Source organism: Nocardia panacis (genome assembly GCF_003598715.1).
Lineage (GTDB): Bacteria > Actinomycetota > Actinomycetes > Mycobacteriales > Mycobacteriaceae > Nocardia > Nocardia panacis.
On record NZ_QZFU01000018.1, the window covers coordinates 1 to 57,534 of the forward strand.

Genomic DNA, 57,534 nt, shown 5'->3' on the forward strand with positions numbered 1-57,534 from the left:
TGGGGTTGATAGGCCGGAACTGGAAGCACGGTGACGTGTGGAGGTGACTGGTACTAATAGGCCGAGGGCTTACCAACAAAGGTGTTACGCGTCCACTGTGTGGTGTCTGAAACAACACACGACCCCCATCCCTCGAGGTGGATCCGGTCCCTTGTTCGTGAGGGGTTCGGGTCCGGTGCTCGGGTGTGGGGGTGGTGATAGTTTCATAGAGTTACGGCGGCGATAGCGGTGGGGAAACGCCCGGTCCCATTCCGAACCCGGAAGCTAAGCCTGCCAGCGCCGATGGTACTGCACTCGACAGGGTGTGGGAGAGTAGGACACCGCCGGAACATATTTCACGTTAGGGGACCCAGTTTCTGGGTCCCCTAACGTCGTTTCGGCACATTTTCGGTGCCTGCGTGCCGCCGCGTTCCGGCTCTGCCGACGACACGTGATTGAATTCAAGAGAGCCCGATGTCCTCGGACCTCAGAAAGGGATTCACCGTGTCGGATCAGAACGACGGCCGTAAGCCTTTCCGGCGGGGCGGCCCGTCCGAGGGCCGCTCGTTCCGGAACGGCTCCGGCGATCACCGCGGCGCCTCCCGGCGCGACGACAGCGCGGGCCGCGGGTTCAAGCGGTCCGGTGATACCGGTGGCAGCTACGGCTCCCGAGGTGAATCGAGCGAGCGGGGCGGATTCAAACGCGGTCAGGGCGGCGATCGTCGTGACAATTTCGGTGATCGCGGCCACGGCTCCCGAGGTGATTCCGGTGACCGCGGCTTCCGTCGCGGTGAGTCCCAATCCGGCGGATTCAACCGGCGTGGCGATTCCGAGCGCGGTGGTTTCCGTCGAGGTGACTCCGGATCCCGCGCCAATGACGACCGTCGGGGCGGTTCCGAGGACCGCGGCGGATTCCGCCGGGCCAACGAGTCGGCTCCGCACCGGGGTGAAGCCGGTGGTCGCGGCGGTTTCGATCGTCGCTCGGATTCGGGCGGCCGGGGCGGGTACGACCGCCGTGAGGGTTCGGGCGGTTCCGAGCGCCGTGGTGATTCCGGGTCGCGCGGCTTCGACCGCCGGGAGGATTCCGGCGAGCGCCGTGGTTTCGACCGGCGCTCCGATTCCGGTGGTCGCGGCGGATTCAATCGCCGCGAGGACTCGGGTGATCGACGTAATTCCGATCGCCGCAATGATTTTGGTGACCGTCGCGGTCCCGATCGCCGAGGTGATTCCGGCGAGCGCCGTGACTTCGGTCGCCGTGATGATTCCGGGGATCGGCGTGGTTTCGGTCGCCGTGATGATTCCGGCGAGCGTCGTGGATTTGATCGCCGGAGTGATTCCGGCGAGCGGCGCGGCTTCGACCGTCGCGATAGCTCCGGCGATTCGCGCGGTTTCGACCGGCGTGGCGATTCGGGCGATCGGCGCGGATCCGATCGGCGGCCCGATTCCGACCGACGTGGGTCCAACCGTCGGAACGATTTCGGCGACCGGCGTGGTTTCGATCGGCCTTCCGACTCCGGCGATCGGCGCGGATTCAATCGGCCCGCCGATTCCGGTGATAGGCGTGGTTTCGATCGCCGTGGTGATTCCGGTGGTCGTGGTGGATTCAATCGGCGTGATGAAGGCGGATCCGGTCGCCGCGACGAATCGGGTGAACGTCGTGGCTTCGGTCGCCGCGATGACTCCGGCGACCGGCGTGGCGATTCGGGTGCCCGCGGCGGGTTCCATCGGGAAGGTGCGGGGGAGCGCCGGGGATTCCGGCGCGGTGATCAGTCCGATGATCGGCGTGGTGATTCGGGTGCCCGTGGCGGTTTCGATCGCGGGGATTCCGGTGCGCGTCGCGGATTCCGGCGCGGTGACTCGGATGCTCGGCGTGCGGACTTCACATCGCGTGGGGATTCCGAGCGTGCGGGCGATTTCGATGCGGATCGCGATGATGTCTCGCGCACCGGTGCGGGCGATCTCGGCGAATCCGATCAGCGCGAGGTTTCGCGCTGGTCGGGCGGCCTCGGGGATTCGCGTGGATCAGGCGAGCATGCGGATTCCGGCGCGGAGCGTGATTCGGACAAGCAGGGCGATGTCGAACTGCCCGGTGCGTCCGGGACACCGGATGCGACCGATCGCGGATCCGTCGAGGCCCGCGAATTCGGTCGTCAGGATTCCGAAGGATCTCGCGATGGCGCGGCCGCGAACCGCGGTGTTGATGAGAACCGCAGTGGGGGCGATGAGCTCGATCGGCCTAAGGAGTCGGGCATGCGCGGTGAGTTCGACCGGGATGACGAGTCGGGTCGGCGTCGTGGCGAGGATTCGAACGATCTTCCCGAAACTGTGAGCAGTCGAAGCGATTTCGATGAAACCGCCAGCGCGGGTCCCGATGCGGTGAGCCGTTCGGATCGGTCCGAGAACGCGAGCGAGCGCGGAGCTACCGACAGTTCGGACGAGCATGGCGCCGCAGGCGCGGGCGAAAGCGCGAGCGAGCACAGCGGTTTCAATCGCAGTGGTGGCTTCGATCAGCGCGAGAGCTCGCAGGAGAGCTCCGAGAGTGCAGGCGAGCGCGGCGGTTTCAAGCGCGGTGGCGGTTCGGATCGGCGCGAAGGTTCGGGCCAGGACTTCGATCGGACCGAAAGCGCCGGTGGGCGTGGTGATTTCAAGCGTGATCAGTTCGAGCGGCGTGCCGGGGAGCGCGGCGGTTCCGAGCGGCGGGGGTCGGATGATCGTGGTTGGCAGCGTCGCGAGGATGGCGAGCGTGGCGGAGCCGCTCGCGGGGAGGCGCGCGGCGGGTTCGGTCGCGATGATGACCGGCGTCGCGGTGGCGAAGGGTCCAGGGGCGGCGGCAGGTCGCTGGATCGGCGTCCGCCTCGCCCCGAGGAGCCGGATCTGCCGGATGATGTGCAGGCCGGTGAACTCGAGATGGCGGTGCGGCGGGATCTGCTGAGCCTGGACAAGGGGAATGCGGAGACCGTGGCGCGGCATCTGGTGATGGCGGCCCGGTTGATCGATGACGATCCGGGCCTGGCGCTGGCGCATGCGCGGGCGGCGCGGCAGCGCGCCGGACGTATCGCGGTGGTGCGGGAAACGGCCGGTGTCACCGCGTATCACGCCGGTGAGTGGGCCGAGGCCCTGTCGGAGTTGCGGACCGCGCGCCGCATGTCGGGCGGTTCGGGTCTGCTCGCGGTGATGGCGGACTGCGAGCGCGGTCTGGGCAGGCCCGAGCGGGCGATCGAATTGGGTCGCAGTGACGAGGCGCGTGCCCTGCACGGCGACGAGGCCATCGAATTGCGCATCGTCGTCGCGGGCGCCCGCATGGATATGGGCCAGTTCGACCAGGCCGTGGTCACCTTGCAGACCCCGGACCTGGATCCGGCTCGCACCGGTTCCACCTACGCCCGTCTCTTCTACGCCTACGCCGACGCCCTGGTCGCCGCAGGTCGCACCGAGGAGGGCCTGACCTGGTTCCTCAACGCGGCCGCCGCCGACCTCGACGGCGACACCGACGCCGAGGACCGCGCCGCCGAACTGACCGGCGAGAACTACGGCGGCTACGACACCGACGAGCAGTAACCCAACGAACGCGACCGCCGCCGTTGTCGACAGCAACCCTGTCGACAACGGCGGCGGTCGTTCGTTGTGGGCGAGTCCAGGTGGAGTCGATCGGTGACCCGATATGGAACCGAAGACCGGGCCGCCAGAAATTTCCGGGCCGCGCCTCTTCGGCCAGAGTGTTGGCTACTGGTGCTGACGAGCCGGTTGTCCCGTGACCCGATGCCGAACCTTCCGGCCTGAGCTGCTTCGGCCCGGCATTGGCTGCGGGTGCCGACGGGGTCGGTTGCCGCCTGTCCAGCGGGATGGGCCGGGTGGATTTGTCCGGCGATCTGGAATGTCATCGGAGATCGCGACGCTGAACCTTCCGGGCCGAGCTGGTTCGGCTGGAGCATTGGCTGCGGCTGACGGGATCGGTTGCCGTCCGTCCGTGAGCTGGACGGAGGTGGATTCGTTCGACGGTCGATGAGGAGTTTGCTCGGCGGTGGGCAGTGCTTCCATGCGGATCGTGGTTCGGGTGGGCACGGGGCAAGGGTGGGGTGTGGCGTAGGGTTCGGGACGCGGCCGAGTGGTTAGGGAGAGTGGTGTGACGCGGTTAAGGGATGGGTTTGCGGCGCTGCTGCTCGATCTGGACGGGACGCTGTATCGGGGTGTGGAGGCTATCGCGGGGGCGGCGGAGGCGCTGGTGGATTCGGGTGGGGCGCAACGGCTTGTGTATGTGACGAATAATGCGAGTCGGGGGCCGGGGGTGGTCGCGGAGCATTTGACGGAACTGGGGTTCGTCGCGTCGCGCGAGGATGTGGTGACCAGTGCGCAGGCGGCGGCGCGGCTGCTGCGGGAGCGAGTGGCGCCGGGGGCGACGGTGCTGGTGGTGGGGACAGATGACTTGGCGGCCGAGGTGACAGCGGTGGGGCTGCGTCCGGTGCGGCGGTTCGACGGTGCGGTGCCCGATGCGGTGGTGCAGGGGCATGCCCCGACGACGTGCTGGGCGGATCTGGCGGAGGCGGCCTTCGCGTTGCGCGGCGATGCGGTGTGGGTTGCGGCGAATACGGATAGGACGTTGCCGCTCGAGCGTGGACTCGCCCCCGGCAACGGCGCGATGGTGGCGGCGCTGCGGGCCGCTTCGGACCGGGAGCCGATTGTCGCGGGCAAGCCGTACGCGCCGCTGATGGAGGATGCGCTGCTGCGGGCGGGAACACGGTCGGCGCTGGTGGTCGGCGATCGACTCGATACCGATATCGAGGGCGCGCATCGGGTGGGTCTGCCTTCGCTGCTGGTGTTGACCGGCGTGTCGACCCTCGACGAATTGAAAGACGCGCCTGCCGAACAGATTCCGACATATATCGCGAATGACCTGGATGCGCTGAATCATCCGCCGGTGGTCGTGGGTTCGACCGATGTCGGTGCGGTGGCGCACCTGCTGGCGCGGCATCCCGGTCGGGCCGTGACGGTGCGGGCGTCGGCTGTCGAAATCGGATAGCGTTGAGCCCACCATGAGTATTCCGATGCCCAACTCTCCTGGAACCCGCGTGAACGGTCCCCGCCCTGGCGTTCCGATGCCGGGTCAGCAGCTGTCGTCCCGGCCGGAGCCTGCCGATCCGGTGCGGATCCGCACCGAGATCGACGGTCTGCTCGCGGAATTGCGGGCGGGCGGCGCCGAGTCCGGCATCGATCTGGCGCGGCGCGCGCACATTCTGGAGCAGGCGCACGAGGTGCTGGTCCAGGCCCTGGCCACGGTGGACAAGATCTGAGGTGGCCAGACGCGCGCGGGTGGACGCCGAGTTGGTGCGCCGCGGGTTGGCGCGATCGCGGGAGCATGCGGTCGAGCTGATCGGCGCGGGCCGGGTCCTGATCAATGGCACGGTCGCGGTGAAGCCCGCGACCGCGGTGGAGGCGGGGACGCCGCTGCTGGTGCGGGAGGAGCCCGATGAGGTGCGGTGGGCCTCGCGTGGTGCGCACAAATTGCTGGGTGCGCTGGAGGCTTTCGCGGAGGTATCGGTGTCGGGGAAGCGCTGCCTCGATGCTGGCGCGTCGACCGGCGGGTTCACCGATGTGCTGCTCAGCCGGGACGCGCGCGAGGTGGTCGCCGTCGATGTCGGCTACGGCCAGTTGATCTGGCGGTTGCAGAACGATGAGCGGGTGCGGGTCTTCGATCGCACGAATGTGCGCAATCTGACGGCGGAGGCCATCGGCGGCCCGGTCGATCTGGTGGTGGGCGATCTGTCGTTCATCTCGCTGGCTCTGGTGTTGCCCGCGCTGGCGGCGTGCGCGGCGCCGGAGGCGGATCTGCTACCCATGGTCAAGCCGCAGTTCGAGGTGGGCAAGGAGCGGGTGGGTTCCGGTGGGGTGGTTCGGGATCCGGCGTTGCGGGCCGAGGCGGTGCGCGCGGTGGCGGCCGCGGCGGCCCCGCTGGGTCTGCGCACGTTCGGTGTGGCGGCGAGCCCGCTGCCGGGGCCGTCGGGCAATGTCGAATACTTCTTGTGGCTGCGGAATGTCGGGCGGTTCGAGTACGACGGCGAGCAGGTCGCGGCTCTCGTCGAGCGTGCGGTTGAGGAGGGTCCACAGTGAATGCGCAGGGTTGCGGGCGGGAGATACTGCTCGTCGCGCATCCGGGGCGGGCGGAGATCATCGAGACCGCCCATCGGGTGGCCAAGATCTTCGCCGATGCGGGCATCTGTCTGCGGGTGCTGGCCGATGAGGCCGACAGCACGCGGTTCGAGTCGGAGCCGGGCGGATTCCCGGTCCGGGTGGTCGAGCACGGTCCGGAGGCGGCGGTCGGCTGCGAGATGGTGCTGGTGCTCGGCGGTGACGGGACCTTCCTGCGGGCGGCGGAATTGGCGCGGCCCGCGGCGGTGCCGGTGCTCGGTATCAACCTGGGCCGGATCGGATTCCTGACCGAGGCCGAGGCCGAACATTTGGACGATGCGCTGGCGCAGGTGGTGCGCGGCGATTACCGCATCGAGCATCGGATGACGATCGATGTGTCGGTTCGGGTGGAGGACGTGGTGGTCGATGCGGGGTGGGCGCTCAATGAGGCGAGTATCGAGAATGCCTCGCGGATGGGCGTGTTGGAACTGGTGTTGGAGGTGGACGGGCGGCCGGTGTCGGCGTTCGGCTGCGACGGCATCCTGATCTCGACGCCCACCGGTTCCACCGCCTACGCGTTCTCGGCGGGCGGTCCGGTGGTGTGGCCGGAGTTGGAGGCGCTGCTGGTGATTCCGAGCAATGCGCACGCGCTGTTCGCGCGGCCGCTGGTGACGAGCCCGGAGTCGCGCATCGCCGTCGAATCGGTGGCCACGGGCCACGATGCGATAGTTTTCCTGGATGGCAGGCGCACCCTGGCGCTGCCGAAGGGCGGTCGGCTGGAGGCGGTCCGCGGTGGCGAGCCGGTGCGCTGGGTGCGGTTGGATTCCGCGCCGTTCGCCGATCGGATGGTGCGGAAATTCCAGTTGCCCGTAACCGGCTGGCGCGGTCGACGGCGAACGGAGAGCACGAGTGCTGACAGAGATCAGGATTGACGGACTCGGCGTCATCGCCGCGGCCACCGCGCAGTTCGACGCGGGTCTGACCGTGCTGACCGGTGAGACGGGTGCGGGCAAGACCATGGTGGTCACGAGCCTGCACCTGCTCAGCGGTGCGCGAGCCGATGCGGGTCGGGTGCGGTTGGGTGCGGCCCGTGCGGTGGTGGAGGGGCGGTTCACCGTCGAGGAGGTGAACGCGGCCGCCCGCGCCGAGGTGGGGCGGGTGCTGGAGTCCAGTGCCGCCGAAGCGGACGACGACGGCAGTGTCATCGCGATTCGGACGGTCGGCAGCGATGGGCGTTCGCGCGCGCACCTGGGTGGTCGCGGGGTGCCCGCGTCGGTGCTGGCGGATTTCACCGCGCCGCTGTTGACGGTGCACGGTCAGAATGATCAGTTGCGGTTGCAGCGGCCCGAACAGCAGTTGGCCGCGCTGGACCAGTTCGCCGCGGAGACGATCGGCCCGCTGCTGCGCAAGTATCGGGTGCATCGCGGGGCGTGGTTGGACGCGCGGCGCGAACTGCTCGAACGGACCGCGCGCAGTAGGGAATTGGCGTTGGAGGCGGATCGGCTCAAGCATTCGCTCGCCGAGATCGACGCGCTGGCACCGGAACCCGGCGAGGATGAGCGGCTGGTCGCCGAGGTGCGGCGATTGAGTGATCTGGATTCGCTGCGCGAGGCGGCGGTGGCGGCGCATACTGCGCTGGCCGGTCCCGCCGATGCGCCGGAATCCGGTTCGGGCGCATTGGATCTGCTGGGTGGCGCGCGCGCCCGATTGGATTCCGCCGACGATCCCGCGCTGGCGGCGCTGGCCCCCGGCCTGGGTGAGGCGATCACCCTGGTTGTCGATCTGACCGGTGAGCTGAGCGGCTATCTGGAGGATCTGCCTTCCGATCCCGGTGCGCTGGATACGCTTTTGACCCGTCAGGCCGAACTCAAGACGTTGACCCGCAAATACGCGCCCGATATCGACGGTGTGCTGGCGTGGGCCGAGGAGGCCAGGACAAGGTTGTCCTCTCTCGACGTCTCCGAGGACGCGCTGGCGAAACTGACCGCCGAGGTGGCGATCTCGGCCGGTCGGGTCCGGGAGGCGGCGGTCGCGTTGAGTGCGGCGCGGACGCGGGCGGCGGGCAAGTTGGCCGCGGCGGTGAGCGCCGAATTGTCCGGGCTGGCAATGGGAAAGGCGCGGCTCGAGGTCGCGGTGCGGCCGATGCCCGCCGGAGCACAGGATTCCGCGCCGCTGACGGTGGAGGGAGTGGACCTGCACGCCGGGTCCGCCGGGATCGATGAGGTCGAGTTCCGGCTGTCCGCGCATTCGGGCGCGCAGTCGCTGCCGTTGAGCAAAAGTGCCTCGGGCGGTGAGCTTTCCAGGGTGATGCTCGCCCTCGAGGTGGTGCTCGCGAGTTCGGATCACGGGGCGACCATGGTGTTCGACGAGGTCGACGCCGGTGTCGGTGGTCGGGCGGCGGTGGAGATCGGGCGGCGGCTGGCTCGTTTGGCGCGCACCCATCAGGTCATTGTCGTCACGCATTTGCCGCAGGTCGCCGCCTTCGCCGATACGCATCTGGTGGTGAACAAGTCCGACGACGGCAAGGGCAGGGTGGACAGCGGCGTGCGCACCCTCGGCAAGGAGGATCGGGTGATCGAGTTGGCGCGCATGCTCGCCGGACTCGACGACACCGAGACCGGGCGCGCGCATGCGGAAGAACTGCTGGCGACCGCTGCCGCCGAGAAGTCGGTGGGGGGCAAGGGCGCCGGGGAAAAGAGTGCCGCGAAGTCCGCGCGGCAGGCGAAATCCGCTGCGGGGGAGAAGGATGCGCGCGCGGTGAAACCTGCCGAGGAGAAGAAGGCGGCGCGCGCCGCGAAAGCCGCTGCCGCCCGCTGATTTCGGGTCCTGCGCCGAGTGGCTGCGCGGCACGGCGCCGCGGCCTAGGCGCGCACCGCTTTCTGCGCGCCCTTCACGAATTGGCTGATCATGGCGTGCAGGACGAGTTCGAGGATCCGGTCCGGAACGGGAAGTGCGGGCGTGGAGTCCATGGTGTAGCTGATGCGGGTGCCGTTGTCGGCGTCGGCGAAGGTGATGGTGCCGGTGTGGCGCTTGACCGGGGCGCCCTTGACGATCTTGTACTCCATGCGCTCGTTCGGCACCAGGGCGGTGATCTCCTCGGTGACGCCGACCGGACCGCGGCCCAGGAAGTGTTGCGCGCCTACGCCGCCCGGTGAGTCGGTGCCGTCTTTGGTGCGGGTGACCTGGATGGGCAGGTACGGGCTGATGCGTTCGCGCTCGCTGAAGAGCTGGTAGACAACGTCGCGCGGGGCGGGGATGACGGCGTCGACAGTGCTGGTGGCCATGGCTCTCCTAGTCGGGTTAGCTGTGACCGGCAGCATATAGGTATTCGACGCGATGAGAGCGCGGCGGTGCGGACTGTGCTCGGCGTCGCTCCGAATTGCTGTTGTGCGCATCACATTTCGACTGTTAGGGTGGGTGAGCACCGGCTCAGGTCCTGAGCGGTTGTTCGGCACAAGGATGAATGTGACGTTCGAATCACCGCCGCCCGGCGTGTCCGATGAGGTGCGGCTCGCACTGCGGGCCGCCGAGTTGTACCACCTGGAAGGGGCTACACAGGCGGAAATCGCGGCCAAGCTGGGTGTTTCGCGGCCCACGGCGGGGCGGCTCGTGTCCAGGGCGCGGGCTCAGGGCATGGTGCGGGTCGAGATCGGCATCACCGACGCGTGGCGTTTCGCCGTGCACACCGATCTGGAACATGATCTGGAGAATCGGTTCGGACTCACCGAGGCAGTGGTGCTCGGCGAATCCGGCAGCGACGAGTCGCCGGGTGATTCGACGCTCGGCCGGGCGGCCGCCGCGCTGCTGGTGCGTCGGTTGCAGCGCAGCGACACCCTCGGCTTCACCTGGGGTCCGGAGACGGTCGCGATCGCGAAGTCCATGCGCGCCAAGTCGACTCGCTGTTCGGTGGTGGTGCAGTTGGACGGCGCGATGACCTCCATCGACTACCAGACCGGCGTCGACTACACGCTGGGTCGCTGTGCCGCGCTGTTGCAGGCCAGGCCCATCCGTCTGCACGCACCCCTCTACGCCGATCCTGGCACGGTGACGGCGCTGGCCGCGGATTCGGTGATCGGACAGGCGCTTTCGATCGGCGCGGCGGCGGGGGTGATGGTGTACGGGGTCGGCACGGTCGGCACCGCGACGACCCTGTTCGCGGGCAACTACCTCGATACGGCGGTCCTGGAGGAGTTGCGTCGTCTCGGCGCGGTCGGCGAGATCGGTGGCCGGTTCTTCGATGCCGAGGGCCGCGAGGTCGGCGGCACCCTGCCCGCCCGCACCGTCGGTGTCTCGCTCGCCGCCATCCGTGCCTGCCGCACCTCCGTGCTCGTCTCCGGCGGTGCGGGCAAACATGAGGCCATCCTCGGCGCGCTGCGCGGCGGCCTGGGGAAGATCCTCATCACCGATGTGGAGTGCGCGCATTGGCTTCTTGGGCGTGATTCGCTGACTTCCCCGGTGTGACGTGTTCGGCTCTGTCGCTGATTTGGAGGGGATGTTCTAATTCGATCGAGAGCATCGTTCGAAATGGTGAGGAGCCGGGAATGCTGGTGCGACAGCCGCCGGTTTGGGCGCAGTGGGCCGCGTGGGGGACGGTGTTGGCGGTGATTCCGTCGGCGGTGTGGCGGGTATCGGTCGGGTTGGGCGTGGATTTGGGTTGGAGCGATGAGCATCTGCGGTTGGAGCAGATCCCCGGCAGGGGCACCACGTATGTGATTCAGCTCTCGGTGCTTTCCATCGGCTGCGCGGCAATGACTTTCGCGTTGGTGCGGCCGTGGGGCGAGCGGTTTCCGAGATGGATTCCGTGGCTGGGCGGCAGGCGGGTGTGGCCCGCTGTCCCGGCGACGGTGAGTCTGGCCGGTGGCCTCGCGGTGGCGGCGATCGTGGTGGTGAGTGCGCTGCGCTGGGACGGGGTCAGCGGGTTCGCGGACAATCCGCATTCCCCGTGGGCGAAGCTGATGATCGCCTGCTACGCACCCGCGGCGCTGTGGCCGATCCTGCTGTTCGCGGTCACCGGCGACTACATCAGGCGCCACCTCAGGGCCTAGTTTCCGACTGGGCGGGGGCCGTGAAAAACGGCAATTATCACAGTGACGAATGAAACCGCCGGTACGGCGCGCCTCCACCATAGGTTGAGGGTTTGCGGCCATCATCGGGGCCATGAAGATGCTGGGTTTGTTGTCGAGAAACACCGAGGCGCTGCCAGGGGTGGCCGGGCCTGCCAGGGTTGATCGCAACACCCGGCGTCTGCTCAGGCGGGTCGGACCCGGCGATATCGTCGTGCTCGACGAGATGGATCTGGATCGGGTCACCGCCGACCGTCTGGTCGAGGCCGGGGTGGCCGCGGTGGTCAATACCTCGCCGTCGATTTCGGGCCGCTACCCCAATCTGGGGCCGGAAGTCTTGGCGGCCAATGGGATCGTGCTGCTGGACACGGTCAGCTCGGATGCCTTCAGCAAGATCAAGGACGGGGCGAAGGTCCGCTTGGACGAGGGTGTCGTCTATGCCGACAAGCTGACCAAGAAGGAGCCGGAGGTCCTGGTCGAGGGCATCGTGCTCACCGATTCGGCCATCGCCGAGCGGATGATCGAGGCCCGCAATGGGCTGGCCGATCATCTGGAGGCGTTCGCGGGCAACACCATCGAGTTCATCAGGACCGAGAGCGCGCTGCTCATCGACGGGATCGGCGTGCCGGAACTGGATCTCGAGATGAAGCACCGGCAGGTGGTCGTGGTGGCCGACGGGCCGGATCACGCCGACGATCTCAAGCGGCTCAAGCCATTCATCAAGGAGTACGCCCCGATCATGGTGGGTGTCGGTCGCGGCGCGGACACCCTGATGAAGCAGGGCTACAAACCCGATCTGATAGTGGGCGACCCGGACGAGATCACCACGGCCACTTTGAAATCGGGTGCCGAGATGATCCTGCCCGCCGACACCGACGGCCACGCCAGGGGTCTGGAGCGCATCCAGGATCTCGGTATCGGCGCGACCACCTTCCCGTCCTCGGGCGCGGCCGCCGATCTGGCGTTGCTGCTGGCCCACCATCACGGTGCGGCGCTGATCGTCACCGTCGGCGCGGCCGCCTCGCTGGACGACTTCTTCGATCGCGGTCGCCGCGACAGCAATCCGGCCACCTTCCTGACCCGCCTCAAACTGGGCACCAAGCTGATGGACGCCAAAGCCGTCGCCACGCTGTATCGCAATCGGATGTCGGGCGCGGCCGTCGCGCTGGTGGTGCTGGCGGCGCTGGTCGCGGTGATCGTGGTGCTGCTCGCCTCCAAATCCGGCACCGATGTGCTGGACTGGGCCACCGGCATGTGGCATCGGGCCGAACATCTGGTGCAGCGGCTAGTCGAGCGAAAGCTATAGGGGCGCGGATGATTTCGCTACGTCAGCACGCCATCTCCATTGCCGCGATCTTCCTCGCCCTGGCCATCGGAGTGGTGCTGGGCTCTCAGACGCTGGCCGCCGATCTGCTCTCCGGGTTGCGGGCGGACAAATCCGATCTGCGGCAGCAAATCGATACCGCCACCGACCAGAATCGTCGGCTCGCCGATCAGCTCAACGCGGCCGACCGGTTCATCGCCTCCTCGTCGGGCCGCATCCTCGGCGGCACCCTGGCCGACCGCAGCGTGGTGGTGTTCACCGGGCCCGACGCCGATCCCGCCGACGTGGAGAGCGTGACCAAAGCGCTCGAGACGGCCAATGCCGCCATCACCGGGAAGATCGCGCTCACCGATGCCATTCTGGACGCCACCGAGGGCGATCGACTGCGCACCAGCCTGACCAATGTCATACCGTCCGGTGCGCAGTTGCGCACCGGCGCCGTCGACCAGGGCAGCCTCGCGGGCGACCTGCTCGGTGTGGCCCTGCTGCTGGATCCGGGCACCGCGCAACCGCGCAGCACCCCGCAGGAGCTGGGCCTGGTCCTGGAGACGCTGCGCGGCGGCGGTTTCCTCGCCTACGGCGACACCCCGGTGCGTCCGGCGCAGTTGGCGGTGGTGATCACCGGCAACGGCGCGAGATCCGGCGAGGGCAATCAGGGCGCGAATCTGGCCAGGTTCGCCGGTGCGCTGCGCGGCCGCGGCGCGGGTGTGGTGCTGGCCGGACGGGCGGGAGCGGCGGATATGCCGGGTCCGCTGGCGGTGGTGCGCTCGGAGGCCCCGCTGGCGGGCGCGGTGACCACCGTGGACAACCTCGATCGCGAGATCGGCCGGGTCACCGCGGTGCTCGGGTTGACCGAACAACTCGGCGGCGGCGCGGGGCGGTACGGCACGGCCGCGAAGGCGACCTCGCTCACACTCGCCGCCGCGCCCCGCTGATCGGCAAACCTCCGATGCCAGTCATCGGGCGGCAAACGCGCGTGGCGTTCGATCGCCACCCACCGCACGTGTTACCGTGAAGACCCGTGGGTCAAACACGGATTCAGGCGCGAACGGCCACGAAGCACATCTTCGTCAGCGGTGGTGTCGCCTCCTCACTCGGTAAGGGTCTTACCGCCTCCAGCCTCGGCCAACTGCTGACGGCGCGCGGGCTTCGGGTCACCATGCAGAAGCTCGACCCGTACTTGAATGTCGATCCCGGCACCATGAACCCCTTCCAGCACGGTGAGGTGTTCGTGACCGAGGACGGCGCGGAGACCGATCTCGACGTCGGTCACTACGAGCGGTTCCTCGATCGCGATCTGTCGCGGGACGCGAATGTGACCACGGGGCAGATCTATTCGTCGGTCATCGCCAAGGAGCGGCGCGGAGAGTACCTCGGTGACACGGTGCAGGTGATCCCGCACATCACCGATGAGATCAAGAGCCGCATCACCGCCATGGCGGGTCCGGATCTGCAGGGCCAGACTCCGGATGTGGTGATCACCGAGATCGGCGGCACGGTCGGCGATATCGAGTCGCAGCCCTTCCTCGAGGCGGCCCGGCAGATCAGACACGATGTGGGGCGGGACAATGTGTTCTTCCTGCATGTCTCGCTGGTGCCGTATCTGGCGCCGTCGGGCGAGCTCAAGACCAAGCCGACCCAGCATTCGGTGGCGGCGCTGCGCAATATCGGCATCCAGCCCGACGCGCTGATCCTGCGCTGCGATCGGGAGGTGCCGCAGGCCCTCAAGAGCAAGATCGCGCTCATGTGCGATGTGGATGTGGATGCCTGCATCTCCACCCCGGACGCGCCGTCGATCTACGACATTCCGCGCGTACTGCACCGGGAGGGGCTCGACGCGTATGTGGTGCGGCGGCTGGGTCTGCCGTTCCGCGATGTGGACTGGACGGTTTGGGGCGATCTGCTGGATCGGGTGCACTCGCCGCGCGAGACCGTGGAGGTGGCGCTGGTCGGCAAGTACGTCGATCTGCCCGACGCCTACCTGTCGGTCACCGAGGCGCTGCGTGCGGGCGGATTCGCCTCGCGGGCCAAAGTCAATATCCGCTGGGTGCCCTCCGACGAATGCGAGACCCCGGCGGGCGCGCAGGCCGCGCTGCGCGAGGTGGACGCGGTGCTCATTCCCGGCGGCTTCGGTATCCGCGGGATCGAGGGCAAGATCGGCGCGGTGACCTACGCGCGCACCAGGGGTATCCCGCTGCTCGGTCTGTGTCTGGGCCTGCAGTGCGTGGTCATCGAGGCGGCGCGCTCGGCGGGGCTGACCGAGGCCAGTTCGGCCGAATTCGATCCGGACACGCCGCATCCGGTCATCTCCACCATGGCCGATCAGCGCGATGTGGTGGCGGGCGCGGCCGATCTGGGCGGCACCATGCGCCTGGGCGCGTATCCGGCGGTGCTGGAGCGGGATTCGGTGGTGGCGTCGGCCTACGGGACCGAGCAGGTCTCCGAGCGGCACCGGCACCGCTACGAGGTCAACAACGCCTACCGCGACAAGATCGCGCAGAGCGGGTTGAAGTTCAGCGGCACCTCGCCGGATGGACATCTGGTGGAGTTCGTGGAACTTCCCGCCGCCGTGCACCCGTTCTTCGTGGCCACCCAGGCGCACCCCGAACTCAAGAGCCGCCCGACCCGGCCGCATCCGCTGTTCGCCGCCCTCATCGCGGCGGCGTTGAAATACAAGCTGGCCGAGCGCCTTCCGGTGGACATGCCGGGTGAGGAAGAGTTCGCCGGCGCGGATCAGGGAGCGTAGTGACCGAGCCCGGCAGCCACGACTTCGAGACCGTCGCCAGCGAGACCGTCTACAGCGGCGCGATTCTCGCGCTGCGCCTGGACCGGGTGGCCATGCCCGGCGCGAAGGTGGTCGAGCGGGAGGTCATCGAACATCACGCGGCGGTCGCCGTCGCGGCCGTCGACGGCGCGGACAATCTGGTGCTGATCCGCCAGTACCGGCATCCGGTGGGCGCGCGTCTGCTGGAACTGCCCGCGGGATTGCTCGACGTGCCCGGCGAGGACGCGCTCGACGCGGCCGCGCGGGAATTGGCCGAGGAGACCGGTCTGGCCGCGCGGGAGTGGTCGGTGCTGGTGGATGTGGCGCTCTCACCGGGTTTCACCGATGAGGCGCTGCGCATCTACCTGGCCCGCGACCTGTTCGAGACGCATCGGCCCGAACCGGAATTCGAGGAGGCCGATCTGGAACTGGTGCGGATGCCGGTCGGTGCGGCGGTGCGGGCGGCGCTGGCGGGGGAGATCGCCAATGCCACGGCGGTGGCGGGGGTGCTCGCGCTGGCGGCGGCCCGCGCCGGGGACATCCCGCTGCGTCCCGCCGACGCGCCGTGGCCCGGTCAGCCGAGCACCTTCCTGCGACGCAAGGCGGCCGAACACGACGCGCGGGGCTGACGGGGACCGGCCCGTGCGCGAGATAGGCGCCTACCTCGACCATCTCGCGGTCGAACGCGGCGCGGCGCGCAACACCGTCGGCGCGTATCGGCGCGACCTGGACCGCTACCGGGATTTCCTGGTCGGGCGCGGGATCTCGACGCTGGAGACGGTGACCGAGACCGATGTGGCCGAATTCGCCATGGCGCTGCGGGCGGGTGGACCGCGGCATCCGGCGCTGGCGGCGAGTTCGGTGGCGCGGGCGCTGATCGCGGTGCGCGGGTTGCATCGCTTCGCCGCGGCCGAGGGTCTGACCGTCACCGATGTGGCGCACGGGGTCAAACCGCCCGCGCCCGGTCGTCGACTGCCCAAGGCGCTGCCCTACGACCAGGTGCTGCGGGTGCTCGAGGCCGCGGGCGGCGATCGCGGCAGCGATGGTGGTCCGCGCGGCCTGCGCGACCGGGCGCTGCTGGAACTGCTGTACTCCACCGGCGCGCGGATCTCGGAGATGGTCGGACTCGACGTCGACGATCTCGACACCGCCGAGCGGTCGGTGCTGTTGCGCGGCAAGGGCGGCAAACAGCGCATGGTGCCGATCGGGCGTCCCGCGCTCGCCGCTGTCGACGCCTATCTGGTGCGCGGACGTCCGGAGTTGGCGGCGCGGGGGCGCGGTGGCGGTGCGCTGTTTCTCAACGCGCGCGGCGGGCGGCTCTCGCGTCAAAGCGCGTGGCAGGTGTTGCAGACCGCCGCCGAGCGGGCCGGGATCGATGCCGCCGTCTCCCCGCACACGCTGCGGCACTCCTTCGCCACCCATCTGCTCGACGGCGGCGCGGACGTGCGGGTGGTGCAGGAGCTGCTGGGCCACGCTTCGGTGACGACCACCCAGATCTACACCCTCGTCACCGTGAACACCCTGCGCGAGGTGTGGGCCACCGCACACCCTCGCGCGCATTGATTCGAAACGGGTCCCGCGATGGCGCATTCGAGACTTCTCGGCGAATCACCGGAAAACTCGGTGTCGCGTGTCCGAGCGTGGATCTCGGCCTCGCGGGCGGTAGCGTCTACCGAGAGCTGGACCATACGAGCGCGAGGTCGGGCCTGATCGGTTTCGCTAGGCTCGGCGGGGCAACAGGCACAACGTCGTCTAAGGAGCAGCGGATCGTGACTACAGCCGGAGCGGCGGAGCCGCCGATGGGTGCTGGTGCGCAGCCGCTTACGGGTCCCCAGAATCCGTACTCGGAGGCCGCGGCGGAGACGATGTGGTCGGGGGCGGATCTGCCCGCCGACGCCACGCTCGGCCCCACGGGCCGCCCGCTGCGCCTGGTGCCCGATCCGCGCCCGCTCGGCGAGCACGGCGAGGCGCAGATCATCGCCATGTGCAATCAGAAGGGCGGGGTCGGCAAGACCACCTCGACCATCAATCTCGGTGCGGCACTGGCCGAATACGGTCGGCGGGTGTTGCTGGTCGATCTGGATCCGCAGGGCGCGCTCTCGGCCGGGTTGGGGGTGGCGCACCACGACTTGGAATTCACCGTGCACAACCTGCTCATCGGGTCCAAGATCGGCATCGATGACGTCCTCATGCACACCAGGGTCGACGGGATGGACCTGCTACCCAGCAATATCGACCTCTCGGCGGCCGAGATCCAGCTGGTCAACGAGGTCGGTCGGGAGCAGTCGCTGGGGCGGGCGTTGCGCTCGATCCGCAACAACTACGACTACGTGCTCATCGACTGCCAGCCTTCGCTGGGTCTGCTGACGGTCAACGCGCTGGCCTGCTCGGACGGGGTCATCATTCCCATGGAATGCGAGTACTTCTCGCTGCGCGGACTGGCCCTGCTCAACGACACCGTGGAGAAGGTGCGCGACCGGTTGAACCCGCGCCTGAGCCTCTACGGCATCGTGGTCACCATGTTCGACGCGCGACTGTTGCACTCGAGGCAGGTCATGGCGCGGGTGGTCGAGGTCTTCGGCGACCTGGTCTACGATTCGGCCATTTCCAGGACCGTGCGCTTTCCCGACGCCAGCGTCGCGGGGGAGCCGATCACCACGTGGGCCCCCAAATCCGGTGGGGCCGAGCAATATCGGGCGATGGCGCGCGAAGTCATCTTCCGTACGGGCCGGTGATCGGCCCGCCCGCGACCGCGCCGGAGAGCACAACCGAATCGGATGTTGCCGGACCTGCTGCGGGGCAGGAGGATTCGGCCGCGTCGAGCGGATTCCAGTTGCGCCTGAGCAACTTCCAGGGGCCGTTCGATCTGCTGTTGCAGTTGATCAGCTCGCGCAAACTCGATGTCACCGAGATCGCCCTGCATCAGGTGACCGACGAATTCATCGCCTACACCAAGGCTTTGACCGCGAGCCTGGCCACCGAGCAGAAACTGCGCGCGGACAAGATCCTGGACCAGACCACCGAATTCCTGGTCGTCGCGGCGACACTGCTCGATCTGAAAGCGGCCCGACTGCTGCCCTCGGGCGAGGTGACCGACGTCGAGGACCTGGAATTGCTCGAGGCGCGCGACCTGCTCTTCGCCCGACTGCTGCAATATCGGGCCTTCAAACAGGTGGCCGAACTGCTCGGTGAGCTCGAGGCCGCCGCCCTGCGCCGCTACCCGCGCGCGGTCGGACTCGAGGAGCGCTACCTCGACCTGCTGCCCGAGGTCACCCTGGGGGTGGACGCCGCGGCTTTCGCCGATATCGCCGCCGCCGCGTTCCGGCCGCGCCCGGTGCGCAAGGTCGGTCTCGACCACCTGCACAATCACGAGATCTCCATCGCCGAACAGGCCGCGCTGGTGCTGGAGCGACTCAAACAGCGCGGGGAGGGCGGCTGGACCACCTTCGCCGAACTCGTCGTCGACTGCGCGACCCCGATCGAGATCGTGGCCCGCTTCCTGGCGCTGCTCGAGCTGTATCGGGGCAAGACCATCGAATTCGATCAGCCCGATCCGCTCGGGCCGCTCGCCGTCAGTTGGCTCGGCGACGCGGCGGCCCAACCGGTGACCATCGAGGAGGACTACGGATGACCGAGGTGACGGCCAACGGGAGCACCCCGGTGGATCTCGACCCGCCCGAGCCGGCCGAACACACCTCCGAACCGCTCGGTGACGAAGAATTCCGGGCCGCGCTCGAGGCCGTGCTGCTTGTGGTGGACGCCCCGGCCTCCGTCGAACAGCTCGCCGCGGCGGTGGCGGACAGCACTGTCAGGGTGCAGCGCGCGCTGCGCGCGATGTCGGCCGAACTGACCGCCAAAGGCAGCGGTATCGACCTGCGTTTCGTCGGGGACGGGTGGCGCTTCTATACTCGCACCGAGTACGCGCCGTATGTGGAACGCATGTTGCTCGACGGCACCCGCTCGAAACTGACCAGGGCGGCACTGGAGACACTGGCGGTGGTCGCCTACCGCCAACCGGTGACCAGAACCAGGGTCAGCGCGGTGCGCGGCGTCAATGTCGACGGCGTGATGCGCACACTGCTCGCCAGGGGCCTGATCGCCGAGGCGGGCACCGACCCCGACAGCAATGGGACGCTCTATAGCACCACCGAACTGTTCCTGGAACGGATCGGCCTGGCTTCGCTGAGCGACCTGCCTGCCCTGGCACCCTTGTTGCCGGGAGTCGACCTGATCGATGAGATCAATGAGAGCCTGGAGACGGATCCCCGATACACCAGGCTGCGGAAACCCGCCGAGACCGATCTCGATCTCGGCACCGAGGATTAGACGAAGGACAGATGAATACGCCCGCTCGCCGAGATGGCACACCGGATCGTAGAAAACAGCCCACACGGGGCGGCGCCAGTCGCACCGCGGGCACCAGTCGCGGCGCACGCGCCGCGCAACGGGGGAATACCGATTGGGAGCGCGGCGCTCGGCGCGGCGAGGGCGCGCCACAGCGCGATTCGACCCGCCGGGGGAGCGGGTCCTGGTCGGACGCACCTGCCGGGAGCGGTTCGCGCTGGTCCGACGGGCCGCGCGGCAGGGGGGACGCGCCCCGTCGCGACGAGGCGTCGCGCTGGTCGGACGCGCCGCGCGGACGGGATTCGCGGCGCGGGGACGCACCGCGTCGCGACGACGAGTCCCGCTGGGCGGGCACCCCGCGCGGGAAGGATTCGCGCCGGGGCGATGGGCCGCGTCGGGAGGAAGGTCCCCGCCGGTCGGATGCGCCGCGCGGGAAGGATCCGCGCCGCGGCGAGTCCGTGCGTCGCGCAGGCGATCCCACTCCCGCCCGCAAGGCGAACTCACCCAAGCCGCAGCGCCGGACCGCGCAGCCGGTGGTCCTCAGCAATGCCAAACTGACCAAGCATCAGCATGTCGATACCCCCGAGGGCGGGCACACCAAGCTGCCATGGGGTGAGGGCGAGCGATTGCAGAAGGTGCTGGCCAAGGCCGGTGTCGCCTCGCGGCGCGCCGCCGAGGAGATGATCGCGCAGGGCCGGGTCGAGGTCGACGGCGCGATCGTCACCGAACAGGGCCTGCGCATCGATCCCGATCACGCCGTGGTCCGCGTCGACGGCGCACGCGTGGTCATCCGCGAGGAACTGGTGCACCTGGCGCTGAACAAGCCCAAGGGCTGGCAGTCGACCATGTCCGACGATCTGGGACGGCCCTGTGTCGGCGATATCGTCGCCGAGCGGGTCATGGCCGGGCAGCGGCTGTTCCACGTCGGCCGCCTCGACGCCGACACCGAGGGTCTGCTGCTGCTCACCAATGACGGTGACCTGGCCCATCGACTCATGCACCCGTCCTACGAGGTGTCCAAGACCTACCTGGCCACGGTCAACGGCGAGGTCAATGCCAAGAGCGTGGGCAGGCGGCTGCGCGACGGGGTGGAGTTGGAGGACGGTCCCGCGCGCGTGGACAAGTTCCAGGTGCTCGAACTCGGTGAGGGTCGCTCGCTGGTGAAACTGGTCCTGCACGAGGGCCGCAAGCACATCGTGCGCCGCCTGCTGGACGCGGTCGGTCATCCGGTCGTGCGGCTGGTGCGCACCAATATCGGTCCGGTCGTGCTCGGCGATCAGCGGCCCGGCACGCTGCGGGTGCTCGGCCGCGACGAAGTCGGCAAACTGTATGAGGCGGTGTCGCTGTGAGCGGTGTGGAAAGTCCGGTACGGCCATTCGGCGGGCAGGAGCGCGGCGACATGGAAGATGGGACACGCAGTCTGTCCGGCTCGTCGCCGCTGGTCGTCGCGATGGACGGTCCGTCGGGGACAGGTAAGTCCAGCGTCTCGCGGCTGCTGGCGGCCCGGCTCGGCGCCCGCTATCTCGACACCGGCGCCATGTACCGGGTGGCGACGCTGCGCGTGCTGCGCGCGGGGATCGATCCGACCGATACGGCGGCCATCGCCGCCGCGGTCAAGGAGTTGCCGCTGAATATCGGCACCGATCCCGGTCGCGAACTGATCGAACTCGACGGTGAGGATGTGGCCGCCGAGATCCGCGGCGGCGCGGTCACCAAGGCGGTCTCGGCGGTGTCGGCGGTGCCCGAGGTGCGCGACCTGCTCGTCGGACTGCAGCGCGAGATCGCGTTGGCGGCCGGGCGGATCGTGGTGGAGGGTCGCGATATCGGCACCGTGGTGCTGCCCGCGGCCGACGCCAAGATCTATCTCACCGCCTCGGCGGCGGCGCGCGCGCACCGCCGCAACCAACAGAACATCGCCGAGGGACGCGGCGACGACTACGCGGCGGTCCTGGCCGACGTGCAGCGCCGCGACACCCTCGACTCCACCCGCAAGGTCTCGCCGCTGCGCCCGGCCGAGGACGCGGTGCTGGTCGATACCAGCGAACTGACCAGGGATCAGGTCATCGACGAGCTGTATTCCGTGGTGGCGCGCCAGATTTCTGCGGCAGGAGAGGCCCGATGACCGAGGACGTATTGGCGGGCGACGGCGTCTGGAGCGACGAATCCGATTGGGAGATCACCGATCTGGCGGGTGAGCACGAGGGCGAGGAGCAGTTGGCCATGCCGACCCTCGCCGTCGTCGGTCGCCCGAATGTCGGGAAATCGACACTGGTGAACCGGATTCTGGGCAGGCGCGAGGCCGTCGTGGAGGATATTCCCGGCGTGACGCGCGACCGCGTCTCCTACGAGGCGAACTGGTCGGGCCGCCGCTTCTGGGTGCAGGACACCGGTGGTTGGGAACCCGACGCCAAGGGGTTGCAGCAGTCGGTGGCGCGCCAGGCCGAACTGGCCATGCGCACCGCCGACGCCATCCTGCTGGTGGTCGATGCCGTGGTCGGCGCGACCGCCACCGACGAGGCCGCGGTGAAGATGCTGCGGCGCAGCAAGATTCCGGTCATTCTGGTGGCCAACAAGGTCGACGATCAGCGGGTGGAGTCCGAGGCGGCAGGGTTGTGGTCGCTCGGGCTCGGTGAGCCGCGCATGGTCAGCGCCGCGCATGGTCGCGGCACCGGCGATCTGCTCGACGATGTGCTCGCGGCGCTGCCGGAAACTCCGCGCGAGGGCGCGGGCGCGCCCGGACCGCGCCGGGTCGCGCTGGTCGGTAAACCCAATGTCGGCAAATCCAGTCTGCTGAACAAACTTTCCGGCGATGAGCGGTCGGTCGTGCACGATGTGGCGGGAACGACCGTCGACCCGGTCGACTCCCTGGTCGAATTGGGCGGCAAGGTCTGGAAATTCGTGGACACCGCGGGCCTGCGTCGAAAGGTGGCCAACGCCAGCGGAACCGAGTTCTACGCCTCGCTGCGCACCAAGTCGGCGCTGGAGGCCTCCGAGGTGGCGATCATGCTGATCGACGCAGGCCAGCCCATCACCGAACAGGATCTGCGGGTCATCAGCCTGGTCGCGGATTCCGGGCGGGCGCTGGTGCTGGCCTTCAACAAATGGGATCTGGTCGACGAGGACCGGCGCTACCAGTTGGAAAAGGAGGTCGACCGCGACCTGATCCGGGTGCCGTGGGCGCAGCGGGTCAATATCTCCGCCCACACCGGTCGCGCCGTCCAGAAGCTGGTTCCCGCAATGGAAACCGCGCTCGAATCCTGGGACAAGCGGATCTCGACCGGCCGCTTGAACACCTGGCTCAAGGAGGTGGTGGCTGCCACGCCGCCGCCCATGCGCGGCGGCAGGTTGCCGCGCGTCCTGTTCGCCACCCAGGCCGGGACGCGGCCGCCGACCTTCGTGCTGTTCACCACCGGATTCCTGGAGGCCGGATACCGGCGCTTCCTGGAGCGGCGATTGCGCGAGGAGTTCGGATTCGACGGGTCACCGGTGCGGATCTCGGTGCGGGTGCGCGAGAAGCGGGACCGGACAAAGAAATAACTACTGCTCCGGCGGGTGGGAATTCGCCCCACCCGCCTTTCTTTCGGGTCAACGGAATTCGGCGATATGGTCGCCGACCCAGTCGCGCAGGGTGCGGGCCGGGCGACCGATGATGCGCTCGATGGTGTCGGTGGTGGTGGGGCGCGGCTCGTCCAGCAGCGCCGCATAGCCGTCGAGCAGGACTTCGATATAGGAGTCCGGGAAATTCGGGTTGGCGCGCAGGAGTTCGGCCTCCTCGGCGCGGGTGTTCTCCACCCAGCGCAGCGGGCGACCCAGCACCTCGCCGATGACCCGCACCTGATCCGAGAGGGTCAGCACCTGTGGGCCGGTGAGCGTGTAGGTCTTCCCGCTGTGGCCCGGTTCGAGCAGGGCGTGTCGGGCGACGGCCGCCATATCGGCCTCGTGTAGCGGCATCAGCGGGAGTTCGCCGTGAATGCCGCGCACGATATCGCCCGCGCGAATCTGGTCGGCCCACCAGAGCGTGTTGACCGCGAAGCCGCTCGGCTGGAGCACCACCGATTCGATGCCGCTGCCGTGCACCACCTCCTGCTGCTGCTCCCGGCTCAGATCGGGCACGCCGCCGGTGCCGAGGAAGACCAGCCGCCGCGCCCGTTCGGAGATGACGCCGACAGCCTCGGCGAACTGTTCGCCGGAATGCAGGGGCCAGAGCAGGAAGACGGCGTCGAAATCCGCCACGCGGTCGCGCAGGGTGTTGGGATCGCTCAGGTCGGCGCGCACCACCTGGACGTCGGCGGGGAAGGTGGCGGTACGCGGATCACGGGTGGCCGCCTTGACCCGATGCCCTTCGGCGCGCAGTTGCCGCACGAGTTGGCGGCCGACATTTCCGGTGGCGGTGAGTACGAGAATATGCGGTTCGGTCACGACGTCGATGCTCGGTCTTCGACACTCCGAATCGGCAGTCACGATGCTACTTTTGCTGGAAGCCGTCATCATATATCGAGAGTCGATGGATTCTGTCATATCGATGTCGAGGAGCGCTATGGATGACGTGGATCTGGGATTGGTGCAGGCGCTGCGGGTCGATGGGCGCGCGCAATTCCGAACCATCGCCGAGGTGCTCGAGGTCTCGGAGAACACCGTGGCGCGGCGGTATCGACGACTGCGGGCCGAGGCCGGGCTGCGGGTGATCGGTTCGCTGGACAGCACCCGTCTCGGGCGGGTGCAGTGGACGATCCGGCTGTCCTGCACTCCCGACGCGGCGGGCGCGGTCGCCAAGGCGCTCGCGGCGCGCGAGGACACGCACTACGTCCATCTCCTGTCGGCGGGTACCGAGGTGTCCTGCACGGTGAGCACCGGCGGTGTGGACGAACAGGCGCTGCTGCTGCACAAGCTGCCGCGCACCAGCCGGATCGTCGCCATGTCGGCCCATCTGCTGCTGTCCACCTTCCGCGTACCCGACACCGGACCCGAGCCCACCGTGCTCACCGACGAGCAGATCGCCGTCCTGCGGCCCGACCCGATCGATATCGATGTCGCCGCGCCGCCCCTGCACGACGGCGACCGTGCGATGCTGCGCGCCCTCAATCGCGACGGCCGCGCCCCGTATGCCGAATTGGCCGCGGCGACAGGATGGTCGGAATCCACTGTCCGACGCAGGCTGGAGCTGTTGCGCCGCACCGGAATCCTGCGCATCGGCCTGGATATCCCTGCCGCCGCACTGGGATTCGGAGTCGAGGCGCGTCTCTGGATGCGGGTCGAGCCCGGTGCGGCGGTGGCCGTCGGGTCCGCGTTGGCCGCCCATCGCGAGATCTCCTTCGCCGCGTTGACCACCGGCGCCACCAACCTGGTGGCCGCGGTGGTGTGCCGCGACACGGTGGACCTCTCGCGCTACCTCACCGAGCGGCTGCCGGAGCTGTCCGGAATCATCGCGCTGGAAACGGCGCCCGTCATCCGGACGGTGAAACGTGCGGGGACGCCGCAACTCTGAGTGGTGCCGGTGTCGCGGGGAAATGCGGAATCTCGGCGGACCGTCGGAGTATTCGGAGAGGGCTGGCGGAGGAAGCGGTGCGAGAGGATTGCTGCGGGCGACAGGATCGACCGGGATGGGCACGGTTCGGTGCGGTGCCTCACGCCGTGCCGGTGCCGGACGTGGCATTATCTGCCCATGGTCATTCCCAGCACGTTGCCGGAACGCCCTATTGCCGCGGCCGCGTTCGAGACGGGCTGGCCGGTCCGCCTCGCCGATACCGATCGGCACCGTCGACTGCGACTCGACGGGATAGCCCGCTATTTGCAAGATATCGGCTTCGACCATTTGGACGCCGTCGACGACGGCGATATCCATCGGGGCTGGGTGGTGCGTCGGACCGTCATCGATGTGGTGAAACCGATCCGGTTCGGCGAGCGTGCCGCGCTGCGCCGCTGGTGCTCGGGCCTGTCGAATCGCTGGTGCAATATGCGGGTCACCATCGCGGGCAGCGAAGGCGGACTGATCGAGACCGAGGGGTTCCTCATCCACTTCGGCACCGAATCGGGTGTGCCCGCGCGCATGACGGATCGGTTCATGGCGCCGATGCTGGCGAGCACCACCGAACATCGGCTGCGCTGGCGCGCGGCGCTGAACGATCCGGTGCCGGAGTCCGGCGTGGTCGAGCGGTCGTTTCCGTTGCGTGTCGTGGATTTCGATCTGCAGAACCACGTAAACAACGCGGTCTACCTGGGTGCGCTGGAGGAAGTGCTGGCGCAGGAGCCGGAGTTGGTGACCGGTCCGCACCGGGTGATCATCGAATACGTCAAACCGCTGACGTTGGGCGATGATCTACGGCTGGTAGTGCGCCGGTCGGGTGGCGCGCTCGATATCTGGTACACCGTCGAGGGCGAGGTTCGGGCGAGCTGCCGAGTCACCGCTTTGTGAGCGTTCCCGTGTAATGCCCTGGCATTCTCGTGGACGCCACGATCGCGCCGGTTCGACACGCGGTGTCCGAAATGTTGCATATGCCAGGGGAATTTGCCGACCGGTTGGGATCGCATCCGTGGACGACTGACAGAATCCCCTGCGTGCGGGCCGGATTTCCTCGTGCCCATTCGCCGCAGAACAAAAATGCCGCCTTGCGGTGCGATAGCCGCCGAATACTTTTCGGCGTGCCCCAAGATATTTCGGACGTTTCGCCACGCGAATCGAAGCGGTCGACAGTACGCTGAGGCTGCGATTCGGTTTGTGCCACGCCGGATTTGGGAGTTGTCGTGGAGCGGCATCCGACAATCGATGATCGCAGACTGGCCGTGCGGCTTTTCACCGCGCGGGAATGCTGGGGGTGGGAATTCTCGGTTCCCACACCGGCCGCGCCGAACCCGTTGCGCGATATGGCCCCGGTATGGCAGGAACAGCCGCCGCCACCCGAGTTGGCGCGGCATCGCGTCGCCGCCCGCCGCGCACCGAGTGCAGTTGGTCGTCCTCTTCGGAGGGGCCGAGGGCACTGCTGAGCAGGCACAGATTGCCCGGCACTTCGAAATCCCGATTGTCCCACTGGCATTCACCGGCGGCACCGCGAAGTGGTACTGGACACAAACCAGGGACCTCATCGCTCGCGCGAAGCCGCAGGATATCGAGATATACGACCGGCTCGTCGCCGAGAACCAGCGGGTCGCGCTCGCCGCGGCGGTGCGGTTGATCGGTCGATGGTTGAACATCCCTGCGCCTCGGGTGCGGTGAGGCCCGCGAATTGTTGGCATGCGGAAGGAGCGTCACTGGGATAGAACAGAACTGTGACGGGTTCCAGAGTGCGGATGGGGTTGCTGGTTGCTGCGGTGTTGGCGATGGTCGGGTCGGCCGTGCCCGCGGGGGCGGAGCCAAGAGCGGTGGGGGAGTCGGGGTTAGGGGGTGCGGCGGTGCGACTAGATGTGTATTCGCCTGCGATGGATCGGGTGGTGACCAATCGGGTGTTGCGGGCGGCGGGCGGTCCGGCGCCGACGGTGTACCTGCTGACGGGGATCGGTGGTGGGCTGGACGGGATTTCGTGGTGGGATGATACGGATGTCGCGGCGTACTTCGCCGATAAGCATGTGAATGTGGTGATGCCGGTCGGCGGTCCGTACTCCCTGTACACCGATTGGCTTTCCGATGATCCGGCGATCGGTCGCAATCGCTGGCTGACCTACCTCACCCAGGAGTTGCCGGGTGTGATCGATACGCGTTTCGGGACCACGGGACGCAATGCGGTGGTGGGTGTTTCGATGAGCGCTGGTTCGGCGGTCGATCTCGCCATTCAAGCGCCCGACCGCTATGTCGCCGTGGCCGCGCTGAGCGGCTGCCCGTGGGCTTCGGACGCCGTCGGCGCCGCCATGGTGAGCGCCCAGGTGATTCGCGGCGGCGCGAACCCGGAAAACATGTGGGGGCCTGCGGGTTCGGCACTGTGGCGCACTCACGACGCCTTCGCCAACGCCGCCGCCCTGGCGGGGAAGACCATCTTCCTGTCCGCCGCCACCGGCACTCCCGGCGAAATCGACCGTGGCGGCCTGCCTTTCCCACCCATTGAGGCCATCGCCAGCTCCTGCACCACCGCGTTCGCCGACCGCTTGGAAACCCTCGGCATTGCGGCCACCCACCTCAACCGTCCCGAAGGTTCGCACACCTGGGGCCAATTCGAGACCGACCTCCACGAAGCCTGGCCGCACTTGGCCCCCGCGCTCGGCGCTTGAGGCCCTGTCTCGGAGTTCCATCCGGCGCCTCTGCGGCCTGGCTCGCCGCCTGGCCGCGTTGTCAGAGCATCGCGGCGGGTGTCGCGGTGGTCAGACCACCGTCTATCAGAAGGTCCTGGCCGTTGATGTAGGCGGCTTCGGCGGAGACGAGGAACGCTACGGCGGCGGCTACTTCTTCGGACGTCCCGATTCGGGCGGCCGGAACGGAATTGGCGATGGCGGTCTGGGCGGCGGCGGAGGTCTCGGCGCGGAAGGCGGGGGTGTCGGTATAGCCGGGGCTGATGGAGTTGACGCGAATTCGCCTGGGGGACAGCTCCGCCGCGAAGGTGCGGGCGAGATTGAGCGCGGCGGCTTTGGTGGCGGAGTAGAGGGCGGAGTCGGGGAGCCCCCGGTGGGCGGCGAAGGACGAGTTGATCACGATCGAACCGCCGTCCACCAGCAGGGGAATGGTCTTCTGAATGGTGAAGAAGACACTTTTGAAGTTGGCGTCGACCACGCGGTGGAATTCGGCCTCGGTGACGCTCGAGGCGGGGGCGAACGCGCCGATGCCCGCGTTGGCGAAGACGGCGTCGAGGCGACCGAAACGGTCCCGGATGGTGCTGACGACGGTATCGAGGTCGTTGAGATCGGTGGCGTCGCCTGCGATTCCGAGCACATGGGGGCCGAGTTCGGCGACGACGGCGTCCAGGCGGACCTTGTCGCGGCCGGTGATGACGACCTGCGCGCCTTCGGCGCTGAGCTTGCGTGCGGTGGCCAGGCCCATCCCGCTGGTGCCGCCGGTGATGAGGACGATCTTGTCGGTGAAGCGCTTTGTCATGACATAAGCCTGGCCCGCCGCGACATCGGTATACAGTGCCGCTTTATGGGGGTACTGCCACCACCAGGCTCAGGCGGGAGCGGCGAGCCGGATCTTGCCGAGTCGTTGCAACCGCGCGGCGGTCTGCGTTTCCGAGCGCGGGTTGTAGAGCACCAGTTGCCAGTCCGGATGGTCGGCCACGGTCAAAGTCGTCGCGTCCAAGAACAATTCGCCGACCTCGGGATGGAGCAGCGCATTGACGGCCTGCCCCGGCATTCCGACTTCGTGCCGCTGCCATAGTTCCGCGAATTCCGGACTGGTCGCGGCGAGTCCGTCGGTGATGCGTCGGTATTCCGGATGGGCGGGCGCGTGGGCGGCGTCGGCGCGGTAGGCGGCGACGACGGCGGGCGCAGCGGCGGACCACTGTTCGGGCATGGCGAGATAGCGGGGGTTGGTGAAATAGGTGACCAGACAATTGTTCGCGGTGCCGTCATAGCCGAAGGTGGCGCGCGCGGTATCGTTGTACGCCAACACATTCCAGTATCGGTCCCGCAGTACGGCGGGCCGACGTTCCCAAGCGTCGAGCAGTTCGCGGATCTCGGGGGTGACGGGTCCGCCGGGGGCGCCGCCGATAGGTGGCGGGTTGAGTCCGGCCAACAAATACAGATATGACCGTTCGGGTGCGTTCAGCCGCAGTGCCGCCGCGACGGCATCCAGGATCTCGGCCGAGACGGTGATATCGCGTCCCTGCTCGAGCCAGGTGTACCAGGACACCCCGACTCCCGCCAGCACCGCGACTTCCTCGCGTCGCAAGCCGGGGGTGCGTCGCCGCCCGGCTCCGGCGAGTCCGACATCGGCGGGTTGCAGGCCGGCCCGCCGTATGCGCAGGAAGTCGCGGAGTTGCTCGCGGCGCTGCCGCACGGATTCGCTGGTCATATGCCACGGTATCGCGGGGTGCGTCGACGGGAAGCCCCGGCTCGGCGATCGAGGGCGAATTCGGTTCGTCCTCGATCGAGCGCGCGCGACCCGGTCGATTACTTGGTGACCTCGGTGGGGATCTCCGGATTGTGGGTGATGGTGCGGCCATCGGCGCCGAGTGTGAAGGTGATGGTGGCGGCGCCCGTCGGGCAGCAGTTGGGCTCGTTGCCCTTGGTCCAGCGGTAGCTGATCTCGACGCTGCGGCTGCCGGATCCGGAGACCTGGGTGAACGCGGTGGCCTTGGTAGTGGCTGTGCCCAGGTAGCCGTCGTGGTTGAAGAACAAGATGTGGGAGGGGGAACTGCCGGTGCCGTGCGGGGTTTCGGCCTGCACCCACAGCAGATCCGGGCAGGAGCCGACGTTTTCGTGGCTGGCGGTGCCGAAACCGTAGGGCTCGCCGCCGACAGAGGGACCGAGCCCCTGGATGGCGTAGCTGACCACCGGGTTGTTCGCGTCGACGCAGAAGTGATGGCCCGAGGTGGCGGGTGCGTCGTCGGATTTCGCGGCGCTGGTGATCGGGCTGACGGGCGATTTGCTCGAGGGCGCCTGCGCGGAGTCGGGGGACGCCAGAGTGGTTTCCACGCTGGTGTTCTGCACGGTCGCGTTGGAGCCTGCGCGCGGGGTTGGGATATCGGCGTCCTGACAACCGGCAGCCGCCAGTGTGAGTCCGATCGCCGTGAGCGTCGCACCGATGGTCTTGTTCATTTGGAGCCTCCCTGCTTCGAAACACTCTGACGAACGTTTGACAGTGACAAGCGTTCGAATTATGCCCTGCCTTCTGTAGTGGGAATGGACTCTCGGATCGTGGGTGTTACGCCCCCCTTTTCAGGGGCATGGACGCGATTCGCCTGTCGGCCAACCGATTACCGCAGGTCGCGGGCGTGCCGCCGTGCCGGGGGTATCGGTTCGGTGAATTCGCCTGTGCGGGCTGGGCTCTCGGTGTACCGTTCGATATCGAGGCCCCGGACCGTCACAAGTCCGGGGCCATCGCCAATCTCGGGGCGAATCCGAGAGTCGAACTCGGCTCAGTCGAAAGGTTCCGGCGGATTGAGCTGTTCGTCCAACCATCTCTCGATATCCTCGAGGGTGCCGTAGGCGGCGAGGTCGGGTAGGCGTTCATCCGCACCCTGTTCGGGAGTGACGAGTTTCCATCCGTAGGGGTGGTATCTCTTGACCTTTAATTGATAGCCCTGCTGTGCCGCCAGCTCGGTAATGCGGGCGAGCTTCTGTCGGAAGGTTTCCTCCTGTTCCGACATCGATGCGGGCCTCCCCTTATCGGTAGTGTTTTGGGCGATTTATCCCGGTTTTATTTGTCGGGCATGGCGATTCGCGAATACTCCGTGCGGTCGATATTGCCGGCCGCCCGCGCGGCGCCGAGGTTCGGGTTCAGTCGCGCAGCCGATCGATGATCTTGGTTTCATTGAGATGCCCCTCACCGGTGTCGACCACCCGTTGGAAAAGGGGGCGTGCCGCGCGGCCGAGTGCGGCGGGCGCACCGAGGGATTCGGCGTGCTCGATACCGACGCGGGTGTCCTTCAGCCGCAGGGTGGCGGTGAAGGTGATGACACTGTCGTGGGTGCCGTCGCGCATGCTGCGGCTGGAGTTGACCACCGCCGGACTGGCCACCCCGCCGCGCGCCAGGGTGTCCACCACCGTGGCCAGGTCGAGACCCGCGAGTTCGGCGGTGCGCAGGGCCTCGGCGGTGGCGGCGATATGCACCGAACCGAGCAGGTTCTGGATGAGTTTGTAGGAGGTGCCCGCACCGATCCCGCCGAAGTGGACGATCCCGTCGCACAGCGGGTCGAGCAGCGGACGGGCGGCCGCCAGGTCGTCGGGGTCGCCGCCGACGAACAGGCGCAGTGTGCCCGCCGCCGCGGCTTCGGGCAGCCCGGTGACGGGGCAGTCGAGATAGCGAAGCCCCTGTGCGGCAGCGGATTCGGCCAGTTCCAGCACCCACGGCCGCGACAGCGTCGAGCATTCGATCGCGAATGCACCCGGCGCCGTGCCCGCCAGCGCGCCTTCCGGACCGCACCAGAGGGCGCGGGAGGCGGCGTCGTCGGCGACCATGGCGAAGACGGCGTCGGCGTCGCGCGCCGCGGCGCGCGGTGTGGCGGCGAGGTGGGCGCCCGCCGCGACCAGATCCGCGGCCCGCTCCGGGGTGCGGTTGAATACCGTCACCCGGTGACCGGCCGAGACCAATCGTCCCGCCATACCCAACCCCATCCGGCCCAGTCCGAGAAATGCGATAGTCGCCATGGCAGCACCCTATCGACCGTCGGGAATGGCCTACGCATTGCCGGAGCCCTAACGAGCGCTGTCGGCGGAGCCATCGTCAGACCTGCGCATGGCCGGAGCGAAGGCGGAGGTACGCCAACGGGCGCTGTCGGCGGAGCCGCCTTCAGACCTGTGCACGGCCGGAGCGGAGGCGGAGGTACGCCAACGGGCGCTGTCGGCGGAGCCGTCGTCAGACCTGCGCATGGCCGGAGCGAAGGCGGAGGTACGCGTATTCCCGAATCCGGATTTGAAATCCCGGTGAACGCAACAGGTCGGCGATGGGACGCGAGTGGTTAGCGTCGCCGCATGGGAACTGGACGGCGCACGCTGAAGATTGTCACCGGGGTCAGCGGATCACCGAAAATCTATGCGGCGGCGGTGGATCCGACGACCTCGACGCTGGCCGACGCGCTCGAGGTGGCGCGACTGGCCGAGGAGCACCGCTTCGCCGCACTGTTCGCGGCCGACCTGCTCAGCTTCGGGGCGCAGGGTGCGATCGGCGCGCAGGAGCCGCTGATCTTCCTGTCCGCGCTCAGTGCGGTGACACGGCACGTGGGTCTGATCGCGACCGTCACCAGCACCTTTCACCATCCGTACAACCTGGCCCGGTTGTTCGGCACGCTCGACCATGTGAGCAATGGGCGTTCGGCGTGGAATGTGGTCACCTCGTCGGTCGGCGAGGAGAACTACGGCGGTGAACTGCCGAGCCCGGAGCAGCGTTACGCGCGCGCCGGGGAGTCGATCGAGGTGGTGCGAGCGCTGTTCGACAGTTGGCGCGCGGGCGCGCTTGTCCCCGACGGTCTGGGCGACGTGGTTTTCGACGCGGAGCAGGTGCGATCGATCGACCATGTCGGACAGCACTTCTCGGTGCGTGGCCCGTTGAATATTCCGCCGTTGCCGCAGCGTTGGCCGGTGCAGTTCCAGGCGGGCCAGTCGGCGGGCGGCGTCGAATTGGGCGCGCGCTACGCCGAAGTGGTCTTCACCTCGCTGGCCACCCTGGACGATGCTCTCGGCTATGCGAAGCGAATTCGCACGCGCGCGGCCGAATTGGGCCGCCCGGATGGGTTGCCGCTCATCTTCTCCTCCCTGCACGCCACCTATGGCGCGACCGAAGCGGAGGCGCGCCTGCTGGTTCGGGAACGCGCCGAGAGCACCGATTTCGACGCGGGCCGCGCGGCGCTGGCCGATATGTTCGGCGGCGGTATCGATCTGTCGGAATTGCCGCTGGACCAACCGATTCCGGACAAACTGCTACCGGAATCGTCGACCGTGCATCGCCGCCGCGGTCGGGTCGAGATTTTCACCGCGCTGGCCCGCTCGGGGAGGACACTGCGCGAATTGATCATCGCCGCGAAGGACACCGGCCACTGGGCGCAGGCAGGGACACCCGAGCAACTCGCGGACGCCATCCAAGAGCGCTACGACGCGGGGGTTCTCGATCTCATCGGCCTCGGTGGCCTGGACGACCCGCGCACCCGCGACTTCCTGCTCAATGGGCTGGTGCCCGAACTCCGCAGGCGCGGCATCGTCGGTTCGGACCACCTCGGCGCGACCTTCCGTGAAAACCTGGAACTGCCACCGCTTCCCGCGCCCGCCGAGTAGTCGGCCGGCTCAGGTCCGCGTCGATTCGTCGATTCGGGTGTCGGGCGGTGGAAATGCGGCTCGAAGCCGTTGCTGCGCGTTCGGGGAAGCGGCCAGCTGATCGAGTCCCAGGAGGGCGGCGCCGAGAACCGGTGGGGCGACGACGATTCGGGGTTCGGCGAGGGGCGCGGCCACGGCCAGTCGGTCGGTGACATTGTCGATGAGCAGGGGCTGGCGGGCGGCGAGGACCCCGCCGCCGAGCACGACCGGGACCGGGGCGTCGAGGAGTTCGAGTCGACGCAGTGCCACCACCGCCAGTCGGGTGATCTCGTCGGCCTGGCGGTCGATCAGGCGCAGCGCGGTCGCGTCGCCCGCCGCCGCGGTGTCGAAGACGACCCGAACCAGTTCGTGCAGCCGATGTTCCGGCACTTCGCCGAGGTGGATCGCCTCGGCCACCGCATTGGCTCCCGACAAGTCGAAGTGTGCGCCGATGGCGGCTGACAGCGCGGTGAGTTTGCCGCGCCCATCCTCCGCCCTGGCCGCGTGCCACATCGCGGCGGCCGCCAACCCGCTGCCCCCGCCCCAGTCGCCGGTGAGAATGCCGAGCGAGGGGAAGCGGGCGATACGTCCGTCGGGACGCATTCCGGCGCAATTGATTCCGGCCCCGCACACCACCGCCACCCCGCGCGGCCCCGCAACCCCGGCGCGCAGCAGTCCGAAGGTGTCATTGGTGACGGCGGCCTCGGGCGCCCAGCCCCGCGCCAGGAAATTCGCGTGCAGCCGCCGCTCCTCGACCGGCAGATCGACATTGGCCATGCAGGCGCTGACCCGGCTGGTGAGCGGCCGGTCCAGGCGTAGTCCGGCCGAGGATGCCACCGATTCGACCACCGAGATCAGCTGTGCCACGGCCTGATCCGGTCCGACCCGGTGCGGTTGGTACCCGCCGCCGCGCGCCGAGGCCAGCACCGTGCCATCCATACTGACCAGCGCCACATCGGTCTTGCTGTTGCCCGCGTCGATGGCAAGAACACCCGGAATCTGTTCCGGTGTCGGTTGTGTGGGTGTGCCCGACGCGGGCTGTCCGGACTCGGGCGGTGTTGTCATGCCCGACTCGGGCGGTGTAGTCATGCCCAACTCAGGTAGCCGTGATTGTGCGCGATGAGCCGATCAGTGAGTTGATCGGCGAGGTCCAACTGTCCGATCAGCGGATGGGCGAGCAGCGCGTCGAAGACCCGCGCCCGCCCGCCCGCCACCGCCGCCCGCACCGCCAACTCCTCGTAGCTCGCGACATGCGCGACCAGTCCGGCGAACAGCGGCGGCAGCGGCCGCTGCGGCAGTGGGCGCACCCCTTTGGCGTCCACGGTCGCAGGCGCCTCGATCACCGCGGCGTCGGGCAGTTGCGGCAGAATGCCGTCGTTGCGCGTGGTGACCACCTGGGTTCGGCTGCGCCCGTCGGTGCCGAGCAGCGCCGCGATGAGTTGCACCGCCGCCTCGGAGTAGAACGCGCCGCCGCGTTGGGCCAGCAGTTCGGGTTTGGTGTTGAGGCTCGGGTTGGCATAGAGCGCGAGCAACTGCCGTTCGAGCGCGGCCACCTCCTCCGCGCGCGACGGCCGCGCCCCGAGTTCGCGGACCACCGCGTCGTGCTGGTAGTAGTACCGCAGGTAGTAGGAGGGCACCACGCCCAGACTTTCCAACAGCGTCAAGGGCATTCGCACGTCTTGCGCTACGCGCTCCCCGAATCGGTCGAGCAGTTCGGGCAGCACCTCGCGTCCGGATTCGCCGTCGGGTTCGTCGAGCAGGGTGACACCGCGCTCCCACGTCAGATGGTTGAGACCGACGTGCTCGAGTCGGATCCGTTCGGGCTCGACGCCCAAGTGCGCGGCGAACTTTCGTTGGAACCCGATGGCCACATTGCACAATCCGATGGCCCGGTGTCCGGCGTCCTGCAGTGCGCGCGTGACGATTCCGACCGGATTGGTGAAGTCGATCAGCCAGGCCGCCGGATTGCTCGCCCGCACCTGTTCGGCGATATCCAGTACGACCGGCACGGTGCGCAGCGCCTTGGCCAGTCCGCCCGCGCCGACGGTTTCCTGTCCGACGCAACCGCATTCGAGCGGCCAGGTCTCGTCCCGGTGGCGGGCCGACTGTCCGCCGATGCGCAACTGCAGCAGGACGGCGTCGGCCCCGTCGACGCCGGAGGTGACCGAGGTGGAGGTGGTGACCCGCGCGGGACTGCCCTGGCGCGCCAGGATGCGTCGGGCCAGTCCGGCAATGAGTTCCAGCCGCTGCTCCGCCGGGTCGATGAGCGCGATCTCGCCGATCGGGAGGATATCGCGCAGGCGCGCGAATCCGTCGATGAGTTCTGGCGTATAGGTGGAACCGCCGCCGACGATGGCCAATTTCAGTGTCGACATCAGCCTTTGACCCCTGTCAGTGTCACGCCTTCGATGAAGGCTTTCTGCGCGAAGAAGAAGAGCAGGATCACCGGTGCCAGCACCAGGACGGTGGCCGCCATGGTGAGGTTCCAGTTGGTGTGGTGCGCGCCCTTGAACGATTCGAGCCCGTAGCTGAGCGTCCAGGCGGCCGGATTCTCGCTGGCGTAGATCTGCGGGCCGAAATAGTCGTTCCAGCAATAGAAGAATTGAAATAGCGCGACCGCCGCGACGGCCGGTTTGGCCATGGGCAGCACGATGCGCAGCAGAATGCGCAGGTCACCGCAGCCGTCGAGACGCGCGGCCTCCAGATATTCGGTGGGGATGGTCAGCAGGAATTGGCGCAGCAGGAATATGGAGAAGGCGTCGCCGAAAGCGAGCGGAACGATCAGCGGCCACAGCGATCCGGTGAGGTGGAACTGCTTGGCCCACACCAGATACATCGGGATGATGGTCACCTGTGGTGGCAGCATCATCATCGATATCACCGCGAGCAACGCCACCTTCCGGCCGCGAAACCGGAATTTGGCCAGCGCGTAGGCGACCGGGATGCTCGACGCCAGCGTGAGCGCGGTGCCGAGTCCGGCGTAGAGCAGCGTATTGCGCCACCAGGTCAGGAATCCCGGCGTGCGCCACACCGAAAGATAGTTGCCCCAGTGCCATTCGCTGGGCCACAGCTCGGAGGTGAGCGCCTGCCGGTCCGACATCACCGAGGTGAGCAGGACGAAGACGAACGGCAGCACGAAGATCAGCGTCGCCGCGATGGCCACGGCGTGGGTGGCCACCCAACTCAGGGCGGCTCTGCGGTTCGCCGCCCGGCTCGGGGTGGCTCTGCGGCCGTTCATCTCAATTCTCCTGTACGAGTCCGGATCCGCGCCGCAGCAGCAGCGAGGTGAACGCCATGGACAGCGCGAACAGGATCACCGCGACGACGCAGGCCGAACCGGTGTCGAAACGCTGGAAGCCGAGGTTGTAGATCAATTGCGGTAGCGTCCAGGTGGATCCGTGCGGATACCCTGGTTCGAAAGGCTCGCCCGCACCGCCGACCTTGCCGCTGGCCACCTTGCCCGCCACGATCGCCTGCGTGTAGTACTGCATCGTTTGGATGACACCGGTCACCACCGCGAACAGCACGATCGGCGCGATATTCGGCAGTGTCACATAGCGGAACCGCTGCCAGGCGCCCGCGCCGTCGAGGCGTGCCGCCTCGTACTGCTCGCGCGGCACATCCAGCAGCGCCGCCGTGAAGATCACCATCAGATCCCCGATGCCCCACAGCCCGAGCATCGTCAACGCGGGTTTGGACCATTCGGCGTCGGTGAACCATCCCGGCTGCGGCAGACCGAGGGCGTCGAGCAGATGATTCATCGGTCCGGTAGCGGGATTGAGTAGGAAGGCGAAGGCCATGGTGGCCGCGACCGGCGGTGCGAGATATGGCAGATAGAACAGGGTGCGGAAGAATCCGGCCCCCGTCTTCACCTTGGTGACCAGCATCCCGATGCCGAGCCCGAAGATCACCCGCAGCGTGACCATGACCAGGATCAGCCACAGCGTATTGCGCAGCCCCTGCCAGAAGAACGGGTATTTGGTCAGCACATAATCCCAGTTCCGCAACCCGGTGAAGGTCGGCGCGGTGAACCCGTCGTATTTCATGAAGGAGAAATAGAGGGTCGACAGCAGCGGGTAGGCGAAGAATATGCCGAACCCGAGCAGCCACGGCGACAGGAACAGTAGGGTGCGCGCGGCGGTCCGGCGGCGTCGCCGCCGCAGCGGTGCGGGCCTCGTGGTCATCGGATCACTTCGCCTGCGCGATGGCGGCGTCGATCTCCTTGGCGGTAGCGGAAAGTCCCGCCTGCACATCGGGCTGCTTGCCGGATTCGTAGTCGTAGCCGAAATTGCGCAGTGACATCTGGTATGCGCCGCCATTGATGCTGGCGGGTGTGGTGGTCGAGTGCGGGTTCTTGGCGATGTCCAGGAAGGTCTTGAAGGTCGGATCCGCCGCCAGCTTCGGTGAATTCAGCGCCGCGTTCGTGCTGGGCACATTGTGGATGGCATTGGCGAAGGCGATCAGGCTGTCGGTGTCGGTGGTCAGGAATTTCACCAATTCCCAAGCGGCGGTTTGTTTCTGGCTCGAGCCCGCGATGCCGACGATGGTGCCGGTGGTGTAGCCGCGGCCGTAGGTGTCGGCTTGGTCGTCGGGGACGGGGAAGGGTGCGGTGGCCCAGTCGAAGCCGACTTTATTGGCCGTCAGTGTGGCGGTGCGCCATTCGCCGTCGAGCGACATGGCCAACTGGCCGGTCTCGAAGGGGTTCTTGGCGCTGAATTCGTCGCCGAAGCCGGTGCGGAACTTCTCCAGCCTGTCGAAGCCGCCGAGTTTGGCGACGAGATTCTTCTGCCAGGTGTACATGGCGGCGATCTTCGGGTCGGCGGCGACGTTGGTTTTGCCGTCCGGGCCGAAGTAGGTCGCGCCGTACTGGCCGAGGTAGTGCATGGGTGTGGTCTCGTAGCCGTGGAAGTTCGGCATGAAGCCGAGCTGTTTGAAGCCGTCGCCGTCGGGAATGGTGAGTTTGGCGGCGGCGGCCTCGAATTCGCTGAAGGTGCGCGGCGGGGCGGTGATACCGGCGGCGGCGAACGCGGATTTGTTGTAGTACAGACCGTAGGAGTCGCCGAGCAGCGGCAGCGCGCACTGGTTGCCCTCGTATCGGCTGTAGTCCAGCATCGGCGCGGGGAAGGTTTTGGCGGCGTCGATGCCGTCCTTGCGCAGGAATGGGTTCATGTCCGCCCACACTTTCGCCGAACAGTACTTGCCGACCTGATCGGTGGTGAAGGAGGACACCACATCCGGGGCGTCCCGGCCGCCCGCGCGCAGTGCCTGCTCGATCTTGTCGTCGGTGATATTGCCGACGGATTTGACGTGAATGTTGGGGTGCAGCTTCTGGAATGCGGCGATATTGTCGTCGATGGCCTTGACCTCGTTGTCCTGACTCCACCCGTGCCAGAAGGTGATGGTGACGTCTTTGCCCGCGGCGGAGCCGTCGTCTCCGCCGCCGGCGCTCTGCCCGGTGCACGCGGTGAGCACCAGTGCGATCGTGGTCGCGACGGAGTAGGTGGCGAGGGTGCGGAGTGTTCTGCGCATCGTGACGGTTCTCTCTGGAGGGTTACTGCCGGTTGTGCGGTGGTGGATCAGTGGGTGGTGAAGACGGCTTCCCGCGCGGCGGCCAATGCGCGTTGCAGCGCGCCGTGCAGGACGGGGTAGCCGGGCACGGTGCTGCGGCGCACCTCGGGGCGCGGAATCGTCAACTCGGACAGGGCCTCCTGCACCATGGCGCGCAGTGGCTCGCCGCCCGCGCGCGGTACGTCGCCCGCCAGAATCACCAACTCCGGGTCGACCACGGTGACGATGGCGGCGAGCCCGAGGGCCAGTCGGCCCGCGAATTCGGTGAGGAATTCGCTTCCGGCGCCCGGAGTTTCCAACGCCTGTGCCACCGCGCGCGGTGCGGTCGGGGCCGTCAATCCGTGTCGCCGCGCCAACGCCAGGACGGCGGGTGCCCCCGCCAATTGTTGGAAGCCGCCGGAATTCTTGCGCCGCACATCGTGCACGATCGGTGCGCCCGGCAGCGGCATATAGCCGACTTCGCCCGCGCCGCCGGTGAATCCGCGATGCAGCCTGCCCCCGAGCACGATGGCCGCGCCGACGCCGACGCCGGTCCACAGCAGGACGAAATCCTGGCAGCCGCGCGCCGCGCCGTGCGCCTGCTCCGCGATGGCGGCCAGATTGACATCGTTCTCCACCGAAACCGGTGCGCCGGTCGCGGATTCGAGGTCGGCCAGCAGGTGGGGGGAGTGCCAGCCCGGCAGGTGCATGGCGTAGCGGAGTTTGCCGACGGCCGGATCGAGCGCGCCGCCGATACCGATGACGATGGCGCGCAACGCGTTCGATTCGATGCCGGCCAGGCGTGCGGTTTCGGCAACGGCCGCGGCCGCGTTGGGGATGGTGCGCGCCGCGCCCCAGCCCCTGGTGGATACGCGATGTTCGGCGCGGACCGCGCCGGTGATATCGGCGACCGCGAGCCGGATCTCGGAATTGGTGACATCGAGTCCGGCGACGTATCCGGCCGTCGGGTTCACCTGATACAGCTGGGCGTTCGGTCCCGGTCCGCGGCCGGACTCGGTGCCGATCGCCACTACGAGTCCGGCCGCTTCCAGTCGGGAAAGCAGTTGCGAGGCAGTCGGTTTGGACAATCCGGTGCGGGCGCCGATCTGGGTGCGCGACAGCGGTCCCTCGGTGAGCAGCAGCTCCAGCGCCGCGCGGTCGTTGATGGCGCGCAGCAGGCTGGGTGTGCCCGCCCTGGTGGGTCGCGCGGTCGTCATCGACCCTCCGTCCCGATCCATCCGAACCGCGCCGGATGAACTATTAGGAAAGTTTCCAATTCTTTGAGTTGCGACTGTATGTCGGCTGCGTCACACAGTCAATGGTTGATGTGGCATCCATATATCTATCAAAAATGAACCGATCGTCTGTCAATTGATAGAATCATCTGGGATGTCGATTCGACTAGGAGTGATGCCGTGTTTCCGATCATTGCCGTATCCGGCGGCCCGCGTGAACGAGGCGCGGCGTACGGATTCGCCGCCGCGGCGCGGATCGCGGTGACCATCGAGGGCTATCGGCGGATCTTCGCCGAGCTGGCCGGGCTGGACTGGGATGCGGCCTGCCGCATGGCAGTCCGCTACGAGCCCGCCATCGGGGCGGAATATCTCGCCGAGATCGCAGGAATCGCGGCGGGTGCGGGCGTGCGATACGAGGAGGTGCTGGCCGTCAACTGCCGCACGGAGATCATGTTCGCGGGCATGGTTTCGCGCATGCGCTCCGGACCGGTGCCCGAATGCACCGCCGTCGCCGGAGTCGGGTCGGGATCCGCTGTGGTCGGCCAGAATTGGGACTGGCTCGGCTTCTCGGCGGCGAGCGTGGTCGTGCTGGCCGTGCGCGGTGCGGGCGGACCCGATCTGGTCACCGTGGTCGAGGCCGGAATGCTGGCCAAAACCGGTATGAACGATCGGGGGATCGGCGTGGCCACCAATGCCTTGGTGTCCGAGGCCGATTCGGGTGCGGTCGGCTTGCCCTACCACATCGCGCTGCGCCGCATACTCGACAGCGGCGACCTCGCGACGGCGACGCGGGTGCTCACCGATTCGGTCCGCGCGAGCAGCGCCAACTATCTCGTCGTCGACAGCACGGGCCGTGCCCGCAATCTCGAATGCCATCCCGGCGGCCCGTCCGGCGTGCATCGCACGGAACCGGTGTCGGATCGGCTCGCGCACACCAACCATTTCCTCGGCGCGGCAGGGGAATTCGATCGATTCGATCGAGACGGGCACCTGAACTCGCTGTGTCGGCTGGCAGCGATCGAGCGCAGGTCCGTCTCGGACGCGCCCGCGCTGATGGCCGCGCTGCGCTCACACGAGAATGCTCCGGATTCGGTGTGCATGCACGCGCGGGCGGGCGAGGATCCGGCGGCCGCGGTGTGCACCGTCGCCTCGGTCGTCATGGACCTCGCCGCGGGCAGAATGTGGGTCGCCGCGGGCAATCCCTGCGCCCTCGACTACACCGAGATCGATCTCGCCGGACTCGGAATGCGCTTCGGCGCGCGGCAATAGCGATGCGAACCCGATACGGGCTGCGTCATCTGCGGCCCGCACGGCGGACAGTGTTCTTCGAATCCGTTGCCGCCCTGGTGCTCGCGATCATCACCATGCCCTTCGCCTATCCGCGGCTAGGGGATCCGCCGCAGTGGGTCCAACTGCTCGGCCTGGCCTTCCTGCTCGGCTCCCTCACCATCAGTATCCGCACCTGGCGGGTGGTCATGGTCGGCAGTCTGGCGCCACGGCGGACGGCCCACCCGACCTCGGCCGAGCAGCGGCTGCGACAGCACATCGGCGACGAGCGGCGCTTCCGGTTGGCGGCGGTGATGTATCCGGTGACGATTCTGCTGCTGTTCCCGCTGCCGCCCGAATGGCGCTGGTTCTGGTTCTGTCTGACGCTGCTCGGGGCCGTGCTCGGAGCGGTGGCGCTGGTGCGCATGGTGCGCACCGAATTGCGGATTCCCAAGTGACGCATATCCCTTCGGCACGCGCCGGGCTGGTCGGACCGGCGCGCACCGCAACGATACGCGTATCTCTCAGCGCGGAGGGAGCTTCGAGACCCAATCGCGGATATCGTCCAGGTATCCGGGCACATAGAGCGAGCGGGGGGCGAAGATGTAGGTCAGCACGGTTTTCAGGCTGTCCTGGTTGTGGTCGAGATCGGCCTTGACGATGTTGTGCGAGGCATCCGGGTACATATGGACGGTCAAGAGTTCCGGTTTGACGAGTTGCTTGTAGACGCGCTCGGTCTCCCGCACATCCACATTGCGGTCCTCGGCGCCGAGTTCGAGCAGGACCGGAACGTTCAGTCGCGGCAACAGGGGACTCACATCGGCGCGGAAGTTCCGCTCCACGAAACGCCAGCGATCCGGACTCATCGGATCGGAATCGGTGGTGGTCGAACGGTATCGCTCGTAGGGTGCGTCTTCGCGCAGCAGGACGAGCGAGTCCTCTCGGCGTTGCAGCGCGGCCCGCAGTTCGGCGTCGGAGGCGTTCTTGGCTTTCATCTCCGCGCGCAGGTTGTACTCGCCCTGGCGTTCCCAGTTGATGGCGGCGCCCACCGGGATGATGAACTGCACCTGATCGGGCCGATCCACCGCGACCTGCGGAATGACCCAACCGCCCTGGCTGATCCCCCACAGCCCGATGCGGTGCGGATCGATGTCGGTGCGCGCTCTGGCCCAGTCCATGACGGCCTCGGCCTCGAGGGCGCGATCACGCAGGGATTGATCGAGCCAGTTGCCCGGCGCGCCCCCGATACCCGGCTTGTTCCATCCGATCGAGGCATAGCCCGCCTTGGCGAAGGTCTCCCACATCGGACGGTAGAACCCGTCGCGGTCGGCGTTGGCGACACCGTCGCCGTGGATGAACAGGACCAGGCCGTAGGGGCCATTGCCCTGCTTGGGCAGGGTGAGGGTGCCCTCGAGCGGCTGGGTGGAGCCGGTGATGGTGACATGTTCCTGGCGGTAGTCGAAGTCGTTCTGGTAGATCGCCCATCCGCCCGCCGCCACCGCGAGCGCGACCACGCACCCCGAGGCGATCAGCAGTCGGCGCAACCAGCGGCGGCGTGAGCGGGTCTTCGGGGGGATGTCGGCACTCGTCGGCATGAAGTGATCATATAATAAACGGCCGTTTCTAAAATGATCGAGTGTCGCGTGTCGTCCGATTGCGTCGCAGGACGAGGCTCGGAGTGTGGGTCGGACCCAGCAGATGTGTGTCGAGGTCGTAGAAGAAGCGGTCCGGATCGATGATTGCCTCCGGAGGGTGTACGCCGGGCCGTTCCCGGTCCAGGTGGGCGATGGCGAGCGCGATCGGAATGCCGTCGGCCCTGGCCAGGTCGGTGGTTAGCGGGGTGCCGGTGGCCGGTTCGCGCAGGGTGGCCAGCACCGTGTGACCTTCGCCCGCTCGGTGGCCGGTGACCAAGGCGAAAAAGGGGGGAAGATTGCCCGGTTCGGGCAGTCGCATGGCGCGCGCGAGGGCGCGCAGCGAGCGTCGCAGGGACGGGTCGGTCAGTTGGGCGGCGGCGCCGGCTCGGGTGAGGCGGCCGCGATCAATGTCGCGGCGCAGGACGTCGAGGTAGGCGGCGGTGCCGGGGGTGAGGGTGAGCAGGCCGAGGCAGTCACCGGTCGCGGTCAGGGTGCGCGCGAGCGTGAGCGGGGCCGGGTGGCCGACGGTATAGGCGGTGCCGCGCAGATCGCCGGGTAGTTCGAGCGGGATCGGCCGCAATGGGGGTTCGCGATGATGCTCACCCGCGCGCACCACGGTGATCTCGCCGCTGATCCCGTCGGTCCAGCGAATCTCGGCATCGGTGGGATGTGTTGGGGGAATGGAGAATTCGGTGGGATTCGGATCCGGTGTGTCGATCGGCCACGCGGTGTGGATATTGTGCACGGTATCGAGTTCGCGGGCGGCGCAGGCGGCGAGGAGATTGTCCAGGCCGGGGCTCGCGCCCATCCCGATGACGGCGCATACGCCCGCACGTTTGGCGGCCGGGTCGAATTCGAGCATGGCCGAGGTGATCTCGGTGTCGTCGCAGATATCGAGGTAGTCGGTGCCGGAATCGATGGCGTGCGCCAGGACCCTGGTGCCGAATCGGCTCGGATCCGCCGCGTTGAGAACGATATCCGCTGAGGTCAGCGCCTCCCGCAGGGCCTGGCGGTCATCCGGATCGAGTTGTTCGGCGCGCACCGGCGCGCCGTCTCGGCCCAGTGAGTCCACTAGTGCGCGCACCGCGTCGCCGCGCGTATCGGCGGCGATGATCTCTCGAACGCCCGCCACCCGCCGCGCGACAGTCAGCGCGGCGGTGGCCGTCGGTTCGGTGGCTTCGAGGATCAGGATTCGCACAACTTTCAAAACTACATCGATCGTATCTATCTTGATAGTTATGGGTGGGTGTTTCCGGCGATACCGAGGAGGGTGCGCAGGTGACGCGGGGCGGGCGAACCGTGGGCCAGCATCGCGTCGTGCCAGGCGCGGGGTGCGGTGCTGGTCGGGCGGGCTGCCGCGATGGCGGACACTTCGGTGTAGCCGACGAAGTAGGTGGACAACTGGGTCGAGCCGAGTTGGGCGCGTCGCCACTTGCCCGCCGCCTCGCCCAGTTCCTGATGTCCGCGCCCCTGCATGAGATCCATGGCCGCGGACTCCGACATATTCGCGCAGTGAACGGCATGGTCCAGGATGGCGTTGATCGTCATGCGGAGTTGGGATTTCAACTGCTGCAAGCGCAACTGCGGGCCGCCGAAGCCGCGCAGGGCCATGAGCTCCTCCGAGTACACGCCCCAGCCTTCGATGAAGGTTCCGCTCCAGCACATGGCGCGCGCGGCGGTGGAACCACGGAACCGGCGAGCGTGTGCGAGTTGCAGATAGTGACCCGGAATGGCCTCGTGCACCGCGATATTGCGCAGCATATGCGCGTTGTACTCACGATAGAACGAGGCGACGCGATCGGCGGGCCAGTCGGCAGGTGTGGGAGCGATGGCGTAGAAGGTCGGCAGATCGGCGGTCTCGAGGGGGCCTGCCGGATCGCAGTAGGCCACGGCCACGCCGCGCGCGAACTCCGGCATCGGCTCGACGACCAGGGGATCGTCCACCATGGTGACCAGATCATGTTCCAAGGCAAAGGCTTTCGCCGCGTCGACGGCGGCCGAGGCGAGGGCGACGACGGTGTCGTTGTCGGGATGATCGGCGGCGATCCGGTCGAGCGCGGTGCGGACGGTGTCGTCGTCCGGATGTGCGATACCCAGCAATTCGCCTGCGGCGGCACGGATCTGGTCGGTCACCAGGTCGAGGTGGCGGTACGCGCGGTCGAGCAGGTCGGTGGCGCTCAGATCGGTGTCGAGAGTGTGCCAGAGTTTGGCCTCCCACAGCCGCGCGCCGAGGCGCGGATCGCGAGTGGCCGAATCGAGGCGGGCCGCGAGCCAGTCGCCGAATTCCGCGAGTGCGTCGATGGCCTGCGCGGCAGCCGGTTTCACATCGACTCCGGGCACCTGCTCGGCGAGCTGCGGGACCTCGTCGCGGATGAGCGCGGCGACCCCCGCGAACTGGCCGACGGCGGTCTCGAGGTGGATGCGCGGGCAATCGGTCAGGACATTGCGTGCGGTGGCGAGCGCGTCCGGCAGCGCGGACAGGCGGGCGGCGAGCAGTTCCAGCCGCCGCTCGGCCGGTGCGAACGGGCGGGCCAGCAGTGCGTGCAGCAGCGGTCCGGGATTGTGCTGCAACGGATTCCACTCGTGCTCGCGGATCTCGTCCAGGAGGAAAAGCCTGGCGTCGACATCGTGCTGGAGCAGTGCGTGATCCACGCCGTCCTCTGGCGTCAGGTCGAGGTCGTCCACCTCTGCCAAAGTATGCGACGCCTCGCGCAGCATGGCTGAGCGGTCGCGGACGGCCGCGGCGGACCAATCGGGGAGTCGGTCGTCCACGCGGTGATCGCCCGCCCAGGCGGCGGTATCCGGATCGGAATCCAGAATGGCGGCGACGACTCGATCGGCACGTTCTACGAAGGTTCGTGACATGGCGTCACGTTACCCGCATTCCACTGTTGCAATTTGCGCAATATGAGTTGCGCCCCTTGCGGATCGGGTGTGATCCGGGTCATTCTTGCGCGAACGTGATTGGGCGGGAAGGACATACAGTGCACAGCGGAGAATTCGGACGACGGCACTTCCTCGGGCTGCTCGGGGCTCTGGGAGCGGGGGCGAGTCTGGGATCGGCCGTACCCCCGTCGGCGCGGGCGAACACGGGGACGCGCGCCTGCATCGGTTGCTACACCTCCGAGGGCGGGCGCGGAATCGCTGTCGCCGCAGTGGATTCCGCGAGCGGGCGGCTGGTCGTCACCGATTTCATCGACGTCGCCGATCCGTCGTATCTCGCGCTCGCACCCGACGGGCGCCATCTCTACGCCGTCGACGAAGGGCCTGCCGCGGGTGCGGCTACCGCCGTCGATCTGCGCCCGGAGCGGCCCCTGGTGCTGAATTCCGTTGCGGTGCAGGGCGAAGGCCCCACCCACCTGCGCGTGACACCGGACGGACGCCGGGTGCTCACCGCCAACTACGGGTCGGGCAGCGTCAGCGTGCTGAGCGTCGAAGCGGACGGTCGGCTCGGCGCGGTCACCGATGTGGTGCGGCACGAGGGGAGCGGCCCCGATCCGGAACGGCAGTCCGCACCGCATCCGCATCAGATCGTCATCGACCCCTCCGGCGATTGGGTGCTGGTGGTGGACCTCGGTGTCGACTCGGTCTACGTCTACCGGCTCGTCGAAGGCCGCCTGCGCTCCCACGCGCAGGTTCGATTGGTCGCGGGCAGTGGTCCCCGCCACCTGAGTTTCCATCCGGATGGCCGCCGCGCCTACCTCGCCAACGAGCTGAATTCGACCGTGACCGTGTGCGATTGGCGCGCCGAGACCGGCGAGCTGCGCGCAGGCCCCGCCGTCGCCGCCGACGTCGAGCGCGGCGGCGACCGCAACTACCCTTCCGAACCCGTCATCTCCCCCGACGGCCGCTTCCTCTACCTCGCCAATCGAGGCCACGACAATATCGCTACCTTCGCCCTGCTGGGCGACCTGCTCGTCCCGCTCGGCACCGCACCCTGCGGCGGGACATTCCCCCGAGATCTGACCCTCGCCCCTGACGGCCGCCGCCTCTACGCCGCCAACCAGAAATCGAATTCGGTGACCTGGCTCGATCTCGACCCGCTCACGGGTCTGCCCGGCGCGCCTTCGGCTCCCGTCGAGATCCCCTCGGCCACCTCGATCGTGTTCTGCTGACTCTCGGCTGTGCGGCGACCCACGCCATGGACCGCTGTCCGGCGGCACGCCATCGAAGTGCACTCCGACCGGTAACTCAGGGTCGGTAGAGGAATGCGGCGATGGCCGCGGCGAAGGCGGCCGGGGCGTCGTCGTGTATCCAATGGCCCGCGTTCGGAATTTCGACGAGGTCGGTGTCGGGGCGGCGCGCGACCATTTCGGCGGCCAAGGTGGCCGGGAGCAATGAGCTGTGTTCGGCGCGCAGGACCAAGGCCGGACAGGTGGAGGCGAGCCAGGTCGGCCACCAGTCGCCGAGGCCACCGGTCTGCACGGCCATCATGTCCGCCCAGTCGAACAGGAAACGCCAGTGGCCGTCGGTTTCGATCGCGCTCTGCATGAAGTACGTCGGATCGGGAATGCCCTCGGCGCGAATCGCCTCGGCCAGCGCGGCCTTCGTCGGAGCGCGGTCGGGCCAGCCGCGCACGTCGAGTATCGGGGTGGCTATCTCGGGGGTGCGCATGATCGGGCCGACATCCTCGATGATCAACGCCGAGACCAGATGCGGGTGCGCGGCGGCGACCTGGTAGGCGGCGATGCCGCCACGCGAATGACCGAGCAGCGCCACGGGGCCGAGATCGAGCGCGGTCAGCAGTTCGGCGATATCGGCGACGAAGTCGGTATCGGTGTAGCTCGGGGCGCGACCGGTATGGCCGTGGCCGCGCAGATCCGGCGCGACAACCCGAACTCGCCCTGCGAGATCGGCGGCCAGGCGGGCGAATATCGCGCCGCGACCGAAGCTTCCGTGCAGTGCGACCAGCGGCCGCCCGACACCGCCGAAGTCCTCGTAGGCCAGAGTTATTCCGTTCACCCGTACCGTATGCCGTATCACTCGAACCATCTTCGGTGACGGCCGCAACCGAATTTCCCACCGAGGGTCCATCCCCGTCTGCACAATCGTCAGGCGCGCGCCATTGTGCGAGTCGAACATGATGATGCCCAACGGCCCGTCCGCCGTCGTCGGCCTGGAACTGGGTACCAAAGCCGGTGTGGTGACACCGGTATCGGCACATCAATGCGCACGCCACCTCCACTTCGGTCGGCGACGCGGCCGAGGCCAAGGCGATCGAGTTGGCCGTGGGCAAGCACGCCTCGGTGTACGCGCCCAAATCCGCGCTCGGGCATTCGGTCGGCGCGGTCGGCGCCCTGGAGTCGGTGCTCACGGTGCTCAGCATTCGCGATGAGATCGTCCCGCCCACACTGAATCTGACGAATCAGGATCCCGAGATCGACCTCGATGTGGTGAAGGGTGAACCGCGCCAGGGTCGTATCGACTACGCGATCAACAACTCCTTCGGCTTCGGCGGGCACAATGTGGCGCTCGCCTTCGGCCGCGCCTGAGACCGGCGCGGGATCGGCGGTGTGCCCGCCGATCCCGGTGCGTTCTCAGTCGCGCGGACGGCGCGCGTCGAGGTAGGCGAAGGCGAGACCGCCGAGCATGGCGGCGTTCTTCTGGAATTGGACGCGCTGCTGTTTGCGCGCGTCCGGATCTTCCACGGTCCAGAATTCGTGTCCGGCAAGGGTTGTCGGAATGAGCGAGGCCGCCAGGACGGTGGTCGAGAGTCGGGGGAACAGGCCGAGGGCCAGGAATGCGCCGCCGACTGCCTGGGCCGCTCCGTTGGCGCGCACGATCGTCTCGTCGTCGGCGGGGAGCGGGACGACCTTGCGAATGCGGGCCAGGGTGTCGGCCGCCGCGCCGACCCGAGCGCCGGGTTCGGTGGCCGCCTCCCAGCCGAGGACGGTGTAGGTCGATCCGGTGAGCATCCTGGCCACTACCCGCAGCAGGGACATGATGGGTGGTCTCCTTCTTCCGCCGCTCACGCGCCGCGCGCGACCCGCCAGCGTTTGGGACTTTTGGGCACCACCGTAGTGCACTTGGATGACGGCACATATCCTCGCGGTCCGCTACAGCGGCGCGAGTGCCCCCGCCGTGGTCGCCGCCGAGAATCCGTCGTGGTAGACGATGCCGGGCCTGGAGATTTTCGGGTCGCGGTAGTAGCCCTGCTTGAAGTAGACCCCGCCGCCGTCGGGCATGAGGGTGCGCACCGCGCAGCGGGTCCGGCCCGCACACGGTGCGGCGGTGAAGGTTTGGGGCGTTCCGTCGATCCACAGTTCCACGAAGCCCACCGAATCCTTGGCGGACCATTTGACGTGCAGGCGGATATCGGTCCACTCGTCGGGGACGATGGGTGCGCTCCACGGAGTGTAGGTGGGGCCGGGATCGTCCGGACCTCTCCAGGTGGAAACGACCACGCCCCAACGGTTCACGCCGACATTGGTCGGACCCGCGCCGATGGCGAGCGGCGGCGGACCGTCCTGGTCGGCGTGCCACTGCGACAGCACACTCCACCCCTTGTCGGCGGGGAAGCCGTCCTCGAAGCGGGTGCTCCACTGGTACCAGCGGTCCTCGCCCTCTCCGGCGCGCGTCTTCTCCTCGCCGCTCACCTCGGCCCGGTCGCCGCAACACAGTCCGGCGGGGGAGTCGCCCTGGCGCAACTCGAAGCGCGCGGCGAAGCGCCGACCCTCGCGCACCACATCACTTTCCACCTGCATGCTGTAGGACGGGCCGTGATAGGACGCGCACGGTGCGCTGCCGACCGAAACGTTCTGGCAGATGGCCCACTGATCGAAGTTGCCGGTGCCGAAATCGCCGACGAACGGGCGTGGCGGTGGTGGCGAACAGGCCGCGACGGCGGTGAGCGCGGCGGCGATCACGGCGAGCACACCCATTCGAATCCTCCCGAGCCGCCCATTCTCGATCCGAACCGAAACTTCTGTGGCCGAGCAGCTTTCGTCCATCCGCCGCCATTCACGTCTGCTGGATCGTCAGGACCAGCGAACCCCGGTCACCGACTCGTACCAGGCTACCGTCTGCGCCAACCCCTGGTCGAAGTCCACCGCGGGGCGATATCCGATGTCGCACAGTCGCGAGATATCGACCACCAATTTCTCCGGATCGCCCGGACGGTTGCTGCCGCTGTAGTCGAAATCCGGTTGGACGCCGGTGATTCGGCACAGCGATTTGGCCAGTTGGTCGATGGTGTACTCGCTACCCGCGCCCACGTTGTACGCCTCACCGCGCAGCGGCGCGTTGGCCGCGACGATCATGGCCGAACGCGCGGCATCCTCGACGTAGAGGAAATCGCGGACCTGGGTGCCGTCGCCGTGGATGAACAGCCGCTCGCGGTCGCGTTCCAGTTTGGCGAGCAGATCGAAGACCACCTGTTTGCGCTGCCGCGGTCCGAAGGCGGAGAAGAAGCGCACCGAGGCCAGCCGCAACCCGTAGAGCTGGGCGAAGACCGCGAGATACCGCTCGGCGGCGAGCTTTCCGACGCCGTAGGGCGAGATCGGGACCGTCGGATCGTCCTCGCGGATCGGCACCCGCACCGAATTCCCGTATACCGCCGCGCTGGAAGCGAAGACGAGTCTGCCCGGCCACCGGGTCACCCGCAGCGCCTCCAAAAGCCGGAAAGTGGTGGCGAAGTTGAGTTCGCAGTCCACGGCGGGTGTCTCGACCGAGGGCGGGACGTAGGCGTTGGCGGCCAGGTGGAAGAGGACGTCGGTCGGATGTTCGGCGAGGTACGTCGCCCAGTCGAGTTCGCGAATATCGGTCTCGTGCAGCGTGATCGACTCGGCGACGGCGCTCAGATTCTCCCGGTGACCGGTGGCGAGGGTGTCGAGTACGCGCACCCGCGCACCCGCGGCCACGAGCAGTTCGACCAGATGTGAGCCGATGAAACCGGCGCCGCCGGTCACCAGCACCGAGGTGGCCGACCAGTCGGCATTCTGCTGGTATGCGCTCAAGGCGCTACCCCCTGTTCAGTTTTCGGATCGCGCTAGCGCGCCGCGACCCGCAGATAGGTTTCCACGGTGCGGCGCGCCACCGCGTCGGGATCGAAGCGCTCCCGTGCGATCTCGTGGCCGCGCTGCCCGAAATCCAATGCCAGTTGCTGATTTTCGAGCAGTTCAACCATGCGCGCGGCCAGTGCGCGCACCTCGCCCGGCTCGACCAGATAGCCGTTCTCACCGTCGGCCACCATTTCCGCGACGCCGCCGACGCGGGAGGACAGCACGGGCTTTCCCGCCGCCATGGCCTGGGCCAGGATGGTCGGCGCGGTCTCCTCGTGCGAGAACAGCACCACCGCGCGGGCGAGTGCCAGTTCGGCGCGCAGCCGCTCGTTGTCCACCATGCCGACGAATTCCACCCGACCCCGTAGCGCAGCGGCCCGCTCGATGATGGCGCGGGCGTAGTCCGGATCCGGCTGCGGTCCGACGATGATCAGGCGCGCGTCCGGAACCTGCGCCGCCGCAATGGCGAACGCGTCGAGCAGACCCTCCGGATTCTTGCGCGGGGACAGTACGCCCGCGAAGAGGAGGCGCTTTGCCGTTCGCGCCGAGGGCGCGAGCGCGAAGAATTCGGGGGCGGTCGGGTTGGGAATGCTGAGGTGTTCGCCGCGCACCGATCCGGCCAGCGCTCGCGCGTCGTAGTCGGAGATGGACACGACCGCCCGTGCGCGCCGCAGCACCCGGCCGACCATGGCGGCGATCAGGTGGTAGCGCAACCGCTCCTTGAAACTGGCCGCGGCCCGGAGCTTGGTCTCGACGTGGATCAGCCCGTGCACGGTGACCACGACCCGGTCGCTGACGCGGGTGGCGATCTCACCGGGCACGCCGATCTCCTGCGCGTGCACCACATCCGGCCGCAACTCGGCGATGACGCGCCGCGCGCGCCGAACATCGAGAAGTGAGCGGGTGAGCACGGAGAGTCTGGATTGTCCGCGCAGATAACGGATCTCGACCTTGGGTCCCTCGCGGCGCGTCGGCGTCGGCGCATCGCCGGTGTGGAAGCGCAGCACGGTGAGCGTCTCGATCTCGGGGCGGGCCGCCAGCGCGGGGACGAGAGTGCTTGTCACGGACTCGATTCCGCCGACCACCCGACCCGGCTCCAGCGGATACGTCGCGATCATGACCACATTCAGACCCAATGGCGCTCCCACGAGCAAGGCGTGCGGTGCATAGCCAAGAAGCTACCCGACGGTGCGCTCGCCCGCCGGGCAATCGCCGGCTATTGCCGGCAAAGCGGTTGCGGGCGTGGCGGTTTGAGATACGGTGAGCGGGCACCGATGGCCGGGCGGGGAGGTCTGAATGGGAACCGGAAGTCCGGTTCGTGGCGATGGGCACCGCATCCTCATCGAGAACAGCGAATACTGGTTGCGCAACTATGGCGATCTGGCCATGCTCGAGGTCACGGTGCGCCGAGTGCGGCGGCGTTGGCCCGATGCGCGGATCGGCATCATGACGGAGTCACCCGCGCTGGTCGCGGCGTATTTTCCGGATACGGTGGGGATTACGGTCGGCGGTCGCGATCCGTGGGGTCGGTGTGGGCCGGTGCGGCGAGTGGCCGCCGCACTCGGTCCTACCGTGGTAGGGCCGCCGGTGTTGGCCTGGCTGCGCACGCGGGCATGGTTGCTGCCGCGTGCGATTCGACTACGTGATATGGCGCGTGGCCTTGTGTCTTCGTCGAAAGCTGTTGCCGAGGTCAATAATTCGACCGACGAGTCGGTATCGGACTTCGAGCGGCGACATCCCGGCGCGGCGCTCGCGGCGCGCACCGCTGCACTGGTGGTCGCCCTGGGTGGTGGCTATCTCACCGATTCCGATATCCCGCAGGCCGGTCGGGCGTTCGGATTGCTCGAATACGCCGCGGGCGCGGGGGTGCCAACCGCTCTGGTCGGTCAGGGGATCGGGCCGCTTCGCGATGCGGATCTGCGGGGTCGAGCGTCCAGGGCGCTCACAAAAGCGGGCGTGATCGGCTTGCGTGAGCGGCGCCGCGGCCCCGCGCTGCTCGATTCGCTCGGAGTTGCGCCGGAGATCGTCGCCGTGACCGGGGACGATGCCATCGAGCTGGCACAGGAGGCGCGAAAAGATCTGTGCGGCACCGCAATCGGTGTCTGCCTGCGGATAGCCCGCTACGCGCCGGTGGCGCGGGTCGCGCAGGATCGGGTCGGCGCGGCCGTGCGCGCGGCCGCCTCCGAATTCGGGACCCACCTCATTCCACTGATCATCGCGGAGACTCCCGGCTCTCCCGATCGCCGCACCACTGTTCCCCTGGTGCGCGGTAGCGCGAATGCCGCCGCACCGCTCGGGCGTTTCGTGCGTCCCGCCGAGGTCGCCGCGCAGGTCGCCGACTGCCGGATCCTGGTCACCGGCGCCTACCATCTCGCGGTCTTCGCTCTCACCCAGGGGATTCCGGTGGTGGGCCTGACCTCGACCGAGTACTACGACGACAAATTCCTCGGGCTGGCCGAGATGTTCGGCGGCGGAGTCGATTTGGTGCACCTGGACGATGCGGAACTGGCCGAGCGCCTGAGCGCGGCTATACGCACGGCCTGGTCGCGGGCCGACACGATCCGCGCCGAGTTGCGTGCAAGCGCCGACGATCAAGTCGAATCCGGTCGCCGTGCCTATGAGCGCGTGTTCACCCTGCTCGAATCCGCACCCGCCGACCATGGCCGATAGCACCCGCCGGGGTGGTGCGCAATGAGCGGCGAGGGCGAGGCGGCCGTCGAAACCGACGGCGGGGAACCGACATTGACGCGGCGCATCGGGCGGGTCGCCGCCGCGTCGGCGGGGGCGCTGATCTTCGGTGAACTCGTGTCCTTCGGGCAGACCATCGCGTTGGCCCGGCTGCTCAGTCCCACCGAGGTGGGTATGTTCGCGGCCGGGACCGTGCTCACCATGCTGCTCACCACTTTCGTGGAGGGCGGGTTGCGTTCGGCGCTGGTGCAGCGGGAGGAGGGGATCGAAGACGCGGCGGAGACCGTATTCCGCGCCTCCCTCCTCAATGGCGTCGCCATGGCCATCGGCGCGTTGGCCGTCGCGCCATTGATCGGGGTGCTCTTCCACAGCGGCACCATCGGCTGGGTCGCCGCGGCCACCTCCGGATTCCTGCTGATCTTCGCGCTGACCAATGTGCCGGAGGCGCTGTTGCAGCGGGCCTTCAGCGTGCGCAGACGGATCGTGGTCGGTCCGGCCGTAGCGGTGAGTTTCGCGGTGGTTTCGGTGACCTTGGCCGCGCTGGGATTCGGCGTGTGGAGCATGGTCATCGGCACCTACGTCTCCTATGTGGTGTGGGTTGCCGCTGTTTGGTGGCTCGCCGGATGGCGGCCCGGTCGCGGGCGGGCGACCATTCGACTGTGGCGGGAGCTGGCGCGGTTCGGGTCGCCCGTGGTGGTGAACATGCTCGGCTCGCGGGTGCAGACGACGGTGGAGGCCGCCGTCGTCGGCCGGGTGCTCAGTTCCGCCGCGCTGGGCAACTATCGCTACGGGCAGCGGATCGCGCAGATACCGGTGCGCTTCATCGTCGAGGTCGGCGCCATCTCGCTGTTTCCGGCGTTCTCCCGCATCGCCGAGGACCGGGAGCGTTTCGCCGCGGCCTATCTGCGGGCGCTGCGGCTGGTGACGGTCGGTGCGGCGGCGCTGACCGGGCTGATCATCGCGCTCGGTGAACCGGCCGTCGTGGTGGTGTTCGGGGCGCGCTGGCGCGATGCGGGCACCGTGCTGGTCGCCATGGCCGGACTTGGACTCGGCAAGGCGTGGATGAGCGTCAGCGAGGAGGCCATCAAGGGCTCCGGCCGCACCGGACTGCTCAACTGGCAGACCGCGATCGAATTGACCCTCGGCATCGGAGCTCTGCTCGCGCTGCTGCACTTCTACGGACTCATGGGTGTCGGCCTGGCCACCTCGGCCACCGCCCTGGTCGTCGCGGTCGTGGTGTCCACGCTCGCCCGCAGGGTCATCGGAATTCCCTTGCGCACCTTCGCCCGTGCCGTCGTCGCACCGCTGCCCGCCGCCGCACTGGCCTTGGCCGCCACGTGGTATCTGGAACACCACCTGCTGCGCAGCGACACCCATCCCATCCCGGTGGCGTTGGCCGCCCTGATTCTCGACGTGGCCGTCTTCGTCGCGATCTACCTGCTCGTCCTCGCTGTCCTGGCACCGGATGTCATCCGGGGACTGGCCCGCCTCGCGGGCCGGGCACTGCGGCGCTCGCGGCGGGACGAATCCGATAGGAAATCGAATTGAACAGTGCCGCAGGGGTTCACATCGCGCGGATGTGGCGGGGGCGATGGTTCGTCCTCGGCGCGGTCGTGCTCGCGCTGGGTCTCGGCGCACTCGCCACGCGGGAGTTGACCACGGTGTACACCAGCCGGGTCGCGATGACCATCGGATCACCGAATCGGGCGCCGGATCAGGACGCGGTGCTGTCGGTCGGCTACGCGCAGTACTTCAAGGATCCGGCCTATCAGGCGAAACTCACCGCATCCCAGGGCATTGCGAACGGAGTGCGCCTGGACGCGCGCACCCTCGCCGCGAGCCCGATCCTGTATATCGAGGCGACCGCGGCCACCCCGCAGGCGGCGCAGGAGGCGGCGACCAAGGCGGGGGCCGCATTTCGCGACGAGATCAATGCGCGACTGCGGGCCGGACAGGATGCGGCGATTGCCGCCGTGCGCAAGCCCTTCGACGATATTCGCGCGGCGAACGGTGTGGTGAACGAGGTGTCGCTCACCCAGATGCAGGACCGGATCAATCAGATCAACGGCGATACCTCCAACAAGCTCATCGATCTCCAGTTGGCCTCGGATGCGGTGCGTCAGAGTCCTTCTCGGACGCTGACGCTCGTCGAGTATGGTGCGGGCGGGCTGGTGGTCGGCCTGCTCGCCGTCCTCGGTTTCGGCGCGGCCTCGCGACGGCTGCGCACCGCCGACGATATCGAGTCCAAGATCGGCGTACCGGTGATCGCCGTGGTGCAGGCCGAACCGGCCACTCGCGAACAAGCGATGCGTCAGGTGGTGACGGCCGTCGGTCTCGCGGCAGCGCCCGAACGCGGCGCGGTGGCGGTGCTCGCGCCCGGCGCGACCGAGGCGGTGACGACGGTAGCGCGATCGATCGCGCAAGGGCGTGCCCGACAGGGCATTGCGACCATCCTGGTGCACGCCGACCTGCACAGACCGCACGGGACCGGCGTCGGTGAGTTGCTGGCCGCCGAGGTCGAGATCGACTCGATCCTGACCGAGACGCGGGTACCGAATCTGCGAGAACTCTTCGCGGGCAGTGCCGAGGAAGATCCCTTCACCGCCATGAGTCGCGAGAGATTCGATCGCCTGCTCTCGCGGCTGTACGACCGCGCGGACCTCGTCGTCATCGCCGCGCCGCCGGTCCTGGATGCCGTGGAAGCACAGGTCATTACCGCTGCCGCCGGGTGCACCGTCCTGGTGCTCGAACGCTCGGCCGCCAGAGTCGGGGATGCGCGCCGAACTCGTCGGATCCTGGAGGCGGTGGACGCGCATCTGCTCGGCGCCGTGCTGGTGCGCGCGCGCAAGCAAGGGAAGACGGTCGCTGCGGGCAGCGATGGACCGGATGCGGGCGCGGTGTGAGTTCCATGGTTGGACAGGCGAACACGAGCGGGCCGGAGATGGCAGAGCAGCGGGCACTGTGGGTTTCGACGAGTATGTCCACTCGGGGCGGGGTGGCGAGCTTTGTCCGGCAGATGCGGGATACACCGCTGTGGGCGGAATGGGATATCCGGCACGTGGCCACGCATCGCGACGGCTCGGTGGCGACCAAGATAGGGACGTACGCGATTTCATTATTCGTCTACTGCCTGCGACTGATGGTGGACCGGCCGTCGATCGTGCACCTGCACATGTCCTCGTCCGGCAGCTTTCTTCGAAAGTACCTGTGCCAGTTGATCGCACGGTTCGCTCGGGTGCCGGTGGTGGTGCACGTGCACGGCTCGGATTTCGGCGTGTTCTACGAAAGGTCACCGAAGCTGCTGCGCAGCGCCATCCGCGCGTCGCTGGGGAGCGCGGCGGCGGTGATCGCGCTCGGCGAACCGTGGGCCGTCGCCTTGCGCGACATCGCCCCGCGGGCGCGAATAACCGTGGTGCCCAATGCGATCAGACCTGCTCGCGCTGTCGATCAGAGGTGCGACGAGGTGCGGATGCTGTTTCTCGGTCGAGTAGGGGAGCGGAAGGGCACTTTCACGCTCCTCGAGGCGTGGCATCGGCTGAAACCCGACAATGCCCATCTGGTCGTGGCGGGCGACGGCGAGGTGGAGCGCGCCCGCCGCACCGTCGCGGAACTCGGACTCGAGCAGAGCGTCGAGGTCACCGGATGGCTTTCCCCGCAGCGGATCGCGGAACTTATCGAGCAATCGCACGTCTTCGTGCTGCCCT

Annotated in this window: 53 protein-coding genes, 1 rRNA gene and 1 pseudogene (1 of these 55 only partly in view); 34 read left to right on the top strand and 21 right to left on the bottom strand. The window is 68.0% G+C overall.

What is annotated here, in order from left to right:
- Positions 1–212: 212 nt before the first annotated feature.
- From rrf to recN, 8 genes are all read left to right on the top strand, one after another.
- Positions 213–329: ribosomal RNA gene (gene rrf / locus D5S18_RS14055) — 5S ribosomal RNA — on the top strand.
- Between the two features lie 836 nt (positions 330–1,165).
- Positions 1,166–2,308 carry a hypothetical protein gene (locus D5S18_RS14060; RefSeq protein ID WP_147403953.1) on the top strand — a complete coding sequence of 381 codons (1,143 nt, stop codon included), beginning with the start codon at positions 1,166–1,168 and terminating at the stop codon, positions 2,306–2,308.
- 47 nt (positions 2,309–2,355) lie between these two features.
- On the top strand, positions 2,356–3,537 hold the full coding sequence (locus D5S18_RS14065) for a tetratricopeptide repeat protein (RefSeq protein WP_439651123.1): 1,182 nt from the start codon (positions 2,356–2,358) through the stop codon (positions 3,535–3,537).
- A gap of 565 nt (positions 3,538–4,102) precedes the next feature.
- The gene (locus D5S18_RS14070) at positions 4,103–4,996 is read left to right on the top strand and encodes an HAD-IIA family hydrolase (protein ID WP_120041055.1); all 894 of its coding nucleotides are present in this window, start codon (positions 4,103–4,105) and stop codon (positions 4,994–4,996) included.
- 13 nt (positions 4,997–5,009) lie between these two features.
- Positions 5,010–5,267 (top strand): hypothetical protein, encoded by a 258-nt coding sequence (locus D5S18_RS14075; protein WP_345789763.1) that lies wholly within the window; start codon positions 5,010–5,012, stop codon positions 5,265–5,267.
- A gap of 1 nt (position 5,268) precedes the next feature.
- Complete coding sequence (locus tag D5S18_RS14080) at positions 5,269–6,084, top strand: TlyA family RNA methyltransferase (RefSeq protein ID WP_120041059.1); 816 nt, start codon at positions 5,269–5,271, stop codon at positions 6,082–6,084.
- Positions 6,081–7,034, top strand: a complete 954-nt coding sequence (locus D5S18_RS14085) for an NAD kinase (RefSeq protein ID WP_120041230.1) — start codon at positions 6,081–6,083, stop codon at positions 7,032–7,034. Before D5S18_RS14080 ends, D5S18_RS14085 begins: the two co-directional genes overlap by 4 nt.
- The gene (recN, locus tag D5S18_RS14090; protein WP_120041061.1) at positions 7,012–8,919 is read left to right on the top strand and encodes a DNA repair protein RecN; all 1,908 of its coding nucleotides are present in this window, start codon (positions 7,012–7,014) and stop codon (positions 8,917–8,919) included. The genes D5S18_RS14085 and recN overlap by 23 nt, the downstream gene beginning before the upstream one ends.
- Positions 8,920–8,963: 44 nt before the next feature.
- Here recN and D5S18_RS14095 read toward each other — a convergent pair whose 3' ends face one another.
- On the bottom strand, positions 8,964–9,386 hold the full coding sequence (locus D5S18_RS14095) for an SRPBCC family protein (RefSeq protein ID WP_120041064.1): 423 nt from the start codon (positions 9,384–9,386) through the stop codon (positions 8,964–8,966).
- Between the two features lie 175 nt (positions 9,387–9,561).
- On the opposite strand from D5S18_RS14095, the gene D5S18_RS14100 reads away from it, so the two are divergent.
- The 13 genes from D5S18_RS14100 (at position 9,562) to der (ending at position 23,134) form a co-directional block, all read left to right on the top strand.
- The gene (locus tag D5S18_RS14100) at positions 9,562–10,563 is read left to right on the top strand and encodes a sugar-binding transcriptional regulator (RefSeq protein ID WP_120041066.1); all 1,002 of its coding nucleotides are present in this window, start codon (positions 9,562–9,564) and stop codon (positions 10,561–10,563) included.
- An 80-nt stretch (positions 10,564–10,643) separates the two neighbouring features.
- Complete coding sequence (locus D5S18_RS14105; protein WP_120041068.1) at positions 10,644–11,147, top strand: hypothetical protein; 504 nt, start codon at positions 10,644–10,646, stop codon at positions 11,145–11,147.
- Positions 11,148–11,259: 112 nt separating this feature from the next.
- Entirely contained in the window at positions 11,260–12,471 is a 1,212-nt protein-coding gene (gene steA, locus D5S18_RS14110; RefSeq protein WP_120041070.1) for a putative cytokinetic ring protein SteA, read from the top strand.
- 8 nt (positions 12,472–12,479) lie between these two features.
- On the top strand, positions 12,480–13,424 hold the full coding sequence (locus D5S18_RS14115; protein ID WP_120041072.1) for a copper transporter: 945 nt from the start codon (positions 12,480–12,482) through the stop codon (positions 13,422–13,424).
- An 86-nt stretch (positions 13,425–13,510) separates the two neighbouring features.
- The gene (gene pyrG, locus D5S18_RS14120) at positions 13,511–15,235 is read left to right on the top strand and encodes a CTP synthase (RefSeq protein WP_120041074.1); all 1,725 of its coding nucleotides are present in this window, start codon (positions 13,511–13,513) and stop codon (positions 15,233–15,235) included.
- On the top strand, positions 15,235–15,882 hold the full coding sequence (locus tag D5S18_RS14125) for an NUDIX domain-containing protein (RefSeq protein ID WP_120041076.1): 648 nt from the start codon (positions 15,235–15,237) through the stop codon (positions 15,880–15,882). Before pyrG ends, D5S18_RS14125 begins: the two co-directional genes overlap by 1 nt.
- 13 nt (positions 15,883–15,895) lie before the next feature.
- Entirely contained in the window at positions 15,896–16,816 is a 921-nt protein-coding gene (gene xerD, locus D5S18_RS14130; RefSeq protein WP_120041078.1) for a site-specific tyrosine recombinase XerD, read from the top strand.
- Between the two features lie 302 nt (positions 16,817–17,118).
- The gene (locus D5S18_RS14135) at positions 17,119–17,988 is read left to right on the top strand and encodes a ParA family protein (protein ID WP_239003767.1); all 870 of its coding nucleotides are present in this window, start codon (positions 17,119–17,121) and stop codon (positions 17,986–17,988) included.
- A complete protein-coding gene (locus D5S18_RS14140) occupies positions 17,985–18,884 on the top strand; it encodes a segregation and condensation protein A (RefSeq protein WP_439651122.1) in 900 nt (299 codons plus the stop codon). Before D5S18_RS14135 ends, D5S18_RS14140 begins: the two co-directional genes overlap by 4 nt.
- Positions 18,881–19,579: an SMC-Scp complex subunit ScpB gene (gene scpB / locus D5S18_RS14145; protein ID WP_120041082.1), complete on the top strand. Its 699-nt coding sequence runs from the start codon at positions 18,881–18,883 to the stop codon at positions 19,577–19,579. Before D5S18_RS14140 ends, scpB begins: the two co-directional genes overlap by 4 nt.
- A gap of 11 nt (positions 19,580–19,590) precedes the next feature.
- Positions 19,591–20,946 (top strand): pseudouridine synthase, encoded by a 1,356-nt coding sequence (locus D5S18_RS35330; RefSeq protein ID WP_203236734.1) that lies wholly within the window; start codon positions 19,591–19,593, stop codon positions 20,944–20,946.
- Between the two features lie 50 nt (positions 20,947–20,996).
- Positions 20,997–21,719: a (d)CMP kinase gene (cmk, locus tag D5S18_RS14155; RefSeq protein ID WP_120041084.1), complete on the top strand. Its 723-nt coding sequence runs from the start codon at positions 20,997–20,999 to the stop codon at positions 21,717–21,719.
- Positions 21,716–23,134, top strand: coding sequence for a ribosome biogenesis GTPase Der (der, locus tag D5S18_RS14160; protein ID WP_120041086.1), 1,419 nt, complete (start codon positions 21,716–21,718; stop codon positions 23,132–23,134). The genes cmk and der overlap by 4 nt, the downstream gene beginning before the upstream one ends.
- Positions 23,135–23,182: 48 nt before the next feature.
- Here the strand turns inward: der and D5S18_RS14165 are convergent, their stop codons facing one another.
- The gene (locus tag D5S18_RS14165) at positions 23,183–24,016 is read right to left on the bottom strand and encodes an SDR family oxidoreductase (protein ID WP_203236735.1); all 834 of its coding nucleotides are present in this window, start codon (positions 24,014–24,016) and stop codon (positions 23,183–23,185) included.
- 118 nt (positions 24,017–24,134) lie between these two features.
- Between D5S18_RS14165 and D5S18_RS14170 the strand changes: the two genes are divergently transcribed.
- The 4 genes from D5S18_RS14170 (at position 24,135) to D5S18_RS14185 (ending at position 27,793) form a co-directional block, all read left to right on the top strand.
- Complete coding sequence (locus tag D5S18_RS14170) at positions 24,135–25,082, top strand: Lrp/AsnC family transcriptional regulator (protein WP_203236736.1); 948 nt, start codon at positions 24,135–24,137, stop codon at positions 25,080–25,082.
- Between the two features lie 177 nt (positions 25,083–25,259).
- A complete protein-coding gene (locus D5S18_RS14175) occupies positions 25,260–26,009 on the top strand; it encodes an acyl-[acyl-carrier-protein] thioesterase (RefSeq protein ID WP_120041091.1) in 750 nt (249 codons plus the stop codon).
- Between the two features lie 531 nt (positions 26,010–26,540).
- Entirely contained in the window at positions 26,541–26,807 is a 267-nt protein-coding gene (locus D5S18_RS14180) for a hypothetical protein (RefSeq protein ID WP_147403954.1), read from the top strand.
- 74 nt (positions 26,808–26,881) lie between these two features.
- On the top strand, positions 26,882–27,793 hold the full coding sequence (locus tag D5S18_RS14185; protein ID WP_120041095.1) for an alpha/beta hydrolase: 912 nt from the start codon (positions 26,882–26,884) through the stop codon (positions 27,791–27,793).
- 61 nt (positions 27,794–27,854) lie between these two features.
- Here D5S18_RS14185 and D5S18_RS14190 read toward each other — a convergent pair whose 3' ends face one another.
- The 5 genes from D5S18_RS14190 to D5S18_RS14210 form a co-directional block, all read right to left on the bottom strand.
- On the bottom strand, positions 27,855–28,610 hold the full coding sequence (locus D5S18_RS14190; protein ID WP_120041097.1) for a glucose 1-dehydrogenase: 756 nt from the start codon (positions 28,608–28,610) through the stop codon (positions 27,855–27,857).
- A 69-nt stretch (positions 28,611–28,679) separates the two neighbouring features.
- The gene (locus tag D5S18_RS14195) at positions 28,680–29,525 is read right to left on the bottom strand and encodes a helix-turn-helix transcriptional regulator (RefSeq protein WP_120041099.1); all 846 of its coding nucleotides are present in this window, start codon (positions 29,523–29,525) and stop codon (positions 28,680–28,682) included.
- Between the two features lie 98 nt (positions 29,526–29,623).
- Positions 29,624–30,271, bottom strand: coding sequence for an LppP/LprE family lipoprotein (locus D5S18_RS14200; RefSeq protein ID WP_120041101.1), 648 nt, complete (start codon positions 30,269–30,271; stop codon positions 29,624–29,626).
- A 320-nt stretch (positions 30,272–30,591) separates the two neighbouring features.
- On the bottom strand, positions 30,592–30,822 hold the full coding sequence (locus D5S18_RS14205) for a hypothetical protein (protein WP_120041103.1): 231 nt from the start codon (positions 30,820–30,822) through the stop codon (positions 30,592–30,594).
- Positions 30,823–30,952: 130 nt separating this feature from the next.
- The gene (locus D5S18_RS14210) at positions 30,953–31,822 is read right to left on the bottom strand and encodes an NAD(P)-dependent oxidoreductase (protein ID WP_120041105.1); all 870 of its coding nucleotides are present in this window, start codon (positions 31,820–31,822) and stop codon (positions 30,953–30,955) included.
- Positions 31,823–32,146: 324 nt separating this feature from the next.
- Here D5S18_RS14210 and D5S18_RS14215 point away from each other — a divergent pair, with 324 nt between their 5' ends.
- The gene (locus tag D5S18_RS14215) at positions 32,147–33,442 is read left to right on the top strand and encodes an NtaA/DmoA family FMN-dependent monooxygenase (protein WP_120041107.1); all 1,296 of its coding nucleotides are present in this window, start codon (positions 32,147–32,149) and stop codon (positions 33,440–33,442) included.
- 9 nt (positions 33,443–33,451) lie between these two features.
- Here D5S18_RS14215 and D5S18_RS14220 read toward each other — a convergent pair whose 3' ends face one another.
- The 6 genes from D5S18_RS14220 to D5S18_RS14245 are packed head-to-tail and all read right to left on the bottom strand — an operon-like array spanning position 33,452 to position 40,224.
- Positions 33,452–34,525 carry an N-acetylglucosamine kinase gene (locus D5S18_RS14220; protein WP_120041109.1) on the bottom strand — a complete coding sequence of 358 codons (1,074 nt, stop codon included), beginning with the start codon at positions 34,523–34,525 and terminating at the stop codon, positions 33,452–33,454.
- Between the two features lie 20 nt (positions 34,526–34,545).
- Positions 34,546–35,835: a family 4 glycosyl hydrolase gene (locus D5S18_RS14225; RefSeq protein ID WP_203236737.1), complete on the bottom strand. Its 1,290-nt coding sequence runs from the start codon at positions 35,833–35,835 to the stop codon at positions 34,546–34,548.
- Positions 35,835–36,698, bottom strand: coding sequence for a carbohydrate ABC transporter permease (locus D5S18_RS14230; protein ID WP_120041111.1), 864 nt, complete (start codon positions 36,696–36,698; stop codon positions 35,835–35,837). The genes D5S18_RS14225 and D5S18_RS14230 overlap by 1 nt, the downstream gene beginning before the upstream one ends.
- 1 nt (position 36,699) lies before the next feature.
- Complete coding sequence (locus D5S18_RS14235; protein ID WP_120041113.1) at positions 36,700–37,644, bottom strand: carbohydrate ABC transporter permease; 945 nt, start codon at positions 37,642–37,644, stop codon at positions 36,700–36,702.
- Between the two features lie 4 nt (positions 37,645–37,648).
- Positions 37,649–38,989: an ABC transporter substrate-binding protein gene (locus D5S18_RS14240; RefSeq protein WP_120041115.1), complete on the bottom strand. Its 1,341-nt coding sequence runs from the start codon at positions 38,987–38,989 to the stop codon at positions 37,649–37,651.
- Positions 38,990–39,036: 47 nt separating this feature from the next.
- Positions 39,037–40,224, bottom strand: coding sequence for an ROK family transcriptional regulator (locus tag D5S18_RS14245; RefSeq protein WP_120041117.1), 1,188 nt, complete (start codon positions 40,222–40,224; stop codon positions 39,037–39,039).
- Between the two features lie 198 nt (positions 40,225–40,422).
- Here D5S18_RS14245 and D5S18_RS14250 point away from each other — a divergent pair, with 198 nt between their 5' ends.
- Positions 40,423–41,511, top strand: a complete 1,089-nt coding sequence (locus tag D5S18_RS14250) for a C45 family autoproteolytic acyltransferase/hydrolase (RefSeq protein WP_120041119.1) — start codon at positions 40,423–40,425, stop codon at positions 41,509–41,511.
- 2 nt (positions 41,512–41,513) lie between these two features.
- On the top strand, positions 41,514–41,966 hold the full coding sequence (locus D5S18_RS14255; protein ID WP_120041121.1) for a hypothetical protein: 453 nt from the start codon (positions 41,514–41,516) through the stop codon (positions 41,964–41,966).
- Positions 41,967–42,032: 66 nt separating this feature from the next.
- Here the strand turns inward: D5S18_RS14255 and D5S18_RS14260 are convergent, their stop codons facing one another.
- From D5S18_RS14260 to D5S18_RS14270, 3 genes are all read right to left on the bottom strand, one after another.
- Positions 42,033–43,043, bottom strand: coding sequence for an alpha/beta hydrolase family protein (locus D5S18_RS14260; RefSeq protein WP_162500976.1), 1,011 nt, complete (start codon positions 43,041–43,043; stop codon positions 42,033–42,035).
- A gap of 88 nt (positions 43,044–43,131) precedes the next feature.
- Positions 43,132–44,340 carry a saccharopine dehydrogenase family protein gene (locus D5S18_RS14265; protein ID WP_120041125.1) on the bottom strand — a complete coding sequence of 403 codons (1,209 nt, stop codon included), beginning with the start codon at positions 44,338–44,340 and terminating at the stop codon, positions 43,132–43,134.
- Between the two features lie 38 nt (positions 44,341–44,378).
- Entirely contained in the window at positions 44,379–46,007 is a 1,629-nt protein-coding gene (locus D5S18_RS14270) for a DUF885 domain-containing protein (RefSeq protein WP_120041127.1), read from the bottom strand.
- A 119-nt stretch (positions 46,008–46,126) separates the two neighbouring features.
- On the opposite strand from D5S18_RS14270, the gene D5S18_RS14275 reads away from it, so the two are divergent.
- Positions 46,127–47,257: a lactonase family protein gene (locus D5S18_RS14275; protein ID WP_203236738.1), complete on the top strand. Its 1,131-nt coding sequence runs from the start codon at positions 46,127–46,129 to the stop codon at positions 47,255–47,257.
- A gap of 76 nt (positions 47,258–47,333) precedes the next feature.
- On the opposite strand, the gene D5S18_RS14280 is transcribed toward D5S18_RS14275, so the two are convergent.
- Complete coding sequence (locus D5S18_RS14280; protein WP_203236739.1) at positions 47,334–48,104, bottom strand: alpha/beta fold hydrolase; 771 nt, start codon at positions 48,102–48,104, stop codon at positions 47,334–47,336.
- A 197-nt stretch (positions 48,105–48,301) separates the two neighbouring features.
- On the opposite strand from D5S18_RS14280, the pseudogene D5S18_RS14285 reads away from it, so the two are divergent.
- Positions 48,302–48,634: pseudogene (locus D5S18_RS14285) on the top strand (beta-ketoacyl-ACP synthase); the annotation flags it as partial.
- Between the two features lie 45 nt (positions 48,635–48,679).
- Here D5S18_RS14285 and D5S18_RS14290 read toward each other — a convergent pair.
- The 4 genes from D5S18_RS14290 to D5S18_RS14305 all read right to left on the bottom strand — a co-directional run bounded on the left by D5S18_RS14290 (position 48,680) and on the right by D5S18_RS14305 (position 52,290).
- Positions 48,680–49,084, bottom strand: coding sequence for a DoxX family protein (locus D5S18_RS14290; protein WP_120041129.1), 405 nt, complete (start codon positions 49,082–49,084; stop codon positions 48,680–48,682).
- A 114-nt stretch (positions 49,085–49,198) separates the two neighbouring features.
- Positions 49,199–50,023, bottom strand: coding sequence for a polysaccharide lyase family 20 protein (locus D5S18_RS14295; RefSeq protein WP_158607869.1), 825 nt, complete (start codon positions 50,021–50,023; stop codon positions 49,199–49,201).
- A gap of 96 nt (positions 50,024–50,119) precedes the next feature.
- The gene (locus tag D5S18_RS14300; RefSeq protein ID WP_120041133.1) at positions 50,120–51,097 is read right to left on the bottom strand and encodes an NAD-dependent epimerase/dehydratase family protein; all 978 of its coding nucleotides are present in this window, start codon (positions 51,095–51,097) and stop codon (positions 50,120–50,122) included.
- Between the two features lie 32 nt (positions 51,098–51,129).
- Positions 51,130–52,290 (bottom strand): glycosyltransferase family 4 protein, encoded by a 1,161-nt coding sequence (locus D5S18_RS14305; protein ID WP_147403955.1) that lies wholly within the window; start codon positions 52,288–52,290, stop codon positions 51,130–51,132.
- Between the two features lie 148 nt (positions 52,291–52,438).
- Between D5S18_RS14305 and D5S18_RS14310 the strand changes: the two genes are divergently transcribed.
- The 4 genes in view from D5S18_RS14310 to D5S18_RS14325 are tightly spaced (at most 38 nt apart) and all read left to right on the top strand, a layout consistent with a single transcriptional unit that may run on beyond the window.
- Positions 52,439–53,812 (top strand): polysaccharide pyruvyl transferase family protein, encoded by a 1,374-nt coding sequence (locus D5S18_RS14310; RefSeq protein WP_120041137.1) that lies wholly within the window; start codon positions 52,439–52,441, stop codon positions 53,810–53,812.
- Positions 53,813–53,833: 21 nt separating this feature from the next.
- Complete coding sequence (locus D5S18_RS14315) at positions 53,834–55,378, top strand: oligosaccharide flippase family protein (RefSeq protein ID WP_120041139.1); 1,545 nt, start codon at positions 53,834–53,836, stop codon at positions 55,376–55,378.
- Positions 55,379–55,407: 29 nt separating this feature from the next.
- A complete protein-coding gene (locus D5S18_RS14320; protein WP_120041141.1) occupies positions 55,408–56,733 on the top strand; it encodes a P-loop NTPase family protein in 1,326 nt (441 codons plus the stop codon).
- Between the two features lie 38 nt (positions 56,734–56,771).
- Positions 56,772–57,534 carry the 5' portion of a glycosyltransferase family 4 protein gene (locus D5S18_RS14325; RefSeq protein ID WP_239003763.1) on the top strand. The gene runs 287 nt beyond the window's last position, so only the first 763 of its 1,050 coding nucleotides appear in the window; the start codon lies at positions 56,772–56,774; its stop codon lies off the right edge, out of view.

Bases quoted from the DNA above. Each gene is read 5' to 3' on its own strand.
- D5S18_RS14185 (WP_120041095.1), top strand. From the start codon at position 26,882: ATGGGGTTGCTGGTTGCTGCGGTGTTGGCGATGGTCGGGTCGGCCGTG.
- D5S18_RS14170 (WP_203236736.1), top strand. From the start codon at position 24,135: ATGGATGACGTGGATCTGGGATTGGTGCAGGCGCTGCGGGTCGATGGG.
- D5S18_RS35330 (WP_203236734.1), top strand. From the start codon at position 19,591: ATGAATACGCCCGCTCGCCGAGATGGCACACCGGATCGTAGAAAACAG.
- D5S18_RS14210 (WP_120041105.1), bottom strand. From the start codon at position 31,822: ATGGCGACTATCGCATTTCTCGGACTGGGCCGGATGGGGTTGGGTATG.
- D5S18_RS14190 (WP_120041097.1), bottom strand. From the start codon at position 28,610: ATGACAAAGCGCTTCACCGACAAGATCGTCCTCATCACCGGCGGCACC.
- D5S18_RS14315 (WP_120041139.1), top strand. From the start codon at position 53,834: ATGAGCGGCGAGGGCGAGGCGGCCGTCGAAACCGACGGCGGGGAACCG.
- steA (WP_120041070.1), top strand. From the start codon at position 11,260: ATGAAGATGCTGGGTTTGTTGTCGAGAAACACCGAGGCGCTGCCAGGG.
- D5S18_RS14245 (WP_120041117.1), bottom strand. From the start codon at position 40,224: ATGACGACCGCGCGACCCACCAGGGCGGGCACACCCAGCCTGCTGCGC.
- D5S18_RS14195 (WP_120041099.1), bottom strand. From the start codon at position 29,525: ATGACCAGCGAATCCGTGCGGCAGCGCCGCGAGCAACTCCGCGACTTC.
- D5S18_RS14205 (WP_120041103.1), bottom strand. From the start codon at position 30,822: ATGTCGGAACAGGAGGAAACCTTCCGACAGAAGCTCGCCCGCATTACC.
- D5S18_RS14290 (WP_120041129.1), bottom strand. From the start codon at position 49,084: ATGTCCCTGCTGCGGGTAGTGGCCAGGATGCTCACCGGATCGACCTAC.
- D5S18_RS14295 (WP_158607869.1), bottom strand. From the start codon at position 50,023: ATGGGTGTGCTCGCCGTGATCGCCGCCGCGCTCACCGCCGTCGCGGCC.
- D5S18_RS14320 (WP_120041141.1), top strand. From the start codon at position 55,408: ATGTGGCGGGGGCGATGGTTCGTCCTCGGCGCGGTCGTGCTCGCGCTG.
- D5S18_RS14220 (WP_120041109.1), bottom strand. From the start codon at position 34,525: ATGACAACACCGCCCGAGTCCGGACAGCCCGCGTCGGGCACACCCACA.
- D5S18_RS14060 (WP_147403953.1), top strand. From the start codon at position 1,166: ATGATTTTGGTGACCGTCGCGGTCCCGATCGCCGAGGTGATTCCGGCG.
- D5S18_RS14115 (WP_120041072.1), top strand. From the start codon at position 12,480: ATGATTTCGCTACGTCAGCACGCCATCTCCATTGCCGCGATCTTCCTC.
- der (WP_120041086.1), top strand. From the start codon at position 21,716: ATGACCGAGGACGTATTGGCGGGCGACGGCGTCTGGAGCGACGAATCC.
- D5S18_RS14075 (WP_345789763.1), top strand. From the start codon at position 5,010: ATGAGTATTCCGATGCCCAACTCTCCTGGAACCCGCGTGAACGGTCCC.
- scpB (WP_120041082.1), top strand. From the start codon at position 18,881: ATGACCGAGGTGACGGCCAACGGGAGCACCCCGGTGGATCTCGACCCG.
- D5S18_RS14175 (WP_120041091.1), top strand. From the start codon at position 25,260: ATGGTCATTCCCAGCACGTTGCCGGAACGCCCTATTGCCGCGGCCGCG.
- D5S18_RS14235 (WP_120041113.1), bottom strand. From the start codon at position 37,644: ATGACCACGAGGCCCGCACCGCTGCGGCGGCGACGCCGCCGGACCGCC.
- D5S18_RS14240 (WP_120041115.1), bottom strand. From the start codon at position 38,989: ATGCGCAGAACACTCCGCACCCTCGCCACCTACTCCGTCGCGACCACG.
- D5S18_RS14230 (WP_120041111.1), bottom strand. From the start codon at position 36,698: ATGAACGGCCGCAGAGCCACCCCGAGCCGGGCGGCGAACCGCAGAGCC.
- D5S18_RS14225 (WP_203236737.1), bottom strand. From the start codon at position 35,835: ATGTCGACACTGAAATTGGCCATCGTCGGCGGCGGTTCCACCTATACG.
- D5S18_RS14100 (WP_120041066.1), top strand. From the start codon at position 9,562: ATGAATGTGACGTTCGAATCACCGCCGCCCGGCGTGTCCGATGAGGTG.
- D5S18_RS14105 (WP_120041068.1), top strand. From the start codon at position 10,644: ATGCTGGTGCGACAGCCGCCGGTTTGGGCGCAGTGGGCCGCGTGGGGG.
- D5S18_RS14135 (WP_239003767.1), top strand. From the start codon at position 17,119: ATGTGGTCGGGGGCGGATCTGCCCGCCGACGCCACGCTCGGCCCCACG.
- D5S18_RS14215 (WP_120041107.1), top strand. From the start codon at position 32,147: ATGGGAACTGGACGGCGCACGCTGAAGATTGTCACCGGGGTCAGCGGA.
- D5S18_RS14255 (WP_120041121.1), top strand. From the start codon at position 41,514: ATGCGAACCCGATACGGGCTGCGTCATCTGCGGCCCGCACGGCGGACA.
- D5S18_RS14200 (WP_120041101.1), bottom strand. From the start codon at position 30,271: ATGAACAAGACCATCGGTGCGACGCTCACGGCGATCGGACTCACACTG.
- cmk (WP_120041084.1), top strand. From the start codon at position 20,997: ATGGAAGATGGGACACGCAGTCTGTCCGGCTCGTCGCCGCTGGTCGTC.
- D5S18_RS14095 (WP_120041064.1), bottom strand. From the start codon at position 9,386: ATGGCCACCAGCACTGTCGACGCCGTCATCCCCGCCCCGCGCGACGTT.
- D5S18_RS14270 (WP_120041127.1), bottom strand. From the start codon at position 46,007: ATGTCACGAACCTTCGTAGAACGTGCCGATCGAGTCGTCGCCGCCATT.
- D5S18_RS14310 (WP_120041137.1), top strand. From the start codon at position 52,439: ATGGGAACCGGAAGTCCGGTTCGTGGCGATGGGCACCGCATCCTCATC.